This window comes from Pseudoalteromonas sp. Z9A5 (assembly GCF_011378875.1).
In the GTDB taxonomy this organism is placed as follows: domain Bacteria; phylum Pseudomonadota; class Gammaproteobacteria; order Enterobacterales; family Alteromonadaceae; genus Pseudoalteromonas.
The window spans coordinates 1-52,245 of the sequence record NZ_WTLC01000035.1; the positions used below are offsets into that span (position 1 = coordinate 1).

The following is a 52,245-nucleotide window of genomic DNA, read 5'->3' on the forward strand; positions in this document are numbered from 1 at the left end:
CATGAGGGTTCGGTGTAACGTTTTTTAGCGAATTCAATTATACCTTATCCTCATGCTGTTTGTTTTTTATACCGCAAAGATCAACACGCCCTAATCAGCCTACGTTAGTAGCTAAGTATTTAAATTAATATGCGAGCGGTTAATGTTAAAACAACATTAGCCGCTTTTTTATGTGCAATAACATCATCGTAAGTAATACTTTAAGCATTATTTACGGTAAAACTACACGCTAGTAATTTAGTATCGAGAGCGCTACTATTAAATAATCTGAGCTCTGGATAATAAATCTATCTCAAGCAGCTATTTCCAGCGTTAACTGCGTTAATATACTTGCAATAGCCCCGCTATTAACACGTAAATTCACCTTGTTCTCACTGAAAATATTTAGCGAGAGAAAAAATTAAATATCCTTCTAGTTTAATATGTTAGTAAACATCTTAGGCAAAGTTCAGGTTAAATACGTTGTGGAGAGTGTAATGAAAAGTCAAAGATTAGGTGAGTTTGAACAATACTTTCAAATTGATGAAAGTATTAGAGTTAATTTATTTACTGTCGACAATAAGCAAGTTCCTAAGTCGCAACTCGAACTTGAAGACGACATTCCCCCTTTATTTAAATTAGCTAACGAAGTAAGTGAATTAGAGCAAAGCTCTTTGCGTCCACTTCGTAATTTAGGCGATATGGCACAAGAGTTAGCGGCTTTTTTACAGGCTCAATCGCGTAAAATTGATTTAATAATGAGCCATATTTTAGCCTCAGAGCAAGCACAAGATAATCATATTCAATGCGACAGTTACGGTGGCGGCGGCATTCGTTTTACTTCACCCGACGTACACTCTATTGGTCAAGCGTTTAGAACCAAACTGTTTTTACATAACGAAGCCTCTGCAGTGTATTGTTATACCGAAGTGGTCGCTGTTGAAAAAATAGATAATGAACATTACCAATACACATTATTATTTGTTGCAATAAGAGATAGCGATCAAGAACTTATAGTAAGAGCTAGTTTACATGCACAAACTCGTCAGCTAAAAAAACGCCAAGAGCTTGAGTTACCCTCAAGTAAAGAAGCCGAAGATAAATAAAAAACATTTACAATAATTACTTAAAGCGCTTTATAAATTGGCTTAAAACCGATTAATAATGCATTCACTGTTTTAGCTATAGAGCCTTTACTACTTGGAGTAAGGCAATTTCTTAATTGCTTTTAATTCCAACTAAAGTACGTATTTTGAAGTGGCTTGGGTATATTTGAAATGCTAAACTAGCATCATCTTAATTTGTATAAAAAATCCATGAACTTTAGACTTTTACCAGAATGGGCTGAGCAAGATGCAATTATGCTAACTTGGCCACATAAAGACACCGACTGGGCTGATAATTTAGCTCATGTTGAGCCTGTTTACATTGAACTTGCCAAACATATCACCGCGCAACAGCAACTTGTTGTTGTGGCTCATAATGAACTTTTAAAAACGTATATTATTTCGCTATTAAATAAAGCTGAAATTAATTTAGAGCGTGTTCATTTTGTAGTTACGCCAACAAATGATACGTGGGCTCGAGATCATGGTCCACTTACTTGCTCTGCACTTGATAATGCAGACCAGCTAAAAATTTATGACTTTACCTTTAATGGTTGGGGCAATAAGTTTGAAAGTAAGCTTGATAATCAAATAAATCACACTTTAGTAAAAGCACTTAGTGATAAAAAAAATCAATATCAAGTGCTTGACCTTGTACTTGAAGGTGGTGGCGTTGAAATAAACGAGCATGGTGTATTACTTACAACCAGCGAATGTTTGCTTAATAAAAACCGTAATCCTAATTTAAGCCCAAATGACATAGAAACACTTTTAAAAAGTCATTTAGGAGCAACACACTTTTTATGGGTTGATCACGGTTATTTAGCTGGCGATGACACTGACAGCCACATTGATACATTAGTGCGCTTTGCCCCAAACAATACGCTTGTGTATGTTAAATGCGATGATAAGAGCGATGAGCATTACAACGCGCTTAACGCGATGGAAAAGCAGCTTCAAAGCTTTAAAACAGCTGATAACACCCCATATAGTTTAATTGAATTACCTTGGCCTAAAGCAGTTTACGACAATGAACAAACTCGTTTACCTGCCACATATGCTAACTACTTAATTATTAATAACACTGTACTTGTACCAATTTACGCTGATGCAAACGACGAACTCGCTCTAACACAGGTTCAAAAAGCGTACCCTAAGCACAATGTAGTAGGTGTTAATTGTTTGCCAATTATTGAACAGTTTGGCAGTTTGCACTGTATTACAATGCAGTTACCTCGTGGATTTTTAGCTGGAGCAGCATAATGACAAGCCCTGAAAAATTAACTGTTGCCTTAGTGCAACAAAGCAATAGCACTAGTGCCGAGCAAAATATAGCAAAGTCTGTTGCCGGTATTCGTGAAGCTGCCGATAAAGGCGCCAAGTTAGTTGTATTACAAGAATTACATCGTAGTTTGTATTTTTGCCAAACAGAAGATGTCGATGTTTTTGATTTAGCTGAAACAATTCCAGGTCCAAGCAGTAACGCATTAGGCGAACTAGCTAAAGAACTAAACATTGTTATAGTTGCATCACTTTTTGAAAAACGCGCGACAGGTCTTTATCACAATACAGCTGTAGTACTTGAAAAAGACGGCAGTATTGCTGGAAAATACCGAAAAATGCATATTCCTGACGACCCTGGCTTTTATGAAAAGTTTTATTTTACCCCTGGTGATATAGGTTTTGAGCCTATACAGACCTCTGTAGGTAAATTGGGCGTATTAGTATGTTGGGATCAATGGTTTCCTGAAGCAGCTCGATTAATGGCAATGGCTGGCGCTGAAATACTAATTTACCCAACCGCTATTGGTTGGGATCCTAACGACGACATTGCTGAGCAAACTCGTCAAAAAGACGCATGGGTTATTTCACAGCGTGCGCATGCTGTTGCCAATGGCGTACCAGTAATTAGTTGTAACCGAGTAGGTCATGAAAATGACCCAAGTACGCAAAGCGATGGCATTGCGTTTTGGGGAAATTCTTTCATTGCAGGCCCTCAAGGTGAAATGCTTGGCGAAGCAAATAACACTGATGAGCAAGTTTTAGTGGTAGAAATTGATCAAAAACGCTCAGAAAACGTAAGACGTATCTGGCCGTTCTTACGTGACCGACGAATTGATCACTATAAAGACTTAGCAAAAATATACCGCGACTAAGTAATCTGAACTCTAGATAATAAATCTATCTCTAGCAGCTATTTTAGTGCTAAAGAAAAATAAATTTAAATATCGTTATGACTCAATACTTAGTAAATCTCTTAAACCGATTGCAGGTGAAATAATATAATTGGCTCTTTTGAGCCAATTTATAAATGGAGTAATAAATGGCGTTTGAGCAATGGGCAGCCTTGCCTTGGGTAAAATCTCAAAAAGATAAAATTCAGTGGGGGCAGCTTAACGGAAGTGGTTTAAGTATTGCGATTGCTGAGGGTGTAAAAAAACAAGAAAACTTGGTGTTAATAGTCACTCCCGACACGCCAAGCGCACTGCGCCTAGAAACCGAATTAGAATATTTATTACCTGATAATCCAGTAATGATATTTCCTGATTGGGAAACTTTACCGTACGATCATTTTTCTCCGCATCAAGATATTATTTCAGCAAGATTAGCGACATTAAACACCTTAAAAAACGAACAAAAAAGCGTGTTAATTGTACCTGTATCAACCTTAATGTTGCGCACCGCCCCTGCTTCTTTTATTTATGGCTCAACTATTAATTTTAAGGTTGGTGATAAACTTGATACACATAATTTTCGTCAAAACTTAGAGCAAGCTGGCTATTTAAATGTTCAGCAAGTAATGGAGCACGGCGAATACGCAATTCGTGGCTCTATTGTTGATTTATTTCCTATGGGAAGCCCGCATCCATTCAGGCTCGACTTCTTTGATGATGAACTCGATACTATTCGCCTGTTTGATGTAGAGACGCAGCGCTCTGATGAAAAAGTAGATAAAATTGAACTACTTCCAGCCCACGAGTTTCCAACCAACGAAGCCGATATTGAACGCTTTAGAATAAGCTACCGTGAAAAGTTTGGTGCAAGTTCTCAGCAAGACTCTGTTTACATGCAAGTCAGTAAAGGTAACTGGCCCGCTGGTATTGAATATTATATGCCGCTGTTTTTTGAAAAATTAGCGACTATTTTTGATTACCTGCCGGATTCAACAACGGTTATGCATTTAGGTGATTTAGAGCATGCTGCTGATAACTTTTGGCACGATGTAAATGTACGTTATGAAAATCGTCGTGTTGACCCACTTCGTCCATTATTAGAACCCAATGCGCTTTACCAACCTATTGACGAGTTGTTTTCTAATTTAGGGCACTTTGCACGTATTCGCCTGTCGCTTGCAAAACTTGGTACTAAAGCCGGTAATAAAAACTTAAACGTAACAGAATTACCCGTTATTCGTATTGATCATAAGCAACATGAACCCTACGGCGCATTTATAAGTTATGTGGCAGAACAAAAAAAGAAAAAAGGCCGTATTTTATTAAGTGTTGAATCAGATGGACGCCGCGAATCTTTACTGAGTATATTAAAGCCTAGCGGATTAAAATTTAAAGAATTTGAAACGCTTGAACAATTTACACAAAGCGAAAGTGATGTAGGTTTAATTGTAAGCCCACTTGAACAAAGCGTAGTACTTGGCACTAAACCAAGCTTGTCGATAATTACCGAACAAGAACTGTTGGGTATTAAAGTATCTCAGCGCAGACGACGTAAGCACAAATACGAAGCCAGCCAAGATGCGCTTATTCGTAATTTAGCTGAGCTTAAAGAAGGTCAGCCTATTGTACATCTTGATCATGGTGTTGGTCGTTATCAAGGTCTACAAACCATTGATGCTGCTGGTGTAATTACCGAGTTTGTTACAATAATTTATGCAAACGAATCAAAACTGTATGTGCCTGTATCTGCACTTCATATGCTTAGCCGTTACTCTGGCGGCGAAGAAGCAAGCGCACCACTGCATAAACTAGGTTCAGATGCATGGGATAAAGCAAAAAAACGTGCGGCTGAAAAAGTACGCGATGTTGCTGCAGAGCTACTTGATATTTACGCACAGCGCCAAGCAAAACCAGGTAATAAATTTGCACTTGATGCTCAAGCCTATCGTCAATTTAGTGATAGTTTTCCGTTTGAAGAAACGGATGATCAACGCAATGCCATAGAAGCCGTGTTAGGCGATATGCAATCTAAACAAGCAATGGATCGCTTAGTGTGTGGCGATGTAGGTTTTGGTAAAACAGAAGTGGCTATGCGTGCAGCCTTTGTTGCTGTAAACGACAACAAGCAAGTCGCTATTTTAGTGCCAACTACCCTACTTGCTCAACAGCATTTTGAAAACTTTAAAGACCGCTTTGCTGACTTTCCAATTGAAGTGGGTGTACTTTCGCGTTTTAACTCAACTAAAGAGCAAAAAGACACGCTTGATAGAATGGCTGACGGTAAACTCGATATTGTTATTGGTACACATAAACTTATTCAGCAAAACATAAATTTTCGCGACTTAGGTTTACTTATTGTTGATGAAGAACATCGCTTTGGTGTGCGTCAAAAAGAAAAAATTAAATCACTGCGTGCAGATGTAGACATACTTACATTAACCGCAACTCCAATACCAAGAACACTCAATATGGCTATGAGTGGCATGCGGGACTTATCAATCATTGCAACCCCGCCTGCTAAACGCTTAGCCGTTAAAACGTTTGTACGTCAACGTGATGCCGATCTAATCCGCGAAGCAGTACTGCGTGAAATTAAACGTGGTGGTCAAGTGTACTTTTTGCATAACAATGTCGAAACCATTGAGCGAGTAGCGCAAGAAATTAGTGAATGGGTTCCAGAAGCGAATGTAACAAGTGCTCATGGACAAATGCGCGAGCGTGAGCTTGAGCAAATTATGACTGATTTTTATCACCAAAAACATAATGTATTAGTGTGTACAACAATTATAGAAACTGGCATAGATGTACCCACTGCTAACACTATTATAATGGATAGAGCCGATAAGCTAGGGCTTGCTCAACTGCATCAGTTACGAGGACGCGTTGGTCGAAGCCATCATCAAGCTTATGCTTATTTATTAACTGGTGATCCTAAGTCACTCTCCAAAGATGCGAGTAAGCGTTTACAAGCAATAGAATCGTTAGAAGATTTAGGCGCAGGTTTTGCACTTGCTACTCACGATTTAGAGATTCGTGGTGCGGGTGAATTATTAGGTGATGATCAGTCAGGACAAATGCACACTATTGGTTTTAGTTTATACATGGAAATGCTCGAACAAGCCGTAAAAGCACTACGTGAAGGAAAAGAACCAACACTTGAAAACTTACTCCAAAAACAAACCGAAGTAGATTTAAAACTACCGGCTCTGTTACCTGATGATTATATTCATGATGTTAATGCGCGTTTAGGAATGTACAAGCGTGTTGCTAGTTGTGCTAGTCTTGATGATATGGATGAGCTACAGGTAGAGTTAATAGACCGCTTTGGTTTATTACCTGATGCAGCTAAAAACTTATTTAGCTTGCAGCAATTAAAAATGCAGGCAAGTAATTTAGGCATAACAAAAATTGAAGCAAACCCTAAAGGTGGTTACTTTGAGTTTAGTCAAGACACTAAGGTTAATCCTAGCTTCATTATTGGTTTGATACAAAGTGCGCCTCGTGTTTATAAAATGGATGGCGCAAATAAATTGCGCTTCGTTATTAGTGAAGCTAATGCTCGCGAACGCTTGAAAATGGTCACTGCAATGATTGCAGATTTCGAAAAAAAGGTTAGTCATTAATGTTGCTTAAAAAATCGCTTATTGTTCTATGCTGCTTATTTAGCAGTACTGCTTTGGCTGAGCGTTGGTTTGAAGTGGAAGTGTTAGTATATAAGCAACGACCTGCTCCGTATCTACAAGAAGACTTTAGCCTTAAACATGATGTTATTGAAGATAAAAACACGTTAGATTTACTAACGCCTCTTTATACTGAGGAAGCTAAAGAAGCCTGCATCAACGGCGATGCACGCTTTCAAAAACACTCATTTACCGACTCTTTAGTTAATGCAAATCCACGCTCAGGTGTTTGTAACGACAGCACTGATTATATGCAAAGTTACGATGAATTGCCGGTTATTCCACTTGCACCTTCACAGCAAGGTATGAGTGAAGCTTATTTACTATCGCCTAATCAGCTTAAGTTTAATGCCCAACGCAAAGCGCTTGATAGAAAGGGGCTAACCCCTATTTTGCATACTGGCTGGCGATTTGAGGGACAAAGTAAGTCACGCGCACCGAGCGTACACTTAATTGCTGGCAAGCATATTAAAAATGATACGAATAATATACCAAGCTATACAAATCCTGATTTTGTAAGTTTACTTAATTCAAAACCTGAATTATTTATAGACCCTGATCAACCAACTGTTAATTGGGAGCTTGATGGATTATTTAAAATTCACTTGCGTCATTATTTATATATAACTGCTGACTTCGATATTAGTCAAAAACTTGAAAATGGTGATATAGAATCAGCCCGTTTTTCACAGTTTAGACGCGTAATTAGCGGCGAAGTACATTATTTTGATCACCCTCGTATGGGTATGATTGTTCAAATAAGAAAATTTAATCACTAATACCAATAGGATATAACAATGAAAAAACTCCTGATCATCGCAGCAACATTAAGTCTTGCAGCTTGCTCAAAAGTAAACTTAGAGAACTACGAAAAAGTTAAAATTGGTATGGACAAAACTGAAGTTGAAACAATTTTAGGTAGTGCTGATAACTGTGTAGAAAAAACCTTACATACAAACTGTGTTTGGGGCGATGAAGCTAAAAATATCGAAATCACTTTAGTATCAGATAAAGTAACTTTATACAGTAAGCATGGTTTAACCAAGTAATTTGATCTGTAAGTAACCTATTCAAAGATGGGTTACTATTACAAAAAAGGGGGATAGATTTTAATCTATCCCCCTTTTTTATTTATTAGAATAAATAAGCTCAATATTAACGATTTTACTACGGTTTAATGTAATTTTATAACGCTGATATAATTTTTTATCGTCTTCTGTTAATACTAAAACCATATTTAGTTGGTAACGCCTTTCAACGGCTTGCTTAGATATTTTGTTACTATCTAGATGGTATAACTTACCCTCACCACGTTTTAAATAACGAGCAAACGGCGCAAGGCTAAATTGTAGATTATGTTGTAGAGTATCGTAACCAGGTAAAAACTCTTTTGCTGTTACGCGAGTCTCACTGGCAAAATGAAGCCATTGCGCTGCTTGCTTATTTTGATGGCGTCTTTTTGAAAAAATAGATTTAACTTCTTTCGGTATTTTTTTAAACCGCGTGTATTCAAGCCAAATGAATTGGCTCGCTATTTTATCTTTCGTAATACTATTTTTGAACGTAAACCGCCATTTAGGTCGCCCTTGCACAATTGCGCGCCAGATAACTCGCGTTATATCCTCTTTAAATATTTCACGTAATCCGTAAATAACCCCTAAAATTAAAATAAGGGTGGCTGTAACCTCGGTAAAACTTGAGCGGGCATTTAATATTACCAACATCACAAAAGCCATTATAACGGCTGTTACAGTGCCTTTAACTAAACGCTTAAGGTAGCTATTCAAAAAGCGAGTTTGTCTCTGTAGTATAACCCCATGCTCAATTAAACGTTGTAACAAGCGCATTTTATTTGTTATTCGATTAGCGTCTTGTATGGTGGTTTCTGAATTGTAATTTTTGTCGCCACGATAGGTATTTTCATTTTTGCAAAACTGCAGTAAATCGTTACGTTCTTTTGCAAAGTCACTACTGCGCGGACCTTCATCTAAAAGCTTTAAAAATGACTGCTCAACATGCCAACTTAAATAGTTGTCAGCATTAGTAAAAAAGGGGAGTAATTTTTCATCATCAGGTGTATAGCGGCGTAATTTTTTTAGTAACCCTTCACTTTGTTCATATACTTCATTTGCACGCTTAAAAAAGTCTTCAGCCTCATCAATTTTTAACGCATCTTTTATATCTGCATCGAGTGCTAAACGTACTTGGTAGCAAAATAAATTCAAGTTCTGCCTGTAATCTTGTTGCTCGCCTTTGTTTTTACTAACAAAACGACTTCGCACTAAAGGCAAATGTATGTTGTTGGCGTTATAGGCTAAATGCGATTTGAAGTGGTTATTGAAATAAGATTCTTCAGTGAGCGTTTGCGGATTAATTCCCATTTCGTTCGGAATCGAAAAATACAGGTCAATACGCTGCTCAGAGCGAGGATTTAGCTCTGGTTCAATGACAAAAGATAAGTTTTCGTCTTGTTTTAACAATCAGTTCTCCTTCTAATATTCTTCTTAAGTGTACTTGCCTCCTACGTTTTGTTCAATAAAAAAGGCCCAGTAAATACTGAGCCTTAATAAGATTAATGTACTAATTAAAACTTATAGTTAACACTTGCAAATACACGTGAACCAATTACATCATAAACTTCTGGAACAGTACCCATATCGTTACCGCCTAATACTTCTTCAGGCTCTTTATCAAATATGTTGTTCATACCACCCGTTAATCTTAATGCATCATTCAAGTTATAGCTCATTGAAATATCATGATAAATAACGTTGTCAGTGCTAAAGTTTTCACCGTAGTAATCACCATCCATACCACGAAGGAATCGTGCGTTATAAAGAACATTTAATGAATCAGTGATATCGTAATTAACTGAAAGATTTGACTTTATTTTTGAGTAACCACCGATGTTTCCATCAATAGTACCTGTGTAATTAATGTCATCTTCTTCAAATTTAATTAAATACGTTGTATCAAGGTTTATACGGTAGTTATCAGCAGTGTAGCTAATATTCCAATCAACACCTGATGTTTTTTGAGAACCTACGTTAGTAAGTGCTGAGCTCAAGTTAGATAAATCACCTGCCTGCGTGATATTAACTGATGAACATGATTCTGCATCACCTGCAAAACAGTTATTCATTTCGTTTTGAACATCTAAACGCGTAATAGCATTCGTGATATCAAACTTCCAGTAATCTAAAGTACTTGATAGACCATCAGCTACTTCCCAAACCATACCGAAAGTAAATGAACGACTTTCTTCTGCTTGTAAATCGTTATCACTTGTATAGTTTACAAGTATTTGAGCATCTTGCTCATTGCCCCATGGATCAGCTAGGTAATCGTAAGAACCTGAGTTACCACCAAACAATTCAGCTACGTTAGGTGCTCTAAAGCCTGTTGCTAGTACAGAACGTACCATAAACTCATCAGTTACGTTCCACGTTGCGCCAAGCTTCCACGTTGTTTCGCCACCAAAAGTAGAGTAATTATCGTAGCGAGCTGCACCTTCTAAAGTAACGGTCTCAAATACTGGCATAGATGTTTCAAAGTAAACAGATTGTACTGAATAATCACCTTCAGTTGGATCCTGTTGTGCAGCTGTACTTTCACCCGCTTGAGTAATTAAATCCGGTGTGTAGTAACCGCTTTCAAAACGATTCTCAATACCGATAGCGTAACCAATATCACTTTCTGTCACTGCGCTGTAACCAGCTGAAAGGATAAACTGCTCGTTACCACCTTCGTTTGACTCAGTGTAAATTGAATCATTAGATGTTAATAAGCTACGATCTAGAGAATCACCGCTAAACCAAAGAGCTTGGTTTGCATAAATGCTTTCTTCAACTCGACTTGCATTAATTGAGTTTTGAACTGAATCTTTTGAGTCATTACGACCGTAAGTTGCACTTACATCCCAGCTTGCATCGTTATCTAATAAACCTTGTAATGCAACAGATACACGGTAAGTGTCAGTTTTTTGCTCATAAATACGAGGACCCGCATCAACCATTCTTCTTCTGTACTCTAAAGAGTCATCAAGAAGACCTGTGTCTGCATCGCGAAAGCTTTCAGTGTAAATTGAATCTAGGCTAGAAGTAGTTAAATCAATACTTGCTGGTTGTGGTGCAAGTTGCTGATTAGATTCACGGCGCGTGTACATCAAATCAACGTTAAAAGTAGTATCTGAATCTAACTCTTTATCATAGCTAGTAAATAAGCTGTATAACTCATTAGGAGTTTGAGCGTAGCTTGATGTTGTGAAATCGTAAGATGTCGTTCTATCTTCAAAAACGCCATTACCTTGGTAAGTTTTGCCATTAAGTGTTCCTTCAGGAATGAATGATGATTCACCTGGTGCAACAAATGTGCGGTCTGATTGAATTACTTCACCACGGTTTGAGTACTGAGCACCTATTACAAGGTTACCATCAGCAATGTTCATTCCATGTAATAAACTAACGCCGTAGTTATTGCCGTCACCTTTTGTAGTGCGACTGCCTTCAACATTAAGCTCTGAACCTTCAAAATCTTTCTTTGTAATAATGTTTACAACACCGGCAATGGCGTCAGAACCATATACTGCAGATGCACCATCTTTTAAGATTTCAATAGATTTGATCATTGCTACAGGAATGGTATTTAAATCAACAGACGAATCTGCACCAGTACCTGAAGAAACCATACGACGACCGTTTAGTAGTACTAACGTACGTTGTGAACCCATACCACGTAAGTTTACTGTTGCTGAACCGCCAGAACCATTATTACTTGAAGCGCCTAGGCTAATACCTGCCGCTGATGGCTGAGTTGAAAGAATGTCAGCAACCGATGTGAAACCACTTTTTGCGATAAAGTCATCACCAATAACCGTAATTGGGCTAGCAGATTCCATATCAGTACGATTAATACGTGAACCTGTTACCTGAATTTTTTCAATAGATTGTGCCGCTTCGTCAGCAGCGAGAACTTGCACACTTGAGAACATTGGGATTGCCGCGATTACAGCCAAACCAAGAGTTGATTTTTTCATGAATAGACCCTACTTGTTGGAAATTTACCTTTATTGGTAATGCTCACTTTTTATAAGAATTGTGAGTCAGGAGGGCAAGTTAGGCTCAATTAACTGAACGAAAACTTAACGAGCGGTTGATTTATGTCATCAACAAAAACGAAACAACCGTTATAGGTACAAAGGTTACCACTTGTTTCAGTGTTAATTAATAAATACATCGTATATTCATGGCATTAAGATTAATTTGATACATATTAAAAACAGATGAAATCAAACTAGTACAGTTTGTGATTAAATGTAATTAATCGAACGTTGTACCAAATTTAGAAAAATTAACAACTTAATCACAGCGCATTATTAAAACCGTAAAACAAAATGTTAATTACTAACCATGTTTATTCATTAATACCGCTTAAATAGTCTGTTTTAACTGATTCTATGATTTTTATAGGGTGCTTTTTTGTTCAGTGAGGATTAAATATACACATTTTAAACCCTTGTAAATAAGCTCTATTAGACCTGCCGGACTGTGTTTATCTTTCAAGGTTAAATTTACGGGCGTGTTTTAATTTTTAGGCAGGCGAAGCCTATGCGTCATCACCTTTTATAAAGTTATTCCTTATAAATAGGAAATGACGGCGCAAAAAGGTTAAACAAGCGTTGCCCGCAACCTCTAGGTGCAATTAACTATTTGGTGCTTAAATATAAAGTGAGGGACAAGCGTGAGCAGAATACATGAGCTTTGTTAGATTTTTCATGGGTGTAGCCAGTAGAGTAAGCATAAGAAGTTACCAAGCCTACTAAGATACAAATATCACGCTGCACCTTCCTTCTAAATTGAGAGTCAACACGCCCAAATATAAAAAGTAGTTTAAAGCAGTTAATATGACACGTAAGCGTTATCGCGGTATAAAATCATCTGTGTACTTTATCGCTAACTTTAGGCAAATGCTTTAATTTGAATGAAACGTTTTTATTAGCAGCATTTATAAGCCATTTTTATCAAAAAATAACACCGCTTAAAATAACAACCTAAAAATACAGTGATCGAACCCAAAAGCCTGCCGTACAAATTTATGATATTAAAACTAGCAAAGGCTGATGAGCTTTATTAAGTTGGATTTTTAATACGTTACGTAAAAATAATAGCTATGTACTTGCTCAAATTTGCTTACTTCGTCAATTACTGTGAGCTCTAAATTCCAAAGCATATTATTTTCGGAGCAAATCCCAACCATAGTGTCGCTTTGCCAAATATTACCCTGCTTTTTAAACTGCTGGGGAATGTAACCCATGTACATAGTGATACCTTTTAATTTAGCATCAGAAATATGTAATCCTTTTGGTAAATCGCTAAAGATTGTAAACGGCGTTTCGGGTGAAAGCGTCTGATTACTTAACCATACTTTAACACCGCTTGAAAAAGTGCATGGTAAATTAGGCTTACATTGTGTATTTTTAAGCAGTTGAGTGTCGTCATTTTTGTAAAAATCACATGCTGTTAATATAAAAATCAGCATCACAAATAAACTTAACCTATATATAAACATAACAATTGCGCCATAAATAAAAGCAAATACTAATAATCGAGACTATAAATAACAAGTGCAAGTGTTACGATTAGAGCAAATTAGGCACAAACTGTATCAAAAAATAAACAACAAGCTCACAAAGTTTGATTGATGTCATAATATTATGTAATTGACCTATCTTTTTTAGGCCAAAAAATTTATCATTTCACCCGCAAAAATTAAGGGTTTCTCGAGTTTGTTTTCTGAAGCATTCATGCTTTGAACATTTTAGGCAACAAACTTGTGAAGTAATAGTAGGCCCCACTTTTTAAAGTGGGTAATTCATTTCTAAACGCATTTATTGCAGCGGAAGCCAGAAAATGAGCCAAACAGTAGCATCACAAACTGAGTATAACTATAAAGTTGTACGCCAATTCGCTATTATGACAGTGATTTGGGGCATCGTTGGCATGAGTATTGGGGTTCTGATTGCTGCCCAATTAGCTTGGCCAGCACTTAACTTTGATACACCATGGTTAACTTACTCTCGACTACGTCCGTTACACACGAACGCAGTAATTTTCGCATTTGGTACCAGTGCACTTTTTGCGACGTCTTATTACGTCGTACAACGTACTTGTCAAACGCGTCTTTTCTCAGACAAACTCGCCGCCTTTTCATTTTGGGGCTGGCAGCTAGTTATCGTATTAGCAGTAATAACGCTACCTTTAGGTATTACTAGCTCAAAAGAATATGCAGAACTTGAATGGCCAATCGATATTTTAATCGCTGTGGTTTGGATTGTTTACGCCGTTGTATTTTTTGGTACTTTAATCAAGCGTAAAGTGTCGCACATTTATGTTGCTAACTGGTTCTACGCTGGCTTTATTATTACTGTTGCAGTGCTTCATATTGTAAACAGCATGGCAGTGCCTGTGTCGTTAACTAAATCATACTCAATCTATGCAGGTGCGGTAGATGCGATGGTTCAGTGGTGGTACGGTCATAACGCTGTAGGTTTCCTACTTACTGCTGGTTTCTTGGGTATGATGTATTACTTTGTACCAAAACAAGCAGGTCGTCCAGTGTACTCATACCGTTTATCGGTAGTTCACTTTTGGGCGCTAATTTCATTATATATCTGGGCAGGTCCTCATCACCTTCACTACACAGCGCTTCCTGATTGGACGCAAAGTTTAGGTATGGTTATGTCTATTATCCTATTTGTACCGTCTTGGGGTGGTATGATCAACGGTATTATGACGCTATCTGGTGCGTGGCATAAACTACGTACAGACCCAGTATTACGTTTCTTAGTTGTTTCATTGTCTTTCTACGGTATGTCTACGTTTGAAGGTCCTATGATGGCAATTAAATCTGTAAATGCGTTATCTCACTACACAGATTGGACAATCGGTCACGTACACTCAGGTGCACTAGGTTGGGTTGCTATGATTTCAATTGGTGCTATTTACCACTTAATTCCTGCGTTATTCGCGCAAGGTCGTATGTATAGCGTTAAATTGGTTAATACCCACTTCTGGTTACACACTGTAGGTGTAGTTTTATACATCGTTGCAATGTGGATTTCAGGTGTAATGCAAGGTCTAATGTGGCGCGCAGTAAATGCTGACGGTACATTGATGTACAGCTTTGTGCAGTCTTTAGAAGCGTCGCATCCTTTCTATATCATGCGCTTTGTAGGCGGTGTATTCATCGTAACAGGTATGTTAGTTATGGCTTATAACGTTTACCGCACTATTTCAGCTGAGAAAGAATCTCTGAAACTAGACGCGCAAGCACAATTAGCATAACGGAGTGAGATGATGAGCAAGAAAAATTCACAAAACAAACATGAAATAGTAGAAAAGAACGTTGGCCTTATGGCTATTCTGACTGTTTTTGCTATTAGCTTCGGCGCGTTAGTTGAGATCACTCCGCTAATGTTTCAAGACGATACAACTAAACCAGTAGAGGGTTTACGCCCTCTTAACGCTTTAGAAATGGAAGGCCGTGATCTTTACGTGCGTGAAGGTTGTTCTAACTGTCACTCACAAATGATTCGTCCTTTTCGTGATGAAGTTGAGCGTTATGGTCACTACTCTGTAGCAGGCGAATCAGTATGGGATCATCCTTTTTTATGGGGTTCTAAACGTACTGGTCCTGACTTGGCTCGTGTTGGTAAGCGCTACTCGGACGATTGGCATTATGCTCACTTAGTTGATCCACGTGCTGTGGTTCCTGAGTCAAACATGCCAGGCTTTCCTTGGTTAGCAGAGAATACGGTTGATACAAGCCTTACTCTGAAAAAACTACAACTTTTCCGTGATACTTTTGCTATTAACCCAGAAAACCCAAAACATCCGGGTTTAGGTTATGGCGATGATGCAGAGCTTCAAGCAGATGTTGATAAAGTTAATGCTATGAATGATGGCAAAGGCGCAACAGAAATCCAAGCTCTCATCGCGTATTTACAGCAACTTGGTACCCACTTGAAGTAAAAAATTATGGATTACGGAACATACAGAGGCATTTTAACTCTGGTAATTTTAGTATTGTTTATTGTGATTGTTGCATGGGCATATAGCAAGCGAAGCAAAACTCGTTTTGACAGCGCTGCTAATGCCATTTTTGAAGATGAAAAAAAACATGACAACACGCTCTCTAACGAGGAAAAGGAGTCTGAAAAATGACTAGCTTTTGGAGTATTTGGGTTATTGTATTAACCCTTGCATGCTTATGCATCATCTTTGGCCTATTAGTTTGGAACTTAAAAAACTACGCAGGCGTAAAAGAAGGTGAAAGCTGTGGACATGAATTTGACGGCATTGAAGAGCTAAATAATCCACTACCAAAATGGTGGACTTACATGTTTTTCGCGACTTTTGTTTGGGCTGTATATTATCTAGCAGCTTACCCAGGTTTAGGTAACTGGGAAGGTTTAGGTAAATGGACTAGTTCTAATCAAGGTATTACGTCTTTAGCTGAATCTAAAAAAGCAGTTGCAGAGGCAAAAGCTGATGGTCGCTTTGTAAAACTTGATAAAGAGTACGAAGTTGCAGAAGAACGCTTTGGTCCTATTTTTAATAAACTTGCACAAGTACCCGTTTTAGATTTAGTTAACTCTAAATTTGAAGGTGATGCAGCGCAGCAAGTAGCGCTTGATAATGGTAATAAACATGAGCAAACAGATGGTCAAGTAGCCATTGAAATTGGTCAGCGTTTATTTTCACAAAACTGTGCGCAATGTCATGGCTCTGATGCACGTGGTGGTACCGGCTTCCCTAACCTAACTGATAAAGATTGGTTATATGGCGGAACACCTGACAAAATTAAAGAAACACTTCTTTATGGTCGTATTGCAGCAATGCCAGCTTGGGGTCCTGCTCTTGGCGAACAAGGCGTTAAAGAAATGACAGCACATGTGCTGAGCCTTTCTGGTCGTACTGTTAACCAAAAAGATGCAGCCGCAGGTGAAGCTAAATTTGCAATGTGTGCCGCATGTCACGGTGCTGACGGTAAAGGGTCCGTTGCACATAACCTACCGTTTGGCGCGCCTAACCTGACTGATAACATTTGGTTATACGGTGGTTCTCAACGCGTTGTTGAAGAAACACTAAACCACGGTCGTGCTGGTGTAATGCCTGCATGGAAAGACATTTTAGGTGAAGATAAAATTCACCTGTTAACGGCTTACGTGTACAGCTTATCGCAAGATAAATGAGCAAGTAGTTAACAAAGTGTTTATAAATTAATTTATTTAATTCAATAGATTAATCCAGATCAAAAAAGCCTCCACTGTGAGGCTTTTTTTTAGTCTTTTACGTATAATTCCTATAAAATGAGCCTTCCTAAACTAATTTTAGAGACACTATGCAACCTACTCCGTGGTATAAAAATTTTTGGCCTTGGTTTTTAATCTTTTTTCCGTTAGTTGCCATTATTGGCTGTATTAGCTTATTTATTACGGCAATAGGTAACGGTCCAGATATGGTTGTTGACGACTATTACAAAAAAGGTAAAGCGATAAACTTAGAACTTACTAAGTTCGAAAAAGCAAAAGCACTTTATTTACATGGCGACTTAAATGTCACTAACGAACGTGTAAGCTTTAAATTTACCAAAGGCGACACCAGTAATATACATGCATTAAAACTATCTTTTTATCACCGTACAATTAAAGCACATGACTTTGAAGCAACACTTACACCTAATGCCAATCAAGAATTTACCGCATTACTTGATAAGTATACGCAAGGTGCCTACTCAGTATTTATTGAGCCAGTAGACGGCAGCTGGAAACTAAAAGAAAACATTATTCTACCAACGGAAGAAACCGTTTTAGTTAATCCTAACTATAAGTAGTCATAACTATGTCTAACTCATGTTTTCATTGCCTTGAGAGTGTGCCAAACGGATTTAGTGCAAGCGTTATAATTGACGATAAAGCCCAGCCAATGTGTTGCATTGGCTGCCAAGCTGTTGCGCAAAATATTGTTGACCAAGGTATGACCGATTATTATAAATATCGAACAGTTCGTGCCGGAAAGGTCGAACAGTTGGTACCTGAACAACTCGCATTTATAAAAAGTTATGATAACGAAGACATTCAAGACGAATTTATAGCTACTAACGATAATATCTCAGAGGTATTATTAAGTGTTGAAGGTATAACCTGCGCCGCTTGTGCATGGCTTATCGAAAAGCAACTCTTAAACTTAAACACAGTAAAACGTGTTGATGTAAACACATCGACCAACCGCGCGATGATTCAATGGGACAAAACCAGCACCCCATTGAGTGAAATTATTACTGCACTTGCCAAAATTGGTTATAAAGCCTATCCATTTCAATCAGATATTGAAGCACAACAAAAACAGCAAACTGCAAAAGCCTATATTCGCCGTTTAGGTGTTGCAGGTTTAATGACCATGCAAGTAATGATGTTTGCATTTGCCATGTACTTTGGCATGTTTTCAGGCATGGATAGTAATTTTGAGCAGTATTTTAGATGGATAAGTTTAATACTTGCATCTCCCGTTGTTTTATACAGCGCACTGCCCTTTTTAACCAATGCTATAAATGGCTTAAAAGCAAAGCAACTCAATATGGACTTACCCGTATCACTCGCTATTTTTGGCGCATTTGGTGCCAGTTGTTACGCCACATTTATGCAAGTGGGCGAGGTCTATTTTGAATCTGTGTGTATGTTTACTTTTTTGCTGTTACTGGGCAAATACCTTGAATTTAGAGCGCGTTTAAAAGCCAGTGAATTTACTGCAAACTTACAAAAACTATTGCCATTAACAGCGCGTACCATTAACGAAAGTGGCAAAGAGCTTATAATTGCTGCTAAAAAACTAAAACTTAATGACGTAGTACTTATTAAAGCGGGTGAAACAATTCCTGCCGATGGCGAACTTATTAAAGGTAAAACCACAGTTGATGAATCGATGATGACCGGCGAGCATCAGCCAGTAACTAAATTTATTGGTCATAGTGTTTATGCTGGTTGCGTTAACCACGACGGCGTTATTGAAATAAAAATTAATAAAATTGGTCAAAATACGCTTTTAAATCAAATTATACGCTTGCAACATAATGCATTAACTAAACGCCCTAAACTGGTTGAAATTACAGATAAAGTTGCGCAATGGTTTATAGCGTGCCTGCTTATATTTGCTTCACTTACAGCTATTGGCTGGTACCAAATTGATCCTGAACACGCATTTTGGATTACCATTTCGGTTTTAGTTGCTACCTGCCCGTGTGCGCTGAGCTTAGCTATACCTACCGCGCTTACATGTGCGGTGGCAACGCTTACTCGCAAAGGTGTATTGATAAAACAAGCGCATGTGCTCGAAACACTCTCACAAATTACTTTATTTGCATTTGATAAAACGGGCACGCTCACGCAAGGTAAATTTAGCCTTGATGAAGTAGATATAATCGATAAACAGTATACAAAAGCGCAAGTGCTAGATATGGCAGCCATGCTAGAGCGTTATTCTGAGCACCCTATCGCCAGTGCATTTGATGAGTTTACGCCAGCTCACCGCAGTCTTAATAACGTTGAAGTACATCCAGGACTGGGAATTAGCGCACAAGATGCAACTAATCATTACGCAATTGGTAAAAGTGGTTGGTTTGATAGCAAAAAATCGAATGCACAAGCAAGCTTGTATATAAATAAACTAGTTGTTGCACGTTTTTACTTTGTTGATAAAGTGAAAAGCGATGCTAAAAAGCTTATAGACTCACTTCAATCGCAAAACTTAACGTGCCACATGTTAACCGGCGACGCGTCAGATGCTGGGCAAAAAGTAGCTAAGCAACTTAAACTTGAAAGTGTCCAATTTGGATGTTCTCCACAAGATAAACAAGCCGCCGTTGAGCAATGGTCTTCACAAAACGAAGTGGTTGCAATGGTTGGTGATGGTGTAAACGACAGCCCGGTATTTGCCAGTGCGCATTTATCTATCGCTATGGAAACCGGTGCAGACATATCAAAAAATAGCGCCGATGTAGTGCTTCTTAATAGCGATTTAGTCTCCATTGGTCACTTACTTAATGTAGCAAAACAAACCAGACGTATTATTAAGCAAAACCTTGCGCTGTCTTTATTGTATAATGCTTCAATATTACCACTGGCAGCGTTGGGCTTAGTTGCTCCTTGGATGGCTGTTATTGGCATGTCTGCCAGCTCAATTATTGTGATTAGTAATTCACTAAGGCTATTAAAGTTATGAGCATAATTTACATTTTGATCCCTATCGCCATTTTATTTGTAATTATTGCTATTGGTGTGTTTTTTTGGGCTGTAAAAAGCGAGCAGTTTTCAGATTTAAATAAGCAAGGTCATAGTATTTTGTTTGAAGACGACAAAGAGCAACATAACAAAAGTAATGATTGACCCTCTTTATACCAGCGCATTTTTAATGGGACTAATAGGTAGCGGTCATTGCATTGCTATGTGTGGTGGTATTGCCAGCTCATTACAACTGGCAAGTGACAAACGTAAAGCATTTACCTATTCATTTGCTTATAATATTGGACGTGCACTGAGCTATATGGCTGCAGGCGCACTTGTTGCTGGTATTAGCAGCCAATTTGCTAGGCAAAACACCTCCTTCTCTTTAGTACTTTCATTCATTGCTGCTATTTTTATGCTCCTCGTTGGCGTTTATATAATGCGCTTAGGGCCCACCTTACAATGGTTAGAAAAAGCTGGTAAAACTTTAGTCTGGCAACACATAGTTAAACTAAATAAATATTTAATGCCTATTAACTCTCCTTTAAAAGCCCTAGGTTACGGTGCTTTGTGGGGATGGCTGCCATGCGGACTTGTATACTCAGCGCTTACATGGGCGATGACCAGCCCAAGTGCCCTTGACGGTGCCTTAGTTATGCTTTGCTTTGCTTTGGGTACTTTTCCCGCGATGATCACATTAGGCGTTACCGCACAAAAACTAAATAGTATTATTAACCATCCATGGACCCGAATTGTATTAGGCAGTGTTATAATTTGGTATGGTATCTACTTATTGATTATTGCAACTGACAAACTGGTACATTAATCTATCCGCATTATTAACCTTTAAGGTTATTTTGCAGTCGTGTATAAAAATTTAAACGGATTAAATTATGGATTTTACTCAAAGTCGCGCTAAAGGTAATTGTGCTATTAGCTGTAATAACTGCAGTATTAGTCAATTGTGTTTGCCATTTTCACTTAATGGCCAAGAAATGGATAAGCTTGACCAAATTATTGAGCGAAAAAAACCACTCCATAAAGGCGACTACTTATTTGAATCAGGCGCACCTTTACAAGCTATTTATGCGGTACGTTCAGGCTCATTTAAATCGTACACGCTATCTGAGCAAGGTGATGAGCAAATTACAGGCTTTCATTTAGCGGGCGACTTAGTAGGCTTTGACGCGATAAGTAAAATGGCGCACCAGAGTTTTTCCCAAGCACTCGAAACCTCAATGGTATGTGAAATCCCATTTGATACCCTTGATGAACTTGCTGGTAAGTTACCTAAGCTTCGCCAACAAATAATGCGTTTAATGAGTAGCGAGATTACTTACGATCAAGAAATGCTGTTATTACTTAATAAAAAATCAGCAGAAGAACGCTTAGCTAGTTTTATTTATAACTTGTCGGAGCGTTTTGGTGAGCGTGGTTTTTCGCGTAAAGAATTTAGATTTACAATGACTCGTGGCGAAATTGGTAATTATTTAGGTCTAACTGTAGAAACGATTAGCCGTTTATTAAGTCGTTTTCAAAAAGCTGACTTAATAAAAGTAGAAGGTAAGTTTATTACTATTTTAGATAATGATGCCTTGGCTAAAACCGCAGCAATAGTTAAACCTCGCTAGCCTATAATTTAAACTAAATAGTTTAATTCATAGGTTATTACATGTCGGGCTATTTTTTGAGAAATATACGCTCCAAAAAGTTAAAATTTGAGTATGTTGACATATTAATTTTATAACTTATGGTGACTTCTTTACTACTTTATCATTAAGGGCTGCTATTATTTCAATTTCGTACGCGAGCGGTGGCTTCGTATAATTTACTTCGCGAAGAAACAAAGCTTACGAGATTGCTATAGCCCGATTAATACTTGCTGATGAACTGTTGACAAGGTAAATACTTTTATAACAAGCACTTAAAAAAAGAAAAAGATCCTATATTGTTTCTTATAGCTTAGCTTTGCCGTGATTCATCAGTCTATTTTGGTTTATAGAATACAATTTCGTCTATTTTTCAAGCAAAAGATATATTTATAGACCGTTCTAATCATTAACAAAGAATAGCGATAGTCGGCAGGGTTTCATCAATGGTAGTACAAGCTTATAAACATATTACTGGCGCTGACGTCTAGGGAAGCGCAAGCTATTTAACTAGGACGTGTTTATCTTTCGAGGTTGAATTTACAGTAATGTGTTTACTTTTCAGGCAAGGCAGGGGCTATGTAATATGGTTATTCCCCATTAATAGGTGACAACGGCGCATAAAAAGCAAACATGCACTGACTGCGGATTTTTTTTAGGGACGACCAACTCTTTATTGCTCGATTTTTACTTAGCCTGCTAGGTTATAAGTCTCGTGCCACAATCGCCCCTAAATTTAACAAACTTTAATCCTGAAGAGTCAACACGTCCTAGTGGTGGCAAAATCAGTGCAATACATTTAGTGGTTGATAGTTATATTAGTAAGGCTATAAGGGATAAAAATCCAACCTCAATAATACCCAGTAACGAAAATTAGAAAGCAGAAACACTTACTTGCTATCGGCAAAGTGCAATAAATTAAAGGTGCAATTTGAAAGATATTAGCACTGGTATACTAAATTATTTCATCACCAATGTGAAAAATAAGCAGCCTTAATAAGTATCTATTGATTTTATAATTAGCATTATAAATTAAATATATTTTTATAAATTGCTTTATGGATAAAAGCACTATACTTAAAATTAAATCAAGCGAAGGAAAACCACCATGCCTAAGACTCTATACTTTTTTGTGCTTATATCCTTTAGTGCGGATACATTTGCCATCACGGATCTAATGCTCCCAAATGATGGGATCGATGACTCTCAAGCTTTTAAAAATTTAATTCTAAATACGCCTGAAGACGGTGAAGTCATAATTGAAAAACCAGGTATTTATGATATCTGCTCTACCGTCAGTTTAAATAATCTCAATAAAATTTCAATTTCTGCAAAAAGTGGAGTCATACTAAAAAAATGTAACAACTTCAATGGCGAGTATCTTATGACTGTATATCATTCTAGTTTTATAAATATAGAAGGCTTTACTTTCAAAGGATTAACAAATGCTCAAAATAGTTATGTTTGGGGAGAGCAAGGCTTACTTGTTGCCGGTTCATCAGATATCACAGTTGACCATAATCAGTTTTTCGATTTTGGTGATGCAGCTCTAAGGGTAACATCTTCACGTTGGTCATCTGATACAAGCCCTATTAATTCTTATAGAATTCTTGTGAAACATAATTATTTTCGCAATGTTACGCAAGTAACTACTACTCATCCTTGGTCTAAAAACTATGGTGGAACACACGATATTACTTTTAGAAATAATATTTTTGAAAACCTTAGAGGCTCTCTCAAACTTGCATCAAGAAAACCAGTCTCAAAAGCACTAGTTGAACATAACACTTTTAGAGATATGAAAGGAACAGCTATTGAGCTGACATATTATTCTGATGTAAAAATAACTGGAAATACGTTTGTCAATTTAGATAATTTTGCACTTAATGCATTTGCAAATAAACCAGAAAATGTAGATGTTCCCATTAATTGGGGTAATATTACTTTTACAGATAACAGTATTATAAATGCTAAAGGTGGTATCCGAATAAAATCAGATGGTCATGATGAGCTTGTTGATGAGACATTTATTAAAGGAATTCATATAACTAACAACCACTTCCTTGATGTAGATATGACAATTTATTCAGAAGATAAATATAAAAATTTAATTAACTTTTTAAGCGATGGGATAAAAGAATTCAACTCCTCTACTGTAGAAAATAATTTATATAATTTACCGCTAGACGTAAAATTTTTACGTAAAGCTAATTTGGTTGAAGATAAAAATAACATATCTATAGAAAAAATGGAAAGCAATTAAAACGACTTTAATTTTTTGCGTAAGTGGTTATTTCGTACAATGTATTTTACTAAAAAAATTTACGGGATCAAACATAGATCAGGCAATGTGTATGTAAAGCAAGTTCCTGCTCTAACTATAGTGGTAATACGATTGAAATACATTTAATGGTTAATAATTATGCTCTACCATTAAATTTATTCTTGCAAAAGGTGATGCTCTAGACAGTAACGTAACTATTGAGCTTGTAGAGCATTTTAAAAAGCCGACTTTATTATCGCTAATTAGAAGCATGGTACTGACGCTATTAGGCATAAGATTCTAGCGATAAGTTAAAGCTGCGATTTGAGAGTACGCTATCAACGAGTTCTTTTTATCTGGTAAAGCGAACCCTAATTTACTGACGATACTCCACAGTGGGTCTTTACGATAAAACGACATACAAATGACTGTCCAAACGGACATTTCAACAGGAAACCTTCTGAATTGGGTGCGTAGCCATTGCCTAGAGAAAGTACGGTAGTGAATTGCAAAATAAAAGGCTTCTGAATAAATTCAGAAGCCTTTGTAAACTAATCAGAAGATCGGTCAATGGATCGTTAAATATTTCTTAACTGACTAGCATTAAGCATGTCCTAGTTTTATTTATAACTTATCTGAGCGTGGTTTTTCGCGTAAAGAATTTAGATTTACAATGACTCGTGGCGAAATTGGTAATTACTTAGGTCTAACTGTAGAAACGATTAGCCGTTTATTAAGTCGTTTTCAAAAAGCTGACTTAATAAAAGTAGAAGGTAAGTTTATTACTATTTTAGATAATGATGCTCTGGCTAAAACCGCAGCAATAGTTAAACCTCGTCAAATTAAATAGTTTGATTTAGAACAACAATTTATATGCTACCCCTTTAACTGTTTTGTATTTAAGTTACACTAAAAGTACACCCGTTAAGTAAATGGAGTAGCATATGAACACTATTAAACGCATTATTGCGGTTATCGACCCCACCAAAGATGATCAACACGGTTTAGCACGTTCAATAGATTTAGCTAAAAAATCTGGCGCAAGTATTACCGCCTTTATGACGGTTTACGACTTCTCTTACGAAATGACGACTATGTTATCTGGCGATGAACGCGAAGCAATGCGCGATGCCGTTCTAAAAGATCGTGAACTATGGCTAAAAGATTTAATCTCTCCTTTTAAAGACATTAATATTGAAACCCAAGTGGTTTGGCATAACCGCCCTTACGAAGCCATAATTGATACTGTGATTGAGCAAAAATACGATTTAGTAATTAAAAGCACACACCAACATGGTGCACTTAAATCAGTTATTTTTACTCCAACAGACTGGCATTTAGTTCGTAAGTGCCCCGCTCCAGTATTATTTGTGAAAGAAATGGCGTGGCCAGCACATGGTAATATTTTAGCTGCAGTAAATGCAGTAAGTGAAAATGAAGAACATATAGCACTTAATAAGCGCGTTATTAAAGACGCACAATATTTATGTGAACTTGCCAACGCAAAACTTAATTTAGTTAATGCCTATCCTGCAACTCCTATTAATATAGCAATTGAAATTCCTGAATTTAATCCTGGGCTTTATAACGAATCTGTTAAAAAGCATCACCATGAATCAACCAATGCACTTGCTGCAGAGTTTAATTTAAACCCAGAGCAATGTTTTATTGAAGAAGGCCTGCCAGAGGATGTAATCCCTGATGTAGCGAAGCGGTTAAATAGCGAATTAGTTGTTATTGGTACCGTAGGTCGCACGGGCTTAAGTGCTGCTCTTGTAGGTAATACAGCAGAGCATGTAATTGATAGCCTAGACTGTGATGTACTGGCACTCAAACCCGATGGTTACGTGAGCCCTATGGCAAAGGATTAATTTTAAGCTTTATGTGCAAGTTATAAGCGAGTTATTTTTACGTGTTAATAAGGCATGTTTAAATCAATTTTAATTACATCCTAAACTCGCATATTCAGGTGGTTTGGGTATAATACGCCCCTTTATTTTTAGCAAATAACTTTGCTGTATTGTTTTACTAGGGGGCGTAATTGTCACACTCAGATCAAGCTAAAGCTCAATTTAACTTAAATAAGCTGCAAAAGCGTTTACGTCGCCAAACTGGTCAAGCCGTTATGGACTTCAACATGATTGAAGAAGGTGACCGCATAATGGTATGCCTTTCGGGCGGTAAAGATAGCTACACCATGCTCGAAATGCTTCAGCACTTAAAGCGTGTTGCTCCTATCAATTTTGATCTATTTGTTGTAAATCTTGATCAAAAACAGCCAGGCTTTCCTGAGCATGTTTTACCCCAGTATCTTGATAAATTAAATGTTGAATACAAAATTGTAGAAGAAGATACCTACAGTATTGTTACTGATATTATTCCTGAAGGTAAAACAACCTGTTCACTTTGCTCACGCTTACGCCGTGGTATTTTATACCGCACAGCAAAAGAATTAGGTGCGACTAAAATAGCCCTTGGTCATCATCGCGATGACATGATTGAAACATTGTTTTTAAATATGTTTTACGGTGGAAAACTAAAAAGTATGCCCGCTAAATTGATGAGCGATAACGGTGAGCACATGGTTATTCGTCCACTTGCATACTGTAAAGAAAGCGATATAAGCCAATATGCATTTGCACAAGGTTACCCTATTATTCCGTGTAACCTGTGTGGCTCACAAGAAAACCTACAACGTAAACATACAAAAGTAATGTTAGCTAAATGGGATGCAGAGCATCCTGGCCGTATCGAAAGTATTTTTACAGCAATCCAAAACGTAGTACCTTCACATTTGGCTGACGCTGACTTATTTGATTTTAAGAATTTACAAACCGGTGAAGTAATTGATGGTGGCGATATAGCCCTTGATAAACCAGACATTCCTAAAGTACCTGTTAATAGTGAACCTGATGAACAAGATACTCCAAGCGTAGTAACTATAAATCTAAGCTAACTATAATTAAGGGTTTGTATTTATATACAAACCCTTAAAATATACCAATTCAGTATTAAATTTTATTTTTAACTCTCAGCTAAGCCTTGTAAAAACTCCAGACTTAACTTTTCTTGTGCATTAGCCTGATATGGTAACTGTTGCAAGCTATCGTATGCAAAATCATCAATATCAAACTCACTAACTTCACTATTACCAAAGCTATTTAGCTCACCTGGACTTGGTGACATTCTTTCAATAACAAAATCACTCAAGCGCATATCTGTAATACCTTGTGGTAGTACCGACCAATGAGCTTTTAAAGAAAGTGTTTGGCTTCCCTTAGTAAGCCGCTCTTTAGCAACTAAATGAGCAAGCGGTGCATTACCACTGTATAAATTTGCTCTTACACGATACAAACCGCTTTTTATAACCGTTAAGTTAGCTGGCACAATCATGTTTTCGTTTTGTGCATATGCATTTTCAAATCCAGTTAACGTTGCACTTGGTGGCATATATTGAATTTGCGCTACAACAGGTACTTTTTTATCTGCTATATCAGCTTCTATAAATAGTTGCAAATTGCGAGGATAATCTTCTTCTCCCTCAAAAGTAATGCTTACCTCGTCATCACTTGCAGTCGCTTTATTCGTTCGCAGCACTTTTTTAGTATCAGTATTAGAAAGCTCAACAACTACCTTACCAAGACCTTGCCCACTGACGTTTAATATTATTTCTTCTGGGTATGTAAAACGGTACTGCTTAAGACTAACAGTTAAAGCACCACCGTTTTCATCAATAGGACTCGACACAGGATAAAACAAATTTGGTTTTAATCTATCTTCATCTAAAGGGCTTAGCGGTTGAGAATAAGGAGGAAACTTAAGTGCACTCTCGTATTGCATTACTACCTGTTCAGCTGCTTGTGCTAAATCTTCATTAAATGCAATTTGCTGTTTCGACACTTGTTTTGGCTTTTTAGCTTTTGGTAAGTCAATTGGTATAACTTTAGCTGGGGTTATATCAAAATCACTTGGTATTTTTTTTACAGGCGTAATTGAAAGCTCGGTTAATTTCTCAGAACCATTTTTAGTTGTAAACCACAGCGTAAATAAAACAGCGCTAATAATTAAAGCTACCGTATAAAATTTTTTCATTTTGATATTTCATTCTTTTATAAGGCGTATAGTTTTTCACTACACGCCTTGTATGTTATGGGATCACATTATAAATAAGTGCCGATGCACTTAAGTTATTTGAATCTTTTATGTAACGATACTGTTTTTTCCAAAACCAAGTACCTGTGGTTTCATCAAACGTTTTAAACCCTACAGTATTATTTTCTACATCTATGTTATTCATAGCAATTGTTACATTACCTTTGCGCTCAGCATTATGAATCTCATTGTGGCTGTAACTTTCACTCATCATCATAGGGTAGTGATTCGACATAAAGCTATTGACGGCATCACCCTGTGACTGTAATCGACCATCTGTGCCAATACTGGTACTACAACTACCAAATGCTTTTGCAGAACTCGCCCCACAAGATGAATGTGATGCAACAACCGAATCATCATTCCCTTTTAAAAAACCACCCGTTAAACCCAAATATGCATTTCCATCGGCAACAAAGCGTAAACGTGGCGTACGTGCATCTGGGAATGGTGAAATTTTACGTGCATTGTTTACTTTTAAATCGTGTAATACACCAACAGCTTCGGTTACATCACTTCCTAGCCACCATTTGAGTGCAGCATCGACTGCAAAGTTCCATGATGCGCCAGTTAAAGCACTCACAGCTACATCGGCAAGCTCACTTCCCCCACCAGCACCGGCTAAATCAAAGGTTGCTACAATATTAAGTGGCTCTAATCCTTCGTTTTCTAACCAGTTTTCTTGGTTATCAATAATATGGCGAGCAATTAGGTCGCCCGTTGAATGTGTTACAAAAACACAGCCATCACTACACAAATTAGAGCTTGATATTTGTTTTAATTTTGGCCAAACCCAATCGGTTGCAATTTTGCCTTCTACACGTTCGTAAGCAGGCCAATCAATGCGTTCATCTGCTCGATTATTCCAATACGATTGCCAATATGCTTCGCCATCGTTAACGACATTACTATCTGATTTATTTGTTATTTGCGAGGTCTGTAAACCATGAATTAATATAATTTTGTAATCTTTACTCGCTGCAGAAAAGCTCATTAGCATAGCAAGCCCCGCACCAAGTAAATGGCTTGGCTTTATTAATGTGTGTGTGCGTTTTTTGTTGTTCATACAATTCCTTAATGTCGCGTATATAAAATATCATTTTTATTTAAGGTATTCATGTTTAGCCCGCATAAACCTGTCAGTGTCAGTTCGAGCACTCACCAGTATTAGGAACAAAAAACAAAAATGCAACAATTTATTATCATTTAACTTTACTAAATATTTTACTAAATTATAAACAGTAAGTTAAAGCAACATAGTTGCGATATTCGAAATTATACCTATCTGCTTAAATATGAGTTTATTTAACGTCGTTATCGGGTGATTTAATTCGTAAAATTGTTCAAATACTTATACTAGTTGATATTACACATATATGAAAAATGATGTTAACTACCAGCCAAAACAGCGTAATTGATTTGATAAATAGCTTGATGAATGGATTAATAATTTAATACATATTTATAGAGGTGTATTTTTTGGATAAACTGATATGAATTAAATACCCAGTTAATAAATTTTACTTACTAAAAAAGGTATTACTCAATACCTTGAGCACCTTTTTAAAAGAAATTTATATAGTTAATTATTATTTAACTTCGTGAGGAGAGTAACCGAAATGAAAATATTTAGTTTTAAAAATAAAAAGATCGAGCAAGTTTGCTTGATCTTAAATTACGACAAATAATAGCTAACTTAATTAAAAGTATAAGCTTTCTATTGTTTCACCACCAATTTTAACATCACATTTGTCGCCAGATTTTGAGTTTGATGATTGAATTGCACCTGCTACGGCACCAAAAATACCAGCTTTACTACCCAGCACAGAACCAAAGTAACAGTAGCTTGAAATATTAACGCCTTGGTAATCACTCGCTAAGTTTAATTTTGGTGTATATGGAGGAAAGCGCCCTTTCAATAATGGATCTCCATTTACTGTAAGCTGCACTTCTTTTCGCTTTTCATCATACTGACCTCCAAACACATATACTTTACCTTGGTATGAAACTGTTTTATCTTGTGCTTGAATCGGTGGTGTTGAACCGCAACCAGCTAAGGCGAGTAAAGGCAGAGTACTGATTAATATTTTTTTTAGCATCACTGAAAGAATTTCCATATAAGTTAACTGAATAAAAAATATACCCTAAAGAATGTTAACTTTCAATAAATTACTCATAGTGAAGTGTATTCTTTATTTAACTAACCTTTCACTAAATCTACGGTTATTATTAAAATTAAAACACGAAATTTCATATAAATTTGTTACTTACTAGGTAACATCTTTAAGGTCGAAAACCAATTCCTGCAGCCATTCACTATGCCTTTGTATTCTACAAGTCTGCATTCATACAACTTGAATAAATTAACCGTTAGCTTTTAGTTCACTGGTAAATTGTCCAATCGCATTTACAACTTCTTGTGCGCCTTGTTGGATCTCTTGCATCACTTCACCAGATTCTTTAGATAACGCCAAGCCTTGCTCTGCTTTTTCTTTACCTTTTTCTATTACAGCCACCGTATTTTGGGTTTGTGATTGGTTACGCTGTACAACTTCTACAATCTCTTCGGTCGCTTTTGAGGTACGCGATGCAAGCAATCGCACTTCATCTGCAACCACAGCAAAACCTCGACCCTGCTCGCCGGCTCTAGCGGCTTCAATTGCGGCATTTAATGCTAATAAGTTTGTTTGTTCGGCAATGCTACTAATGCTTTGTACAATACTCGATATTTGCTGCGACTGCTGATCAAGCGCTGATATTTCATTTGCAGCTTGCTCCATATTTACAGCCAGCTCGGTCATTACAGCGACTGTATCTTGTATAACGCGAGCGCCTTGCTCTGCTTTTTTATCTGTCTGTGTTGAGGTGCTATAAGCAATTTCGGCTGCTTGTGATATAGCAATCTCTTGATTTACTTGATCGGTTATAACGGTTGCAAACTTCATTACTTTATAAAGCTCATTCGCGTCATTTGAGATTGGATTATAAGACGCTTCTAACCATACAATATTGCCATGCTTATCAACACGTTTAAAGCGCTCTGCAATAAACTTACCTTCTCTCAATTTAGCCCAAAATTGTAGATACTCTTTTGAGTTAGATTCTGACGATTCACAAAACGTACGGTGATGTTTACCTAGTATTTCATTTTCTTTGTAACCCATTGCAGCCAAAAATTGATCATTTGCTTTTAAAACATGTCCTTCTAAATCAAACTCAATTACCGCCATAGAACGATATATAGCTTTAATAGTATCGCTTTGCTCGCGAGAAGCTGTAATTGTTTTTGTAAGCACGCGACCAAATACAGAAAAATAGAGCAGCTGATCTTGCTCCCCTTTTACAGGATGTACTATTAAACGTAACCATTCTGCCTTACCGTCACTTCGTGTAACTTGTAGTGCACCACCCCAATGTCCTTCTTTTTTAATAGCTTGCTGTAGGTTTTTAAATTCTAAAGATTGACGAGACGAATCTGTAATAAAATCGTCAAAAGAATTATTAGTTAGATCGTCTTCACTGTAGCCTAGGTTTTCTAAAAACTTATCATTGGCGTGCGAAATTCGGCCATCATAAAGAATGTTTAGTACTAACATCTCTCGGTAAAGCCCTTCCCACACTTGTTGTAATGGGTAAAGTTCAGCTTTTAGAGAAGCTATTTCGTTTTGTTTATTTTTAGAAAAAAACATTAATATCCCTACTAATACATTCGATATGAAATTAATTTTATTATAGAAGATATTATTTATAACGCGATAAATAATAAGGGCTTTAATTACTAGATTCAGAAAGTTTTAAAATAGCCAATACATAAACACTGGTATCTACAAATATGTGGATACATCAATAAAATAACTTCTATGTCCCAGCAGAACCTTAATTCTCAAACTTCAACCTTTCATATAAACCAGATGCTCTCGATACGCTTTTATTCATTGCTAATTGCAATACTTTTTTGTCAGCCACCAGCTCAAAGGTGTTTTTAGCACGGGTTATTCCCGTATACACTAATTGCCTGTTAATACCCATGCGCGCTTGTTTTAGCGGTGGCAGTACCATGGCTGTGTAGCTAAACTCTGAGCCTTGTGATTTATGAATCGTCATTACATATACTTTATCGTGCGCAGGGAGTCGTGCTGGCGAAAATGCTCGTTGATTACCTTGCTCGTCAATAAATATGGCTTTGAGCTGATTATTTTCATCGGGCATTAAAATACCAATATCACCGTTAAATAACTTAAGTTGATAATCGTTTTGGCTCACCATAATAGGCATACCCGTGTAGTGGTGAGTATTAGGACTTACGGTAATTAAACCTTGCTGTTGCAACACGCGCTCTATTCGCTGATTTAAGCTATGCACGCCGTAATCGCCCTCTCGCACTGCAGCTAAAAGCTGATAACTAGCAAAAGCGGCATGTACCTGTGCAACACTTGCACCTTGGGCAATTAAGTTAAGGTATTTTGCATAATGACTTGCTGCACTTTTAACGAGCTTTTCAATCGGTTTTGCTACAAAGTCGTAATCTAAAATTACATCGTTAAAACGCCCTTCAGTACTTTCTTGCTCTACGTAATTTAAAATACCGGTGTTATTGGTGTTTACCGCAAGTGCGAGTTGACCAATACCGCTTTGTGCGTCAAATCGATAACTGTGCTGTAAAAAGGCAATGCAATCTGCAAGTTTAAATTCACTCACGCTTTGCGATACGAGTTTAGGTTTATTATTAAAACATAAACTATTTAGCTCATCACAACGTGCTTGCGAGTAGCTTGGCGTTTGCCCAAGTGTTAAACCTTGGCATAAATCGCTCATTACACTGCCGGTATCTACCGAGGCAAGTTGATCTTTATCACCTAGGAGTATTAATCGCGCGTGCGCGGGCAGTGCTTCTATTAATTTAGCCATCAGCGATAAATCGACCATACTGGCTTCATCAATAATTAGTACATCTAAATGCAGCGGATTGCTTTTGTTATGCCTAAATTTATTAGTAAACGGTTTTACACCCAATAAGCGATGAATAGTTTGAGCGCTTTGCGGGATCAGCGTTTTTATATCATCAGGGATCGTTGTGAGCTTATTTTTGGCACCTAAAATAGATTCACTTAAACGTGCAGCTGCTTTACCAGTGGGTGCCACCAGCTTAATACTAAGAGGTGCTGTTTCATAAAGTGACTGCAAAATAGCCAGCAACTTAGTCACTGTGGTAGTTTTACCTGTACCTGGGCCACCCGTGATCACACTAAAGCCTTTGGTGGCGGCAATCGCACACGCCACTTTCTGCCAATCAGTCTCAATTGTTGAATCAGCAGGAAAATAGGTATTTAAAAGTTCAGCCAATACTTCATTATTAATATTGAGCTTTCGCTCGCTCATGCTTAATAATCTATCCGCGAGTGTTTGCTCATAACCGGCAAGGCGCGCAAAATAAAGTCGCTCGTTAAATAATTGTAGTGGTTTACTCTCGCCTACGCTTTCATGGTTTTGTAAATGACTAAGCGCTGTGTGTACATTAAAATTATCACTAAACGGGCTTAGCGCACTGGGTACATTTCCATCGAGTTTATTAAAGTCACTGTTGCGCAAGTTAAAAGGATTATTCCAATCAACTTCATTTAAGGTTAGGCAGCTATGTTGGCTTTGCTGCGATAAGCACAGCAATAAAATAATATAAAACAGTTCATTGTGAGTTTGATCAATGTCATTAGCACACAGTAATTCTGCGAGTTTAACATCAACTACACGTAGTCGGTTTTGCGCTAATAAATACTCAAGTAGCGGGACTTCGATAATCGTATTATTTAACACAATGTCCTCTAATGGGGCATCTTGTGCTACATTTTTTGAAGTAAGAGGCTCTGCGGCTTCATTATTAAGTGTCTCGTCTATATCGTCAAACAAGCCAGGTTGCTCATTTAAATCGCTCATAGCATGGCTCCTTGGCTAAATAAGCCATCTAAAATAATCACTTGTTCTTCAGTTAGCTTTTTAACGTACACGCCTTGCCCCGCCGGCATTCCACGTAAAAACGTGTAATACACGCCGCCTAAATGGGTTTCTATCGAGTAATCAGCTATACGTTGTTTTAATAAACGATGCAGCGCTACCGTGTAAATTAAATACTGTAAATGATACTGATGGCTGCTCATCGCTTGCTCAAGCATATCGCCTTCGTAATCAGCTGGCGTACTGCCTAAATAATTAGACTTATAATCTAAAATATAATACTTGCCTTGGTAGCAAAATATTAAATCAACAAAGCCCTTTAACAAACCTTTTACCTGTGAAAATTCAAGCTTACTTTGCGTAAAGCCAAAATGTTTAACCAGCATTTCGTTTAGCTTTGGTGCACTTAAGCTCTCAAGTGGTAAATTAAACTCCATTTCGACTAGGCAATCATTGGGTGTAAGCACACCCAATGAAAGAAGGCTGTTTTCTAGAGAGCTTTTATCTAGGGGGCACGCAAGAACATCAAGCACCCATTTTTCAGCCACTTCTCGCCATTGCTCACCTATGTGGTATTTTTCAAGGCTGCGCTTAACTACCTCAGATAAGTTTTGCTCGGTATTAGTTGGGTGAACTATTGGGCTAATAAAATCTATTTGTTCAAATATTTCGTGCAAACAGCTACCCGGCTTTGGCCCTTTAGGAAAACTATAAGGTGATGGTAGTTCGTCCTCTTGCACTGCAAACTCGTCTTTTTCGTGATCTTCATCACTTCGCCCTGGGGCTAATTGGTCGCTATGCTTTTTAAAGCTTAACGCACTAAAGCTGGTTGCTCGCCAGTTACGCTCAATATTTGCCGTTACTTTATTAACACTTAATGTTTGCTGCGCAATTTTGCTATTACTAAAACAAAGCTTGCCCTGCTCTAATAACGTTTGTGAGGTAAATTGCTGATAGCTCATCGCGCTATTAGCGTCGCAAAACTCACTTAAATGCGTGCGCCATGTTTGGCTACTGGCAAGTTCAAGCCCTGCAAATAACACGTGTCCTAGTGCACTACTTTGCATAGCTAAGCGGCTACTTTGCCCTTGCCCAATGTTATAAACACCCAGCGCACAAAAATGCACAGCGCGAGTAAGTGCTACATACAGCAGGCGTAAATCTTCAGCTAAGCGCTCTTGCTCTGCTTTTTGCAGTGCATCTTCGTCTTTACTTAAATCGTAAACTAGCTTGCCGTTATTGTGATAAAGCGCTTCTTTTGTTTCGCGATAGCCACTGGCAAACGGCATAAATACCAGAGGGTATTCAAGCCCCTTTGAAGCATGCATAGTGACAATTTTAACTAAGTTGGCGTCACTTTCTAGGCGTACCTGTACTGTTTCACCGTCTTGTTGGCTTACCTTTTGTGCAAACCAGCGCAGTAAACGCAGCGTGCCTTCAAGCTCTATTTGTTTTTGCTGAAGTATTTCGCCCAAATGCCTAAAATCTGTCAGCCAACGCTCAACGTTATACCCTAACCCTTGCCATTTAGCGCTAAGCTGGTTATGGCTCATTAAGCGCTCAAGCATGGCCATAGCGCCTTGCTTGTTCCAAATGTGGCTAAGCTGTGCAAAAAAGTTTAAGTAGTCTTGCCATTTATTTTCATCATCGGCGAGTGCGTGTATTTCGTTATAACTTAAACAAAATAGTGGACCAGCTAAAACACCACGCAGCAGTGACTCGTCATATTGACCATGCAGCGCCGTTAAAAAGTTAAGTAAGTGATGGCTAAGCTCTTGGCTAAAAACGCTTTCTCGCGATAAATACACGCTGGCTATTTTGGCTTCGCTAAGCGCTTTTTTCATTATTTGCGCTTCAACACGATCGCGCACTAATATACAAATATCGGCAGCGCTTACAGGGGTATTGCCAATGCACGCGTCCCCCTGTTTTGCTTTTTCAAGCAGGGTCACTATTTTATTCGCAAAGTGAGTGGCTAAATGCGCTTGCCCTACACCTTTGTTAGTTGGTTTGTTCTTTTCATCGGCGGCTTCATCTACAAATACATTAAATTCGAATGCGGTAGCGGGTTTGCCATCAATTAAAAAAGAGTCATCCGCTTTTTTGCCTTTAGCAGCCACTGCGTTAAACGGTATGGCGTCGTTATAAATAAAGCTGTTAGCGTGTTTGCCAAATAAACTATTAACGCTATTTACTATGTCGGTGCTTGAGCGAAAGTTAGTACCCAGCGTAAATTGCTGATCAGTCCGTACAGCTTCTTTTGCGCCAATATACGTAAAAATATCCGCGCCCCTAAAGCCATAAATAGCCTGTTTAGGGTCGCCTATCATGGCAAGCGTGGTATTTTGTTGCCCATAAATTTTACTAAAAATACCGTACTGAATCGGATCGGTATCTTGGAATTCATCAATCATGGCAACCGGAAACAACTGCGCAATTTTTTGCGCCAGTACGTCGCCTTGCTCGTTATTAAGCGCACTGTGTAAATTGGTCAATAAGTCATCTGGGGTGATCACGCTTTGCTCTTGTTTACGCTTAACTATTGCGGCTTTTACCCAGCGTGCTGCATGTTGTACAACCGCTATTTTGAGCCCTTGGTTTATGGTGTTGTTAAGGGCGGCAAGTTCGTCAAATTGACTCAGTAATGGGTGCACAAATAATGGCTGATTCTTTTTATAATTGCCTGCATCGCTTAGGTTTTCTGTACTCCACACTTCAAACGAATACTTGTTAGTGCCAAATTCAAAAAACAAATCGCCGCCTAAACAAAATGCCTCAAGCGCACTAAGGCTGCCTTTTCGTGCTGGCGTTTTAGACCCGCTTAAACCCGAGCCTTTAATAGCACCTATAAACTCTTGCTCTAATACTGCTTTTTTAAATGCAGGTACACGGGTTATGTATTCATCGCGTGCTTTCCATACATCATCTAAGTTTATTTGTGGTGTAATGTGCGCATTAGCTTTGTTTAAAATGCTCGCCACTTGAGCGAATAAAGCCTCTGGTGCGGCAAATACATCTAAAATAGTATCGGTGCGTTCTTTGTTAAGTGGGTATACAAATGCACGCCAAAAATCTTTAATGGTTTCGAGCAGTATGTCGCGCTCATCTAAAATAAATTCGAGATTAAACGCCACACCCGACTCAAACGCATGTTGTTTTAGCATCCGCTGACAAAAGCCATGGATGGTAAAAATAGCGGCTTCGTCCATTGATTTAGCAGCTGCATCGAGTAAATCAAAGGCGCGGTGTTTATCGTCAATTTTGGCAATTACGCCTTCAATGAGTTCGTCATTTGGGTCTTGCCCAAGCAATGCGTCGCGCGCAGCAATAATTCGGCTGCGTACGCGGTCTTTAATTTCTTGGGTGGCGGCGTCGGTAAAGGTTACTACCAAAATTTGCTCAACACTGAGCGGCGTATTTAACTCACCTTCTATTTGCATACCTAGTAAGTAACGTAAATACAGCCCCGTAATTGTATAAGTTTTACCAGTACCCGCACTGGCTTCTATTAAACTTTGACCAATGAGCGGCATAGTAAGAGGATTAAGCGCTTGCATGGTCACTCTCCTTTGCGTGTTCAAATAAAGGCGTGAGCAATTTATCACTCCATTTTATAAATTCTTCTTGGCAGTCGTTTAGCGATTGCACCGTTAAGCGAATATACGGATTTTCGCCCTCGCCTCGCCCTATGTATTGCGGGCTAAATTTGCTCATTGCTTTTGTTATATCGCCGCCGCTTTTAACGTATTCATAACCACTTACCGGAAAAAATGGCACTGGCTCTGCGCGCAGCGCTTTGTATAACTCAAACCAATCAGCTAATAGTGCATCGGCATCAGCTTTATTAATTGGCGCAAAGGTAATTTGCTTATCAAGCCCAAGTAACAATGTTTCTACTTGTTGATCCATACTTTGCGCTGCGAGGTGATAAATAAAGCCTTTAATTAAATCTTTCGCTTTAATACTCGCGCTGCGATAAAACACTTGTTTTTGCAAATACACATGATTGAGCCAGCCCTCTATTTTAGTGCTTTCGATGGTAAGCAAAACTTCTATTGGCTCACTTTTTCCGCCTTTAATGTGCTCTTTTACTTGCCCTGCAAGCGCATCAACTCGGTGCTCCATACTTTCAAATATGAGGCTGCCTACATTAGCTTGAGGTAACTCTCCCCGCTGCAGTATTTGTTCGGTACTTAGTGGTTGCTCGTTTATATTGGCTTTAAGTATTTCATCAAGATAAAAATAACGGCGCAGCGCATCTAGGCTAAATGGCTCTTCGTCTTTTGCTACTTCGTTAAATTGTGGCAGGCGTAAACCTAGTGTTTGTTGATAAAAGCTCTCTTGTGCGCTGCACACACTTCTAATAAACACATCTAGATCTAACTGCTCTGGCACAATCACATCAAGCGCAATAACCGGTTGTGGTTTAATTGACTCACTTGGCAGCCAAATTGGGTTGTAACTGTGGTTACTCAGCACAGTATTAGCTTGCTCATCGGCTAAATAATAATGGCTATTAAAGGGCTGTAAATGCTGCTGATTAATTAGACATGCTGGCAGTGTTTTTTCGCTTTTATTGCTTAATACAAAACTACGCCCTATGTATTCTAACAACTCACTTACAAGGGTTGATGGCATGCGCGGTTGGTTATCAAAACACGAGCGACCAATGTAACTCATGTATAAGTTGTCGCGGGCACTTAATAGCGCTTCTAAAAATAAGTAGCGGTCATCTAATTTACGTGATCGGTCACCTTTTTGCTTTTTAGAATAGGGCACCAAGTCAAAACCAATGGGTTGTACGTTACGTGGGTAATCGGCATCGTTTAAGCCCAGCATACATACCACTTTAAATGGCACGGCGCGCATGGGCATAAGCGTACAAAAGTTTACTTGCCCGACCAAAAACCGCTGCCCTACGCCTTTTTCTTGAATGCCTTGTTTAATTAAGTAACTAACAATACGCTGCGAAACCGCTTTACTGTAATCGCCGTTGTCGTGGTGTTTTTGTAATTCTTCGAGCACGTTTTGAAGTACTAATAAATCCCAGCTGTCATCGCTTTCACTTTCGTATATAGCGTTTAGTAGCTCGCTTAAAATATGCGCTTTATTAGTGAGCGTATCGTCGGGCGTTAGCTGCTCTTTAAAGCTTTGCAGTACATCAATAAAGTGCACGAGCTTATTGAGTGTATCGAGCGCCATGCCTTCTACTTCGTCAGCGCTGTAAATACCGTTAAACGGGCATTGTTCGTCGCGCATAGCAATACCAAGCAGTAAACGGTTAAGCCCATGTTGCCAGGTATTTAAATCGATAGCGGGTAAATCAAAGCTGCTTTTATGCGCTGCGTTTATACCCCATTTAACCCCAACACGTTCAAGCCAGTATTGAATTTGCTCGTATTCGTGCGCTTCAAGCCCAAATTTTTCGGCTATTTGCGTAACTTGTAATAAATCGAGAATATCCGACACACCAAAGCGCGAAAACGGTAAGTTAGCTAAACTCGCAAATGAGCTAAGGACAGGCTTTTCTTGCTCTATGGCTAAATCGGCCAATGCGTAAGGAATAAAGCGGCTGCCTTGTGCTCCACCAAATACGGCTTCAATGTAAGGGCTGTAAGTGCCTACATCGGGCATCATGACAATTATGTCTTTGGGGGTAAGCGCTGGGTTTTGATTAAATAAGTTAAGTAAGTAGTCGTGCAAGCGCTCAACTTCTCTGAGCGGTGTATGGCAATCGCTGAGCGTAATGCTGGTGTCGGTTGCGCTGATTGGTAATTTACCTTCGTCGTTTATAAACCACTCTTTGTTATCGGTCAGCGATTCACCTTTAAACGCAAGCTGATAAATCTCGCTTTGTACTTGCCCTAGTAACGTGTCGTCAAACACATCAATAAAGCCATCAATCCAACGGGCATCTAGCTGTACAAGTTGTTCAAAGTAGTCGCGACCTAATTTACCCCACGACGATAACAATGGATTACCAATAAAGTAGTATTCTTCGTCTGGATTGGTTTGTTTTTTTTGTTGCGCTTCCACCAGCGGCATTTTGGCGTATTTAGCGCTTATTTTAGCTGCTGTTTTTTCATCTATAATATCGCCCCAGTAATGCTCACTCGGGTTAAAAAAGAATAATATAACCTCTGTTTTTTTACTCAGTGCTTCAAACACCTCAAGCTGGGAGCTGGCAATCGCCGATATACCAAATAAGCTAATGCGTTGTGGCAGTAAGCTATTGTCCATAGTCTCAAGTGCAGCAAGTAGCTGCCCTTGCATATTAGCGCGATGAAATTGGCTCTGCCCAAGTTCTTGGCTTAGTTTTACAATGCGTCGCCATAAGTCAGGTTGCCATGGGGCAATGGCTACATCTACATCATCAAGCTCATCTTTGCCACTATCCCATGTGGCTATCCAGTGCGGTCGGTACATTAAATATTGGTCGTACACATCGGCTATTTTTTCGCATAGCGCAAAGGTTTTTTGCCCGTCAATATCGCCCTCTAAATAGGTTTTTAGCGGTAAATAAAGCGGTTCATCAATGCAGGTTGGTAAAATTGCAAACAATTTCCAAGCAAGGTTGGGCTTATTAAATGCCGACTCTTTAGGGACATTTGGCAGTAATTGCTGATACAACTGCCAAATAAAGCTCGACGGCAGCGGAAAATCGACCTGCGCCGCAACCCCTAAGTTTTCGCTCAAACCTATTTTTAACCACTGCGACATACCCGGCGATTGCACTAGCACTACTTCTTTATCGAACGGGCTTTGCAATGGGTTTACTTTTAACAGCTGGTGGAACTGCGCTTGCAGAGCTTCCATACGGTTTGATTGAATAATATTTAGCATATAACACTGACTTTGCTTGAGATAAAACCAGTGTAAGATATTTTCAATATTAGGGGTAGTTATTCACTGAAATTGGTTCTAATAAATCAATACGTTAGTCATTAAATAAAATAAAGCCCATCAGTGATGGGCTTTATTTTAATTCAATTGCTAAGCCTAATTCTAAACTTAAAAGTCAGCGGTAAATGTAACTGCTGCGGTGCGAGGCGCACCAATGTAATAAGTAGAGCCATTACCTGTGCCACCTGCTAAATAGCTTTTGTCTGTAACGTTATAAACAACAAACGATATATCAATGGCTTTAAACGGGCCTGCATCTACGTCAGTTGAGTAACCTGCATTAAAATCAAGTACGGTGTAGCCGTCTACTTTATTACGCGTGCGAGTTTCTTCGTCTTGCCATGCACCTAAGCGCTCGCCGGTGTATTTAGCCGATAAACCAACACGAAAGCCATCGCTAAAGTAATCGGTAGATACCACAAATAAATCCTCTGATGAATCTATTATGCTGTCGCCTTTTCTAAAGCTTGGTGCTACCTCATTACCACTTTCATCTCTTAATATTACGCCCTGTGAATCGTATGCATTTGGATCATCGGATGAATACTCAGAACTGCTATTAGTATACGACGAGTACACGCTCCAGCTTGGTGTTAACATATAGCTTGCTGCAAGCTCGAGCCCATTTGAGTCAATGCCTCCTACATTTACGTACGAGCCATTTGTACCAATCGTGTAATCAATGCCGTCTGTGCCACTGCCTGGAGCAATAAAGGTAATGCGGTTATCAAACTTAACACTGTAAGCCGTCGCTGTAAGGGTTAACCTGTCGGCTTGATAACGTATGCCAAAGTCTATGTTGTCGGCAGTTTCTGGCTTTATGTTTGTAAGCGTTGAGCTGTCTCGTTCAAGCACACCGTCTTTTATTGCGGAAAAATTCTCGCTGTAACTGGCAAATAATTCTGTGCTGTTATTTAGCTGATACAACACACCGCCACTAAATAACACATCTGAGTCACTGTCTACTTTATCTGAACTTTCGTTAGCAAAGTGGTCGTACTTTTGTAACTCAACTAAATACTGTTTTGCACCAATATTTAATGTTAAATCGCCAAAATTAATTGAGTCTTGTAGGTACCATTTGAATGTATCGGTATCAAAGGTGTTTTTGTATTGTGTCCAGTAAGGCGTGCTATCAAAGTGATGATAAATACGTGCGTCAATTACTTTGTGCCAATCACGAGATTCGTCACGCTCACTTTGCTCATACCAAAAGCCCGCTTCTATATCGTGATAACCAAATGTAGCTTGGTAGTTTGCCGTTACACCTAGACGATCTTTGTTGTAATGTGTATGGCGGTATGACATGACAGGCGTTGCTGTTGCATCGTAACACGCAGGATTTAAACCAGGACCCGACTCCCATGGCCAGCTTAAACTTGCGGTGCACCCTTCGTTTGGAGCAAGCGGATCACCTTCACTATCAGCAAAACCATAAGAACCTGCATTGGTGCCGCCCTGTGTTGTTGGGTCGCCATTTTCATCAATAGGTGTTGTTAAGTAAGGTGGGATCCAATCGCCGCGACCTGAATTTTTATGGTAATAAGGGCTAACGGTTAATAATGAGGTTGGCGAAATCGCGTATTCAAACTTTAAATAGCCTAAAGTATTTTCACGGAGCGTCCCCCAACCTTCTGCAAACATTTGGTCAAAGTGCGGAACTCCCGTCCAATTCCATGTTAGCTGATCCCAATCGGTCGTTTGTTCAAACTGCTCAAGGCTTACACTGTTATAGTTTGTCTCGCTTACATCGTCGTAAGATAAACGCCCGGTAAGTGTTAAGTCGTTAAAATTAGATACAAACTTAACCTCAGCATGTTGGTTGTCTTTCCCCCCATTACTGCCTGAGCCAATCCAACGACTTGTGTCGGTTTGCGAGTAACTTACGTACGCTTGGGTACTATCAAAAACAGTGCCTGTTTCGTGTTTAAAGTAATAACGCGTGGCATCGTGACTCCCTGAGGTATAAGCAAAAGTAGTGCCCCTTTCAAGGCTTGGATCTTTACTTACAAAGTTGAATGTACCGCCTAGCGCTTCAAGTGAAGCCGATTTAATATCAGACGTACCTTGGCCAACTTCTACCGTTGCTAAGTTTTCGCTATCTAGGTAGCGGTTAGCTTTTGCACCACCGCCATAATTAGAGCCTCCATTGGGAATGCCATCAACGGTCATTCCTAATTGCTGTTGGTTCCCATCAATACTGAAACCACGCATGGTAATTGTAGTAGACCAATCGTCGCCACCAAATGCATCACCTTCGTTTATGCTAATCCCTGGTAAATTATCAATAACTGATAATATGCTCGATACCGAACTTTGTTGCTCAAGCATTGCAGGCTCAATAACATTGTTAGCGTAACTCGTTGGTTTAGCAACCACGGTTACTTCTTCTATGGTGCTGTCGTTAGCATGAACAGATGTTGATACAGCCATGGCAATAGCCATGCTCAAAAGCGATTTGTTTTTTAAAGCGTACATTGTTGTCCCGTTTAGTTTTAATTATGAAATATGAAAACGGGGACAGTATGAGTTTTGATTATGACAACGAAGATGAACTTTATTTACATAAAGGTTAAACAAATATGGGAGATTTATGGCGGGAATATGTAAAAAAAAAGACACCCAATAGTTTCCCTTTGGGTGTCTTAATTATTTTTTAGAACTTATTACAAATAGTAATTTATTTCAATTGTGCAAGCATGTCATCGCTGTACGGTACTAACTCTTCACCGTTTGCAACTTTGCTAATATAATCTGGATTTGCAATAAGTGGGCGACCAATCGCTATTAAGTCAAACTTGGCATTGTTAATAGCCTCTTTTGCTGACTCAAAACTATAACTGCCCACACCTACTAATGTACCTTTGTAGCCTGCTCGTAAAAATTCAGAGATGCTTTTGCCTTCAAGCGAGTCAAAGCGCATGCTGTCATCAAAAATACCACCGTGTAAGTACGCTAATTTTCTGCTTTCAAGTTCTGTTAATAAGTAATCAAATACCGCTTTATCGCGGCTATCTTCGCTCATATTAAAATAAGCACCCGGTGTTAATCTAAGTGCAGTACGATCACTACCTACAGCTGCAATAACTGCATCGGTTACTTCTAGTGCAAAACGCGACATATTCTCAGGCGTTTGACCGTATTCGTCGCTGCGTGTATTTGCAGCGTAATGTAAAAATTGGTCAACTAAATAACCGTTAGCACCGTGAATCTCTACCCCATCAAAACCAGCTTCAATAGCGTTTTCAGCGGCTTTTGCAAAATCAGCAACTAGACTTTTAATGTCATCAGTAGTGGCTGCTTTTGGTGTGATGTAGGTAAGCTCACGCATACGAGGGACTGAGCCTTCAACGCCAATTGCCGATGGAGCAAGTACATCGCCATCAAAAAAGTGAGGGTGTGCAACACGGCCAACATGCCATAGCTGTGCAAACATTTTGCCGCCATTAGCGTGCACAGCGTCAGTTACTTTTTTCCAACCTTGAATTTGCTCGCTGGTAAATAAACCCGGAGTATTTGGGTAACCTTGTCCATCTGGACGAATAATAGTTGCTTCGCTAATAATTAAACCGGTTTCGGCACGGCGAGCATAATATTCAACCATATCTTGTGTTGGCACTAAGTTATCGTCAGCCATACAACGCGTTAATGGCGCCATAAGTACGCGGTTTTTAAGCTCAATCGTGTTATTTAGTTTAAACGGTGCAAGTAGATCTGTTGTCATTTTTCAATCCTTCATTAAGAGTATGCTTAGTACAATGTGGTCTTTTTGCAAACATTCAAGTTTATTTTTGAATGATCGCTCAAATTAGTGAGAAAATTATACTGACCAAGATACAAATTAGATCTACATTGATGAAATTAAATAGCAACTTTTCAACACTCTGTCATATAACTCGATATACTTGTGTGCATATAATTTAGATATATTAATATCGATAGTAATTAAGAGTGAGCTAATTATGACAACGCCAAATACAAGCGAAGAACAAGCAGTAATTTTAGGACTTGGAGCAAAAAAACGTCTCGCCTATATGTTCGAAACCGTACAGCAATTTAAACAAGTATGGATTTTAAACGATGATGATGGCTGCGTTATGCTTGCCAACGAAGATGACGACTGCGTACCAGTATGGCCAACTCGCGAATTTGCAGAAGCATGGGCTACTGGCGAATGGGTTGGTTGCACAGCTAAAGCAATTCCACTTGCAGATTGGTTTAGTCGCTGGACACCGGGTCTTGAAGAAGATGACTTACTTATTGCTGCATTCCCAACAGAGGAAGATGATGGCACGATATTGTTTTCAGATGAGTTTGAAAAACAATTAAAAGCGCCAAAGCAAAAATATTAAATTTTGTTAGCATTAACTAAAAGTATCTATCTTTAGAGATTGAATTGACCTTGATGTATCGGGGTTTTAAGCTAAACAAAGTCTATAATTTTAGCGATTATATAAATATGCTAATTTCGACTTATAAATGCTAATAAGCCAATACAATGGTATTTTTAAAGGTTAATCACTAAATTTTAAACGCGATTACTATAAAAAGTAAGTCGCGTTTTTTATAGGCAATATTTTTAATTTTCATAACGCTCAATGTATTAACACCACATCACTTTAAAACTTAATAGTGTAATCGGCATATAAACGATGGTCGGCTCTATCGCCTTTAACGCCATCTACATTACCTATTTTTTCTGTATTGTAATCTAAAAACAACCAACGAAAGCTCAACCCCTTTATAGACTCAACGTTGTAACGAGTATCAATAGCCCAATATTTTTCATTGGCTTCACCCCCTAACTTACCTAAAGCTGAATTTTCTGCACCTGTACCGTTAGTATAATAAAACTTTGTTTTTAATCCTGGAACAAATGCTTTTAAGTTAATACCAAAGCGTGCTTGCCACGTTTTTTCGTTTTGATTAGTAAAATCGGCACCAATTAAAGACCTTGTTGGGAAAGGATTCGTACCATGATCACCACTAAAGTTGTCTTCTATCCAAGCATCACTTACTTTTGTAAAAGCAGCACCTACAGTCCAAATATCTTTTTTCCAATTTGCATCTAAATAATATGCTAGACCATCATTTTCACTATTAGTTAAACCTGCCAGAGCCCCAACTTTATCTTCATCGTCTAAATCACCACCCTCTGCGCCCGTTACAAATAAGTCACCATCATCTTTTGAGATAAATAAGCCACTCGAAAGCGTTAAATCACTCTGCTCTAACTTAATATCGTAACTCCCCCTAAAAGCCGCTTTTGCTAAATAATCTTGCGAACTAAAATACTCAGCTTCAAGGGTTAAATCATCTTTACTATAAGCTGTTCCTAATCCCCAAATAACGCTAATAGCACCTGTACTTGACTGGTCGGTTGAAAAATCCTCCCACTTTTTATCGTGTCTACGGCTCCACTTATCATAAATAAAGCCATATATTTTTGTATCACCAACGGTGTAATCTGCAAATACACCTCTAAATGTATTGGGAATTGCCCTACTCCCTGAACTTTTTAACAATATGCTGTTAGTTTTTTGACCCCCAATTTTAACATGCCCACTATTACCCAACTTAAAGTCTAAAAAATACTGTCCGAACTTTGAAAAACCGCCATCCACCTCACCACTTTTATTACCTGCGGGTAAAATATTCCCAGCTGCCGTACCTGTAGAGTTAATATTTAACACCGTATACGAGGAGACTCCTACGCTCATTAAATTATCAAAATATCCCGATGCATAATTTAGTTCAATCCCCTGCGCCAAAGTAGAATCGTCACTTGAATCTGCATCGTAATCGCGGTCAAAATAAATAGTTCTTAGTTTTATATTAAATTCATCTTGCGCTGTAAGCCCTTTAAAATCAGCCTTAGATGGAATAGAAGCACACACCAAAATTGCGCCAATAACCATTACTAATTTCGAAACCCGATGAGCCATAGTTAACCCCACTAACGTTTTATTTAAGTGATTTACTAATTAAAAATATATAGGTAATCATTTAGCTTTTATTAAATATCTTAATTTAAAATATAGAACATAATTAAACTTAAGAGAGCCTCATATTTAATATTAGATAAAAGCAATTTTTGAACTGATAATCTAAAATTAAAAAAGCACGCTAAAAAATCGCATAAAACAATCCTTTTTACTGATAAAAATATATTTCTGCATTTATTATCAGTAAAAATAAGCAGACTAAATAAAATATTGTAGTAACTTTGCTTATTTAAATAGAGAGTTATTAGAGGAGAAATAGTCAAAATTAGATATTACTATTCACTTATATATACCTTAAACCACTGTGAAATATATATTTTATTAAGAAAACCAAGTTGTAACCTTGTAAATAAGTGCTATATTTAATTTGGTTACAATATATTCATGGTCCACTATAAAAACATAAAAAAGGATGAATTAATGGTTGCGATACGTTGGGCTAATAAAGGATTTTTGCTACAAGTAACCCTCCAGTTTACTCTTCTTATTATTGGTATTATTTTCACTTATTCTCAGCATATTAAATATCAGCAAGAACTCGACTCTAAAATTGCAACTGCTTTAGACAATAGATTAACAACTTTAACCACGGGCATAAGTAACCGAGTTGATCTTTATAAATATGGACTTTTTGGTTTAAAAGGGTTTATACATGGTATTGGTATTGATAATTTAGACTATCAAGCTATTTCGGATTACTCTCACAGTCGAAATTATGCGTTAGAATTTCCAGGCGCTAATGGCATTGGCTATATTAAAAAAGTCCCTTCAAATCAGTTAACACAATTTTTAGAAAATGCTAAAAATGAACGTCCTGATAAAACGTTTAATCTAAAAGAGCTTTCAAGTTATGACGATGAACGCTTTTTAATTCAGTATATTTTCCCTGAAAAAAACAACTTACAAGCAATAGGTCTTGATATTGGATCTGAAAGCATGCGCAGAAAGGCAGCATTATATTCAGCAATGAATAATAGTGCCCAGCTTTCAGCTCCCATAACTTTAGTTCAAGCCAATGAAAAAGCGCAGCAAGGCTTTTTAATTTTAATTCCCGTGTACAAAAATATTATAGTTCCAGAAGATAAAACACAGCGCCTAAAAGATTTGATAGGTTGGACCTACTCACCCTTGTTAATTAATAATATTTTAGATTCACTGTCTCAAGTTGACGAAAATTATTTGAGTATTAGTGATTTATACAACAATAGTGAATCTACTTTTTTTAACTATGGCGATGAAGGTAATAATTCTAAGTTTTTTGTATCTAGTACAACTCATATTATGGGTAGAGACTGGAAAATAACATTGCATGGTTCAAATGCTTTTATCGAAAATCTTCACTTACCTAACAAATATAAAGCGCTCGTTGATGGAGGATTTTTAACGATTCTTGCAATGTTATTTATATTTGCTTTACAGTTGTTCTTTTATAGAAAAGCACAAAGAATACAATTAAAAGTAGAAACAGCTAAAAAACATAAAAAAATACTTGAACACGCAAATTCAACTTTAGAAACTGAAGTAAAACTCCGAACACAGCAAATAGCCGATATAAGCACTTTACAACGAAGTATTTTAGACAGTGCAAGTTACTCCATCATTGCTACAGATAAAAGCGGTCTGATTACTGAGTTTAACCCCGCAGCAGAAAAATTATTAGGCTATAAAGCTAACGAAGTTATTGGCATTACTAGCCCAGCTCTTTTTCATATAGAGAATGAAGTGGTAGAAAAGGCAAAACAACTTAGCATTGAGTTAAATAAACACATAGAGCCCGGCTTTAATGCACTAGTAATAAAAGCAACACCAACAAAGCCTGACGTTAACCAGTGGACGTACGTTGATTCGAACGGCAAGCATATTCAAATTAGTTTAAGTGTTACTTCTCTACTCAATAACAAAGCGCAAGTTGTTGGCTTTTTAGGTATAGCCTTTGATTTAACGCAACAAATAAAACACGAAGAAGCACTTGCACAAGCAAAAGAACTTGCTGAGCAAAGCTCTAAAGCAAAATCAGAATTTTTAGCAAATATGAGTCACGAAATTCGTACTCCTATGAATGGTATATTAGGTACTTTACAGTTACTACAAGAGCAACCACTTAACGTCAAATCAAAAATATTTTTAAAAAAAGCACTTTACTCAACCCGCTCTTTAACAACAATTATTAACGACATTCTTGATTTTTCTAAAATAGAAGCAGGTAAATTATCACTTGAAAATAAACCTTTTGAACTGTACGAATTAATAAATCACTTAGAATCAGATTTAGGAATTCCCGCTAAAGAAAAGAATATTTACCTGCGTTTTATTTCTAATATTGAACACAAGTATTGGGAAGGTGATTCAGTTAGACTCAGACAAATATTTTTAAACCTAATCTCCAACGCAATTAAATTTACACACGATGGTGGTGTTACTGTTGAATTTAAATTAACAGACGACAATAAAATCTGCGGTGTTATTTCGGACACAGGAATCGGTATTTCACAAGATGTAATTGATCGTTTATTCGAACGCTTTGAACAAGCAGAAACATCAACTACAAGAGAGTATGGCGGTACAGGTTTGGGGCTGCCAATCACTAAATCACTAATTAATTTAATGAAAGGCGAAATTAAAGTAACCAGTAAACTAGGTTCAGGTAGTAAATTTTTTGTTTATTTACCACTTAAGCAAGCTGACATTAAGCCAATGGATATAAATTTAAAAAATTTAGCGTTTCCTGATCTTACAAATAAAACAATTTTAATCGCCGAAGATAATAAAATTAATCAACTTGTAGCCTCTGCAATGCTTGAACCAACACATGCAAATATTGTAATAGCAAATAATGGACTCGAAGCAATAGAGCTTTATAAAGAGCTATTGCCCGATATAATTCTAATGGATATTCAAATGCCTAAAATGGATGGCTTTGAGGCATGTAAAAAAATTAAAGAAATAGACGATAAACAGATTATTGTTGCGCTCACAGCCAATGTGTTTACTGAACAAAAAGAGCTCTACAAAAAGCTATTTGATGGTTATATTTCTAAACCAATAGAAAAACACGAACTAATTAAAGCCCTACATATTATAAGTAGCGTAGAATAACGTTAAGAGTTTTTGAGATTAAAAAGTGCATATTAAATTAATAACCGAACTCTAAGAATGAAAATAGGTATAAAAGAAAATTCAAAACTCGTATTTAAATAAACCCCAGCTGGCTCAGCTTTTTTTTTACAATACACCGTTAGTTATTAGCGTAATTCAAAGTTCAACCTATTCTATTAGGTTAAATTTACAGCCGTGCTGCTTGGTATACTACTAGGTATACTAAAGACCTGCGCTTGGATAGGACGCTATAGAACATCATAATACGCTAAGTCATTGAATTTATTTTATTACAGGCACAAAAAAGGACGTCATGAGACGTCCTGATATTGAATAATGGTGGAGGGAGAGGGATTCGAACCCTCGTTAGGGATAAACCTAAACACACTTTCCAGGCGTGCGCCTTCAGCCACTCAGCCATCCCTCCACTGTGTTGCAATTGTGTAATGCAACAGCGCGCTATAGTATGAAATAGACCCTCGAGGTGCAAGGCATTTTTAAATATGATCCTTCAAGTGCTTACTTATCAAGCAATCACTTATATTGAGGTATAAAAAAACGGCTAAATTCAAGATTTAGCCGTTCACATTTATACTTCTAAAATTACTTAGCCATACTCGCAGTAAATTCAAGCATGCGGTTAAGTGATTTAAGAGCGCCTTCGCGTAAATCCATATCAACGAATACTTCTTTACCTTTAGGGCTTATGAGGGCTTCCTCAATCGCTTTTAAGCCATTCATCGCCATCCAAGGGCAATGTGCACAACTTTTACATGAAGCGCCCTCACCTGCCGTAGGAGCCGCAAAAAACTCTTTATCTGGGCATAGTTGCTGCATTTTATAAAAGATGCCGCGATCGGTTGCTACAATAAACTTTTTATTGTCCATTGTTTGAGCGGCTTTGATCAATTGGCTCGTAGATCCAACCGAATCGGCAAGTGCAACTATTTCTGCTGGTGACTCAGGGTGAACTAATACGCCTGCATCTGGATGCAGCGCCTTCATATCCTTTAAGGCTTTTGTTTTAAACTCGTCATGTACAATACATGCACCATTCCACATTAGCATATCAGCACCGGTATTTTTTTGAATGTAGCTACCAAGGTGTTTATCAGGACCCCAAATAATTTTTTCGCCTTGCTCATCCAGGTACTCAACAATCTCAAGTGCACACGATGACGTTACAATCCAATCTGCACGTGCCTTAACAGCAGTAGAGGTGTTTGCGTACACAACAACCTTACGATCAGGGTGCTCGTCACAAAACGCTGAGAACTCGTCTACAGGGCAACCAATATCCAACGAGCACGTCGCCTCAAGTGTTGGCATAACCACTGTTTTATTAGGTGTTAAAATTTTGGCTGTTTCGCCCATAAATTTTACACCTGCGACGATGATCATATCTGCATCGTGACGTGCGCCAAAACGTGCCATTTCTAGCGAATCAGCAACGCAACCGCCAGTTTCCTCGGCGAGCGCTTGAATTTCAGGATCGGTATAATAATGTGCAACAAGTACTGCATTTTTATCTTTTAGTAATTGTTTTATACGCGCTTTATATTCGCCTTGCTCGTCTTGTGTTAACGGTGCTGGCTTAGGAGGAAAAATATAACCTTCAGGCATAATAGTTTGAGCTAGACTCATGTTCTCGACCACTTATCTACGGAGCATTAATTGCGGCGAATTATACGAGAATATGAACATAAATAACAGCAAACTAGCGAGGCTGTTTATAAAAAATAGAGTGGGAATTTAAAAAATAATATAAGGAAAGTATTAGAGAGTGGTGGGTCATGATGGATTTGAACCATCGACCAATTGATTAAAAGTCAACTGCTCTACCAACTGAGCTAATGACCCGCTCTAATATAAACTACTTTGTAAAAAGCATGCGTAAATCCGCCGATTAAAACTGTCATAGAATGGTGGGTTATGATGGATTTGAACCATCGACCAATTGATTAAAAGTCAACTGCTCTACCAACTGAGCTAATAACCCGCTCTATGCAC

The 52,245-nt window shown here is 38.0% G+C and carries 34 protein-coding genes, 3 tRNA genes and 1 pseudogene; 21 read left to right on the plus strand and 17 right to left on the minus strand.

The window, feature by feature from the left end:
• Positions 1 to 476 precede the first annotated feature (476 nt).
• The 6 genes from GQR56_RS16075 (at position 477) to GQR56_RS16100 (ending at position 7,988) form a co-directional block, all read left to right on the plus strand.
• Entirely contained in the window at positions 477 to 1,085 is a 609-nt protein-coding gene (locus GQR56_RS16075; RefSeq protein ID WP_166113271.1) for a PilZ domain-containing protein, read from the plus strand.
• Positions 1,086 to 1,295: 210 nt separating this feature from the next.
• On the plus strand, positions 1,296 to 2,348 hold the full coding sequence (locus tag GQR56_RS16080; RefSeq protein ID WP_166113274.1) for an agmatine deiminase family protein: 1,053 nt from the start codon (positions 1,296 to 1,298) through the stop codon (positions 2,346 to 2,348).
• Positions 2,348 to 3,241, plus strand: coding sequence for a carbon-nitrogen hydrolase (locus GQR56_RS16085; protein WP_166113276.1), 894 nt, complete (start codon positions 2,348 to 2,350; stop codon positions 3,239 to 3,241). Before GQR56_RS16080 ends, GQR56_RS16085 begins: the two co-directional genes overlap by 1 nt.
• A 167-nt stretch (positions 3,242 to 3,408) precedes the next feature.
• A complete protein-coding gene (gene mfd, locus GQR56_RS16090; protein ID WP_166113279.1) occupies positions 3,409 to 6,882 on the plus strand; it encodes a transcription-repair coupling factor in 3,474 nt (1,157 codons plus the stop codon).
• On the plus strand, positions 6,882 to 7,718 hold the full coding sequence (locus tag GQR56_RS16095; RefSeq protein ID WP_166113282.1) for a peptidoglycan binding protein CsiV: 837 nt from the start codon (positions 6,882 to 6,884) through the stop codon (positions 7,716 to 7,718). Before mfd ends, GQR56_RS16095 begins: the two co-directional genes overlap by 1 nt.
• Before the next feature lie 18 nt (positions 7,719 to 7,736).
• Positions 7,737 to 7,988 (plus strand): lipoprotein, encoded by a 252-nt coding sequence (locus GQR56_RS16100; protein WP_024612889.1) that lies wholly within the window; start codon positions 7,737 to 7,739, stop codon positions 7,986 to 7,988.
• Between the two features lie 78 nt (positions 7,989 to 8,066).
• On the opposite strand, the gene GQR56_RS16105 is transcribed toward GQR56_RS16100, so the two are convergent.
• The 3 genes from GQR56_RS16105 to GQR56_RS16115 form a co-directional block, all read right to left on the minus strand.
• Positions 8,067 to 9,419, minus strand: a complete 1,353-nt coding sequence (locus GQR56_RS16105) for a hypothetical protein (RefSeq protein ID WP_024612888.1) — start codon at positions 9,417 to 9,419, stop codon at positions 8,067 to 8,069.
• Positions 9,420 to 9,523: 104 nt separating this feature from the next.
• Entirely contained in the window at positions 9,524 to 11,974 is a 2,451-nt protein-coding gene (locus tag GQR56_RS16110) for a TonB-dependent receptor (RefSeq protein ID WP_166113285.1), read from the minus strand.
• A gap of 1,106 nt (positions 11,975 to 13,080) precedes the next feature.
• Positions 13,081 to 13,506 carry a hypothetical protein gene (locus GQR56_RS16115; protein ID WP_166113288.1) on the minus strand — a complete coding sequence of 142 codons (426 nt, stop codon included), beginning with the start codon at positions 13,504 to 13,506 and terminating at the stop codon, positions 13,081 to 13,083.
• A 341-nt stretch (positions 13,507 to 13,847) separates the two neighbouring features.
• Here GQR56_RS16115 and ccoN point away from each other — a divergent pair, with 341 nt between their 5' ends.
• From ccoN to ttcA, 13 genes and pseudogenes are all read left to right on the plus strand, one after another.
• Entirely contained in the window at positions 13,848 to 15,281 is a 1,434-nt protein-coding gene (gene ccoN / locus GQR56_RS16120; RefSeq protein ID WP_024594372.1) for a cytochrome-c oxidase, cbb3-type subunit I, read from the plus strand.
• Between the two features lie 12 nt (positions 15,282 to 15,293).
• Positions 15,294 to 15,968 (plus strand): cytochrome-c oxidase, cbb3-type subunit II, encoded by a 675-nt coding sequence (gene ccoO, locus GQR56_RS16125; protein ID WP_010554062.1) that lies wholly within the window; start codon positions 15,294 to 15,296, stop codon positions 15,966 to 15,968.
• 6 nt (positions 15,969 to 15,974) lie between these two features.
• The gene (locus GQR56_RS16130) at positions 15,975 to 16,160 is read left to right on the plus strand and encodes a cbb3-type cytochrome c oxidase subunit 3 (RefSeq protein ID WP_010554061.1); all 186 of its coding nucleotides are present in this window, start codon (positions 15,975 to 15,977) and stop codon (positions 16,158 to 16,160) included.
• The gene (gene ccoP, locus GQR56_RS16135; RefSeq protein ID WP_166113291.1) at positions 16,157 to 17,191 is read left to right on the plus strand and encodes a cytochrome-c oxidase, cbb3-type subunit III; all 1,035 of its coding nucleotides are present in this window, start codon (positions 16,157 to 16,159) and stop codon (positions 17,189 to 17,191) included. Before GQR56_RS16130 ends, ccoP begins: the two co-directional genes overlap by 4 nt.
• Positions 17,192 to 17,340: 149 nt before the next feature.
• The gene (locus GQR56_RS16140; RefSeq protein WP_024610098.1) at positions 17,341 to 17,832 is read left to right on the plus strand and encodes a FixH family protein; all 492 of its coding nucleotides are present in this window, start codon (positions 17,341 to 17,343) and stop codon (positions 17,830 to 17,832) included.
• Between the two features lie 8 nt (positions 17,833 to 17,840).
• On the plus strand, positions 17,841 to 20,216 hold the full coding sequence (locus GQR56_RS16145) for a heavy metal translocating P-type ATPase (RefSeq protein ID WP_166113294.1): 2,376 nt from the start codon (positions 17,841 to 17,843) through the stop codon (positions 20,214 to 20,216).
• A complete protein-coding gene (gene ccoS / locus GQR56_RS16150) occupies positions 20,213 to 20,380 on the plus strand; it encodes a cbb3-type cytochrome oxidase assembly protein CcoS (protein ID WP_002963071.1) in 168 nt (55 codons plus the stop codon). Before GQR56_RS16145 ends, ccoS begins: the two co-directional genes overlap by 4 nt.
• On the plus strand, positions 20,373 to 21,044 hold the full coding sequence (locus GQR56_RS16155) for a sulfite exporter TauE/SafE family protein (protein WP_024610099.1): 672 nt from the start codon (positions 20,373 to 20,375) through the stop codon (positions 21,042 to 21,044). The genes ccoS and GQR56_RS16155 overlap by 8 nt, the downstream gene beginning before the upstream one ends.
• A 67-nt stretch (positions 21,045 to 21,111) precedes the next feature.
• Positions 21,112 to 21,849, plus strand: a complete 738-nt coding sequence (locus tag GQR56_RS16160; protein WP_166113297.1) for an FNR family transcription factor — start codon at positions 21,112 to 21,114, stop codon at positions 21,847 to 21,849.
• Between the two features lie 1,126 nt (positions 21,850 to 22,975).
• A complete protein-coding gene (locus GQR56_RS16165) occupies positions 22,976 to 24,130 on the plus strand; it encodes a right-handed parallel beta-helix repeat-containing protein (protein ID WP_166113300.1) in 1,155 nt (384 codons plus the stop codon).
• A 616-nt stretch (positions 24,131 to 24,746) separates the two neighbouring features.
• Positions 24,747 to 24,980 (plus strand): annotated as a pseudogene (locus GQR56_RS16175) (helix-turn-helix domain-containing protein); the annotation flags it as partial.
• A gap of 94 nt (positions 24,981 to 25,074) precedes the next feature.
• Positions 25,075 to 26,001, plus strand: a complete 927-nt coding sequence (gene uspE / locus GQR56_RS16180) for a universal stress protein UspE (RefSeq protein WP_166113306.1) — start codon at positions 25,075 to 25,077, stop codon at positions 25,999 to 26,001.
• 170 nt (positions 26,002 to 26,171) lie between these two features.
• Positions 26,172 to 27,086 carry a tRNA 2-thiocytidine(32) synthetase TtcA gene (gene ttcA / locus GQR56_RS16185; protein WP_166113309.1) on the plus strand — a complete coding sequence of 305 codons (915 nt, stop codon included), beginning with the start codon at positions 26,172 to 26,174 and terminating at the stop codon, positions 27,084 to 27,086.
• A gap of 68 nt (positions 27,087 to 27,154) precedes the next feature.
• On the opposite strand, the gene GQR56_RS16190 is transcribed toward ttcA, so the two are convergent.
• The 9 genes from GQR56_RS16190 to GQR56_RS16230 form a co-directional block, all read right to left on the minus strand.
• Positions 27,155 to 28,222, minus strand: a complete 1,068-nt coding sequence (locus tag GQR56_RS16190) for a hypothetical protein (RefSeq protein ID WP_166113312.1) — start codon at positions 28,220 to 28,222, stop codon at positions 27,155 to 27,157.
• Positions 28,223 to 28,277: 55 nt separating this feature from the next.
• Positions 28,278 to 29,348, minus strand: coding sequence for a hypothetical protein (locus tag GQR56_RS16195; RefSeq protein ID WP_166113315.1), 1,071 nt, complete (start codon positions 29,346 to 29,348; stop codon positions 28,278 to 28,280).
• Between the two features lie 634 nt (positions 29,349 to 29,982).
• Entirely contained in the window at positions 29,983 to 30,381 is a 399-nt protein-coding gene (locus GQR56_RS16200; protein WP_166113318.1) for a hypothetical protein, read from the minus strand.
• A gap of 264 nt (positions 30,382 to 30,645) precedes the next feature.
• A complete protein-coding gene (locus GQR56_RS16205; RefSeq protein ID WP_166113321.1) occupies positions 30,646 to 31,971 on the minus strand; it encodes a PAS domain-containing methyl-accepting chemotaxis protein in 1,326 nt (441 codons plus the stop codon).
• Positions 31,972 to 32,158: 187 nt separating this feature from the next.
• Positions 32,159 to 34,213 carry an exodeoxyribonuclease V subunit alpha gene (recD, locus tag GQR56_RS16210; protein WP_166113324.1) on the minus strand — a complete coding sequence of 685 codons (2,055 nt, stop codon included), beginning with the start codon at positions 34,211 to 34,213 and terminating at the stop codon, positions 32,159 to 32,161.
• Positions 34,210 to 37,788: an exodeoxyribonuclease V subunit beta gene (gene recB / locus GQR56_RS16215; RefSeq protein WP_166113327.1), complete on the minus strand. Its 3,579-nt coding sequence runs from the start codon at positions 37,786 to 37,788 to the stop codon at positions 34,210 to 34,212. The genes recD and recB overlap by 4 nt, the downstream gene beginning before the upstream one ends.
• Positions 37,775 to 41,074, minus strand: a complete 3,300-nt coding sequence (gene recC, locus GQR56_RS16220; RefSeq protein WP_166113330.1) for an exodeoxyribonuclease V subunit gamma — start codon at positions 41,072 to 41,074, stop codon at positions 37,775 to 37,777. The genes recB and recC overlap by 14 nt, the downstream gene beginning before the upstream one ends.
• Positions 41,075 to 41,242: 168 nt before the next feature.
• On the minus strand, positions 41,243 to 43,612 hold the full coding sequence (locus tag GQR56_RS16225) for a TonB-dependent receptor (protein ID WP_166113332.1): 2,370 nt from the start codon (positions 43,610 to 43,612) through the stop codon (positions 41,243 to 41,245).
• A 202-nt stretch (positions 43,613 to 43,814) separates the two neighbouring features.
• Positions 43,815 to 44,858 carry an alkene reductase gene (locus GQR56_RS16230; RefSeq protein WP_166113335.1) on the minus strand — a complete coding sequence of 348 codons (1,044 nt, stop codon included), beginning with the start codon at positions 44,856 to 44,858 and terminating at the stop codon, positions 43,815 to 43,817.
• Positions 44,859 to 45,096: 238 nt separating this feature from the next.
• Between GQR56_RS16230 and GQR56_RS16235 the strand changes: the two genes are divergently transcribed.
• The gene (locus GQR56_RS16235) at positions 45,097 to 45,486 is read left to right on the plus strand and encodes a DUF2750 domain-containing protein (RefSeq protein ID WP_166113338.1); all 390 of its coding nucleotides are present in this window, start codon (positions 45,097 to 45,099) and stop codon (positions 45,484 to 45,486) included.
• 267 nt (positions 45,487 to 45,753) lie between these two features.
• Here the strand turns inward: GQR56_RS16235 and GQR56_RS16240 are convergent, their stop codons facing one another.
• The gene (locus GQR56_RS16240; RefSeq protein ID WP_166113341.1) at positions 45,754 to 47,079 is read right to left on the minus strand and encodes an OprD family outer membrane porin; all 1,326 of its coding nucleotides are present in this window, start codon (positions 47,077 to 47,079) and stop codon (positions 45,754 to 45,756) included.
• Positions 47,080 to 47,559: 480 nt separating this feature from the next.
• Here GQR56_RS16240 and GQR56_RS16245 point away from each other — a divergent pair, with 480 nt between their 5' ends.
• The gene (locus GQR56_RS16245; protein ID WP_166113344.1) at positions 47,560 to 50,235 is read left to right on the plus strand and encodes a CHASE domain-containing protein; all 2,676 of its coding nucleotides are present in this window, start codon (positions 47,560 to 47,562) and stop codon (positions 50,233 to 50,235) included.
• 337 nt (positions 50,236 to 50,572) lie between these two features.
• On the opposite strand, the gene GQR56_RS16250 is transcribed toward GQR56_RS16245, so the two are convergent.
• From GQR56_RS16250 to GQR56_RS16265, 4 genes are all read right to left on the minus strand, one after another.
• Positions 50,573 to 50,662 (minus strand) — tRNA-Ser (locus tag GQR56_RS16250).
• Positions 50,663 to 50,838: 176 nt separating this feature from the next.
• A complete protein-coding gene (gene nadA / locus GQR56_RS16255) occupies positions 50,839 to 51,879 on the minus strand; it encodes a quinolinate synthase NadA (protein ID WP_024611122.1) in 1,041 nt (346 codons plus the stop codon).
• A gap of 140 nt (positions 51,880 to 52,019) precedes the next feature.
• Positions 52,020 to 52,095, minus strand: a tRNA-Lys gene (locus GQR56_RS16260).
• A gap of 63 nt (positions 52,096 to 52,158) precedes the next feature.
• Positions 52,159 to 52,234: transfer RNA gene (locus tag GQR56_RS16265), tRNA-Lys, on the minus strand.
• Between the last annotated feature and the right edge of the window lie 11 nt (positions 52,235 to 52,245).

Coding starts and splice junctions, on each gene's coding strand:
- GQR56_RS16110 (WP_166113285.1), bottom strand. CDS start 11,974: ATGAAAAAATCAACTCTTGGTTTGGCTGTAATCGCGGCAATCCCAATG.
- GQR56_RS16235 (WP_166113338.1), top strand. CDS start 45,097: ATGACAACGCCAAATACAAGCGAAGAACAAGCAGTAATTTTAGGACTT.
- mfd (WP_166113279.1), top strand. CDS start 3,409: ATGGCGTTTGAGCAATGGGCAGCCTTGCCTTGGGTAAAATCTCAAAAA.
- GQR56_RS16095 (WP_166113282.1), top strand. CDS start 6,882: ATGTTGCTTAAAAAATCGCTTATTGTTCTATGCTGCTTATTTAGCAGT.
- GQR56_RS16165 (WP_166113300.1), top strand. CDS start 22,976: ATGCCTAAGACTCTATACTTTTTTGTGCTTATATCCTTTAGTGCGGAT.
- GQR56_RS16245 (WP_166113344.1), top strand. CDS start 47,560: ATGGTTGCGATACGTTGGGCTAATAAAGGATTTTTGCTACAAGTAACC.
- recB (WP_166113327.1), bottom strand. CDS start 37,788: ATGCAAGCGCTTAATCCTCTTACTATGCCGCTCATTGGTCAAAGTTTA.
- GQR56_RS16205 (WP_166113321.1), bottom strand. CDS start 31,971: ATGTTTTTTTCTAAAAATAAACAAAACGAAATAGCTTCTCTAAAAGCT.
- GQR56_RS16160 (WP_166113297.1), top strand. CDS start 21,112: ATGGATTTTACTCAAAGTCGCGCTAAAGGTAATTGTGCTATTAGCTGT.
- uspE (WP_166113306.1), top strand. CDS start 25,075: ATGAACACTATTAAACGCATTATTGCGGTTATCGACCCCACCAAAGAT.
- GQR56_RS16225 (WP_166113332.1), bottom strand. CDS start 43,612: ATGTACGCTTTAAAAAACAAATCGCTTTTGAGCATGGCTATTGCCATG.
- GQR56_RS16115 (WP_166113288.1), bottom strand. CDS start 13,506: ATGTTTATATATAGGTTAAGTTTATTTGTGATGCTGATTTTTATATTA.
- GQR56_RS16230 (WP_166113335.1), bottom strand. CDS start 44,858: ATGACAACAGATCTACTTGCACCGTTTAAACTAAATAACACGATTGAG.
- GQR56_RS16085 (WP_166113276.1), top strand. CDS start 2,348: ATGACAAGCCCTGAAAAATTAACTGTTGCCTTAGTGCAACAAAGCAAT.
- GQR56_RS16240 (WP_166113341.1), bottom strand. CDS start 47,079: ATGGCTCATCGGGTTTCGAAATTAGTAATGGTTATTGGCGCAATTTTG.
- nadA (WP_024611122.1), bottom strand. CDS start 51,879: ATGAGTCTAGCTCAAACTATTATGCCTGAAGGTTATATTTTTCCTCCT.
- GQR56_RS16155 (WP_024610099.1), top strand. CDS start 20,373: ATGATTGACCCTCTTTATACCAGCGCATTTTTAATGGGACTAATAGGT.
- ccoP (WP_166113291.1), top strand. CDS start 16,157: ATGACTAGCTTTTGGAGTATTTGGGTTATTGTATTAACCCTTGCATGC.
- GQR56_RS16140 (WP_024610098.1), top strand. CDS start 17,341: ATGCAACCTACTCCGTGGTATAAAAATTTTTGGCCTTGGTTTTTAATC.
- GQR56_RS16200 (WP_166113318.1), bottom strand. CDS start 30,381: ATGCTAAAAAAAATATTAATCAGTACTCTGCCTTTACTCGCCTTAGCT.
- GQR56_RS16075 (WP_166113271.1), top strand. CDS start 477: ATGAAAAGTCAAAGATTAGGTGAGTTTGAACAATACTTTCAAATTGAT.
- GQR56_RS16080 (WP_166113274.1), top strand. CDS start 1,296: ATGAACTTTAGACTTTTACCAGAATGGGCTGAGCAAGATGCAATTATG.
- recD (WP_166113324.1), bottom strand. CDS start 34,213: ATGAGCGATTTAAATGAGCAACCTGGCTTGTTTGACGATATAGACGAG.
- GQR56_RS16195 (WP_166113315.1), bottom strand. CDS start 29,348: ATGAACAACAAAAAACGCACACACACATTAATAAAGCCAAGCCATTTA.
- recC (WP_166113330.1), bottom strand. CDS start 41,074: ATGCTAAATATTATTCAATCAAACCGTATGGAAGCTCTGCAAGCGCAG.
- ccoS (WP_002963071.1), top strand. CDS start 20,213: ATGAGCATAATTTACATTTTGATCCCTATCGCCATTTTATTTGTAATT.
- GQR56_RS16130 (WP_010554061.1), top strand. CDS start 15,975: ATGGATTACGGAACATACAGAGGCATTTTAACTCTGGTAATTTTAGTA.
- ccoN (WP_024594372.1), top strand. CDS start 13,848: ATGAGCCAAACAGTAGCATCACAAACTGAGTATAACTATAAAGTTGTA.
- GQR56_RS16145 (WP_166113294.1), top strand. CDS start 17,841: ATGTCTAACTCATGTTTTCATTGCCTTGAGAGTGTGCCAAACGGATTT.
- GQR56_RS16100 (WP_024612889.1), top strand. CDS start 7,737: ATGAAAAAACTCCTGATCATCGCAGCAACATTAAGTCTTGCAGCTTGC.
- GQR56_RS16190 (WP_166113312.1), bottom strand. CDS start 28,222: ATGAAAAAATTTTATACGGTAGCTTTAATTATTAGCGCTGTTTTATTT.
- ccoO (WP_010554062.1), top strand. CDS start 15,294: ATGAGCAAGAAAAATTCACAAAACAAACATGAAATAGTAGAAAAGAAC.